The 57,394-nt window shown below is 63.9% G+C and carries 49 protein-coding genes, 1 tRNA gene and 2 pseudogenes (2 of these 52 running past the window's edge); 30 read left to right on the top strand and 22 right to left on the bottom strand.

The window, feature by feature from the left end; all coding sequences use genetic code 11:
* Both BLV45_RS13875 and BLV45_RS28080 read left to right on the top strand, forming a co-directional pair.
* Positions 1-684, top strand: the 3' portion of a protein-coding gene (locus tag BLV45_RS13875) for a substrate-binding domain-containing protein (protein WP_245753236.1). 24 nt of this gene lie to the left of the window's left edge; the window shows 684 of its 708 coding nt (coding positions 25-708); its start codon lies off the left edge, out of view; it ends in the stop codon at positions 682-684.
* 325 nt (positions 685-1,009) lie between these two features.
* Positions 1,010-2,569, top strand: a complete 1,560-nt coding sequence (locus tag BLV45_RS28080) for a methyl-accepting chemotaxis protein (protein WP_090533825.1) — start codon at positions 1,010-1,012, stop codon at positions 2,567-2,569.
* A gap of 155 nt (positions 2,570-2,724) precedes the next feature.
* Here the strand turns inward: BLV45_RS28080 and BLV45_RS13865 are convergent, their stop codons facing one another.
* From BLV45_RS13865 to BLV45_RS13855, 3 genes are all read right to left on the bottom strand, one after another.
* Entirely contained in the window at positions 2,725-3,210 is a 486-nt protein-coding gene (locus tag BLV45_RS13865; protein WP_090533822.1) for an SRPBCC family protein, read from the bottom strand.
* Between the two features lie 67 nt (positions 3,211-3,277).
* The gene (locus BLV45_RS13860; RefSeq protein WP_090533820.1) at positions 3,278-3,676 is read right to left on the bottom strand and encodes an OsmC family protein; all 399 of its coding nucleotides are present in this window, start codon (positions 3,674-3,676) and stop codon (positions 3,278-3,280) included.
* Between the two features lie 191 nt (positions 3,677-3,867).
* On the bottom strand, positions 3,868-4,740 hold the full coding sequence (locus BLV45_RS13855) for a pirin family protein (protein WP_090533818.1): 873 nt from the start codon (positions 4,738-4,740) through the stop codon (positions 3,868-3,870).
* Between the two features lie 122 nt (positions 4,741-4,862).
* On the opposite strand from BLV45_RS13855, the gene BLV45_RS13850 reads away from it, so the two are divergent.
* Entirely contained in the window at positions 4,863-5,873 is a 1,011-nt protein-coding gene (locus BLV45_RS13850) for a LysR family transcriptional regulator (protein WP_090533816.1), read from the top strand.
* 339 nt (positions 5,874-6,212) lie between these two features.
* Here the strand turns inward: BLV45_RS13850 and BLV45_RS13845 are convergent, their stop codons facing one another.
* From BLV45_RS13845 to BLV45_RS13810, 8 genes are all read right to left on the bottom strand, one after another.
* Positions 6,213-6,629 carry an ExbD/TolR family protein gene (locus BLV45_RS13845; RefSeq protein WP_090533814.1) on the bottom strand — a complete coding sequence of 139 codons (417 nt, stop codon included), beginning with the start codon at positions 6,627-6,629 and terminating at the stop codon, positions 6,213-6,215.
* A gap of 13 nt (positions 6,630-6,642) precedes the next feature.
* Positions 6,643-7,374, bottom strand: a complete 732-nt coding sequence (locus tag BLV45_RS13840; RefSeq protein ID WP_090533813.1) for a MotA/TolQ/ExbB proton channel family protein — start codon at positions 7,372-7,374, stop codon at positions 6,643-6,645.
* A gap of 25 nt (positions 7,375-7,399) precedes the next feature.
* Positions 7,400-8,143, bottom strand: coding sequence for an energy transducer TonB (locus BLV45_RS13835; RefSeq protein WP_090533811.1), 744 nt, complete (start codon positions 8,141-8,143; stop codon positions 7,400-7,402).
* A gap of 250 nt (positions 8,144-8,393) precedes the next feature.
* Positions 8,394-8,630: a (2Fe-2S)-binding protein gene (locus BLV45_RS13830; protein WP_090533809.1), complete on the bottom strand. Its 237-nt coding sequence runs from the start codon at positions 8,628-8,630 to the stop codon at positions 8,394-8,396.
* A gap of 193 nt (positions 8,631-8,823) precedes the next feature.
* The gene (gene murI, locus BLV45_RS13825) at positions 8,824-9,750 is read right to left on the bottom strand and encodes a glutamate racemase (protein WP_090533807.1); all 927 of its coding nucleotides are present in this window, start codon (positions 9,748-9,750) and stop codon (positions 8,824-8,826) included.
* A 192-nt stretch (positions 9,751-9,942) separates the two neighbouring features.
* Complete coding sequence (bfr, locus tag BLV45_RS13820; RefSeq protein ID WP_090533805.1) at positions 9,943-10,422, bottom strand: bacterioferritin; 480 nt, start codon at positions 10,420-10,422, stop codon at positions 9,943-9,945.
* Positions 10,423-10,607: 185 nt separating this feature from the next.
* A complete protein-coding gene (locus BLV45_RS13815; protein WP_090533803.1) occupies positions 10,608-12,131 on the bottom strand; it encodes a fumarate hydratase in 1,524 nt (507 codons plus the stop codon).
* Between the two features lie 256 nt (positions 12,132-12,387).
* Positions 12,388-13,287: a DMT family transporter gene (locus BLV45_RS13810; RefSeq protein WP_090533801.1), complete on the bottom strand. Its 900-nt coding sequence runs from the start codon at positions 13,285-13,287 to the stop codon at positions 12,388-12,390.
* A gap of 503 nt (positions 13,288-13,790) precedes the next feature.
* Here BLV45_RS13810 and acs point away from each other — a divergent pair.
* The 11 genes and pseudogenes from acs to BLV45_RS13755 all read left to right on the top strand — a co-directional run bounded on the left by acs (position 13,791) and on the right by BLV45_RS13755 (position 25,202).
* Entirely contained in the window at positions 13,791-15,773 is a 1,983-nt protein-coding gene (gene acs / locus BLV45_RS13805; RefSeq protein ID WP_090533799.1) for an acetate--CoA ligase, read from the top strand.
* A gap of 133 nt (positions 15,774-15,906) precedes the next feature.
* The gene (locus tag BLV45_RS13800; protein WP_090533797.1) at positions 15,907-16,254 is read left to right on the top strand and encodes a DUF4212 domain-containing protein; all 348 of its coding nucleotides are present in this window, start codon (positions 15,907-15,909) and stop codon (positions 16,252-16,254) included.
* A 4-nt stretch (positions 16,255-16,258) separates the two neighbouring features.
* Positions 16,259-18,277 (top strand): sodium:solute symporter family protein, encoded by a 2,019-nt coding sequence (locus BLV45_RS13795; protein ID WP_090533795.1) that lies wholly within the window; start codon positions 16,259-16,261, stop codon positions 18,275-18,277.
* Between the two features lie 95 nt (positions 18,278-18,372).
* A tRNA-Ser gene (locus tag BLV45_RS13790) sits at positions 18,373-18,462 on the top strand.
* Between the two features lie 786 nt (positions 18,463-19,248).
* Entirely contained in the window at positions 19,249-19,866 is a 618-nt protein-coding gene (locus BLV45_RS13785; protein WP_090533793.1) for a PAAR domain-containing protein, read from the top strand.
* A 2-nt stretch (positions 19,867-19,868) separates the two neighbouring features.
* Positions 19,869-20,594 (top strand): peptidoglycan recognition protein family protein, encoded by a 726-nt coding sequence (locus tag BLV45_RS13780; protein ID WP_090533791.1) that lies wholly within the window; start codon positions 19,869-19,871, stop codon positions 20,592-20,594.
* A 20-nt stretch (positions 20,595-20,614) separates the two neighbouring features.
* A complete protein-coding gene (locus tag BLV45_RS13775; RefSeq protein WP_245753234.1) occupies positions 20,615-20,908 on the top strand; it encodes a hypothetical protein in 294 nt (97 codons plus the stop codon).
* 317 nt (positions 20,909-21,225) lie between these two features.
* Positions 21,226-21,479 (top strand): annotated as a pseudogene (locus tag BLV45_RS27865) (RrF2 family transcriptional regulator); the annotation flags it as partial.
* A 374-nt stretch (positions 21,480-21,853) separates the two neighbouring features.
* Positions 21,854-23,104 carry a YbfB/YjiJ family MFS transporter gene (locus tag BLV45_RS13765; protein WP_090533788.1) on the top strand — a complete coding sequence of 417 codons (1,251 nt, stop codon included), beginning with the start codon at positions 21,854-21,856 and terminating at the stop codon, positions 23,102-23,104.
* Positions 23,105-23,307: 203 nt separating this feature from the next.
* Entirely contained in the window at positions 23,308-24,096 is a 789-nt protein-coding gene (locus BLV45_RS13760) for an SDR family NAD(P)-dependent oxidoreductase (protein WP_090533787.1), read from the top strand.
* Positions 24,097-24,260: 164 nt separating this feature from the next.
* The gene (locus tag BLV45_RS13755) at positions 24,261-25,202 is read left to right on the top strand and encodes a recombination-associated protein RdgC (RefSeq protein ID WP_090533786.1); all 942 of its coding nucleotides are present in this window, start codon (positions 24,261-24,263) and stop codon (positions 25,200-25,202) included.
* A 55-nt stretch (positions 25,203-25,257) separates the two neighbouring features.
* On the opposite strand, the gene BLV45_RS13750 is transcribed toward BLV45_RS13755, so the two are convergent.
* On the bottom strand, positions 25,258-25,665 hold the full coding sequence (locus BLV45_RS13750; RefSeq protein ID WP_090533784.1) for a cupin domain-containing protein: 408 nt from the start codon (positions 25,663-25,665) through the stop codon (positions 25,258-25,260).
* Positions 25,666-25,921: 256 nt separating this feature from the next.
* Between BLV45_RS13750 and ahpC the strand changes: the two genes are divergently transcribed.
* Positions 25,922-26,485, top strand: a complete 564-nt coding sequence (gene ahpC, locus BLV45_RS13745) for an alkyl hydroperoxide reductase subunit C (RefSeq protein WP_090533782.1) — start codon at positions 25,922-25,924, stop codon at positions 26,483-26,485.
* Positions 26,486-26,637: 152 nt separating this feature from the next.
* Entirely contained in the window at positions 26,638-28,233 is a 1,596-nt protein-coding gene (gene ahpF / locus BLV45_RS13740; RefSeq protein WP_090533778.1) for an alkyl hydroperoxide reductase subunit F, read from the top strand.
* Between the two features lie 292 nt (positions 28,234-28,525).
* Here ahpF and BLV45_RS13735 read toward each other — a convergent pair whose 3' ends face one another.
* From BLV45_RS13735 to BLV45_RS13725, 3 genes are all read right to left on the bottom strand, one after another.
* Positions 28,526-30,628 carry a 2Fe-2S iron-sulfur cluster-binding protein gene (locus tag BLV45_RS13735; RefSeq protein WP_090533776.1) on the bottom strand — a complete coding sequence of 701 codons (2,103 nt, stop codon included), beginning with the start codon at positions 30,626-30,628 and terminating at the stop codon, positions 28,526-28,528.
* Positions 30,629-30,693: 65 nt separating this feature from the next.
* Entirely contained in the window at positions 30,694-31,314 is a 621-nt protein-coding gene (locus tag BLV45_RS13730) for a glutathione S-transferase family protein (protein WP_090533774.1), read from the bottom strand.
* Positions 31,315-31,485: 171 nt separating this feature from the next.
* The gene (locus BLV45_RS13725) at positions 31,486-32,388 is read right to left on the bottom strand and encodes a LysR substrate-binding domain-containing protein (RefSeq protein WP_090533772.1); all 903 of its coding nucleotides are present in this window, start codon (positions 32,386-32,388) and stop codon (positions 31,486-31,488) included.
* 186 nt (positions 32,389-32,574) lie between these two features.
* On the opposite strand from BLV45_RS13725, the gene BLV45_RS13720 reads away from it, so the two are divergent.
* Positions 32,575-32,955, top strand: a complete 381-nt coding sequence (locus BLV45_RS13720; protein ID WP_090533770.1) for a DUF5594 family protein — start codon at positions 32,575-32,577, stop codon at positions 32,953-32,955.
* Positions 32,956-33,029: 74 nt separating this feature from the next.
* Entirely contained in the window at positions 33,030-33,338 is a 309-nt protein-coding gene (locus BLV45_RS13715) for a hypothetical protein (protein ID WP_090533768.1), read from the top strand.
* A 60-nt stretch (positions 33,339-33,398) separates the two neighbouring features.
* Here BLV45_RS13715 and BLV45_RS13710 read toward each other — a convergent pair whose 3' ends face one another.
* On the bottom strand, positions 33,399-34,070 hold the full coding sequence (locus BLV45_RS13710) for a TetR/AcrR family transcriptional regulator (RefSeq protein ID WP_090533766.1): 672 nt from the start codon (positions 34,068-34,070) through the stop codon (positions 33,399-33,401).
* A 139-nt stretch (positions 34,071-34,209) separates the two neighbouring features.
* Here BLV45_RS13710 and BLV45_RS13705 point away from each other — a divergent pair, with 139 nt between their 5' ends.
* Entirely contained in the window at positions 34,210-35,502 is a 1,293-nt protein-coding gene (locus BLV45_RS13705) for an NAD(P)/FAD-dependent oxidoreductase (RefSeq protein ID WP_090533764.1), read from the top strand.
* 32 nt (positions 35,503-35,534) lie between these two features.
* A complete protein-coding gene (locus tag BLV45_RS13700; RefSeq protein WP_245753233.1) occupies positions 35,535-35,939 on the top strand; it encodes a DUF3331 domain-containing protein in 405 nt (134 codons plus the stop codon).
* Between the two features lie 210 nt (positions 35,940-36,149).
* Here BLV45_RS13700 and BLV45_RS13695 read toward each other — a convergent pair whose 3' ends face one another.
* Entirely contained in the window at positions 36,150-37,115 is a 966-nt protein-coding gene (locus tag BLV45_RS13695) for a GlxA family transcriptional regulator (protein WP_090533762.1), read from the bottom strand.
* A gap of 189 nt (positions 37,116-37,304) precedes the next feature.
* On the opposite strand from BLV45_RS13695, the gene BLV45_RS13690 reads away from it, so the two are divergent.
* Complete coding sequence (locus tag BLV45_RS13690) at positions 37,305-37,598, top strand: hypothetical protein (protein WP_090533760.1); 294 nt, start codon at positions 37,305-37,307, stop codon at positions 37,596-37,598.
* Positions 37,599-37,794: 196 nt separating this feature from the next.
* Here BLV45_RS13690 and BLV45_RS13685 read toward each other — a convergent pair whose 3' ends face one another.
* The 3 genes and pseudogenes from BLV45_RS13685 to BLV45_RS13675 form a co-directional block, all read right to left on the bottom strand.
* Positions 37,795-38,550, bottom strand: coding sequence for an SDR family oxidoreductase (locus BLV45_RS13685; protein ID WP_090533758.1), 756 nt, complete (start codon positions 38,548-38,550; stop codon positions 37,795-37,797).
* A complete protein-coding gene (locus BLV45_RS13680; RefSeq protein WP_090533756.1) occupies positions 38,547-40,724 on the bottom strand; it encodes a malate synthase G in 2,178 nt (725 codons plus the stop codon). Before BLV45_RS13680 ends, BLV45_RS13685 begins: the two co-directional genes overlap by 4 nt.
* Before the next feature lie 37 nt (positions 40,725-40,761).
* A pseudogene (locus BLV45_RS13675) lies at positions 40,762-40,992 on the bottom strand (heme-binding protein); the annotation flags it as partial.
* A 226-nt stretch (positions 40,993-41,218) separates the two neighbouring features.
* On the opposite strand from BLV45_RS13675, the gene BLV45_RS13670 reads away from it, so the two are divergent.
* Both BLV45_RS13670 and mctP read left to right on the top strand, forming a co-directional pair.
* Positions 41,219-41,416: a DUF3311 domain-containing protein gene (locus BLV45_RS13670; protein ID WP_090533753.1), complete on the top strand. Its 198-nt coding sequence runs from the start codon at positions 41,219-41,221 to the stop codon at positions 41,414-41,416.
* A complete protein-coding gene (gene mctP / locus BLV45_RS13665) occupies positions 41,413-42,906 on the top strand; it encodes a monocarboxylate uptake permease MctP (RefSeq protein WP_090533751.1) in 1,494 nt (497 codons plus the stop codon). Before BLV45_RS13670 ends, mctP begins: the two co-directional genes overlap by 4 nt.
* A 123-nt stretch (positions 42,907-43,029) precedes the next feature.
* On the opposite strand, the gene BLV45_RS13660 is transcribed toward mctP, so the two are convergent.
* The gene (locus BLV45_RS13660) at positions 43,030-43,416 is read right to left on the bottom strand and encodes a YybH family protein (RefSeq protein WP_090533749.1); all 387 of its coding nucleotides are present in this window, start codon (positions 43,414-43,416) and stop codon (positions 43,030-43,032) included.
* A gap of 328 nt (positions 43,417-43,744) precedes the next feature.
* A complete protein-coding gene (locus BLV45_RS13655; RefSeq protein ID WP_007590496.1) occupies positions 43,745-43,906 on the bottom strand; it encodes a DUF1328 family protein in 162 nt (53 codons plus the stop codon).
* Positions 43,907-45,412: 1,506 nt separating this feature from the next.
* Here BLV45_RS13655 and BLV45_RS13650 point away from each other — a divergent pair.
* The 7 genes from BLV45_RS13650 to pelG all read left to right on the top strand — a co-directional run.
* Positions 45,413-48,151 carry a sugar ABC transporter gene (locus BLV45_RS13650; protein ID WP_407671012.1) on the top strand — a complete coding sequence of 913 codons (2,739 nt, stop codon included), beginning with the start codon at positions 45,413-45,415 and terminating at the stop codon, positions 48,149-48,151.
* Between the two features lies 1 nt (position 48,152).
* Entirely contained in the window at positions 48,153-52,157 is a 4,005-nt protein-coding gene (locus BLV45_RS13645) for a tetratricopeptide repeat protein (RefSeq protein WP_090533745.1), read from the top strand.
* Positions 52,158-52,255: 98 nt separating this feature from the next.
* Positions 52,256-52,807: a penicillin-binding protein activator LpoB gene (locus tag BLV45_RS13640; protein ID WP_090533743.1), complete on the top strand. Its 552-nt coding sequence runs from the start codon at positions 52,256-52,258 to the stop codon at positions 52,805-52,807.
* 81 nt (positions 52,808-52,888) lie between these two features.
* Positions 52,889-54,298: a PelD GGDEF domain-containing protein gene (locus BLV45_RS13635; protein ID WP_090533741.1), complete on the top strand. Its 1,410-nt coding sequence runs from the start codon at positions 52,889-52,891 to the stop codon at positions 54,296-54,298.
* Entirely contained in the window at positions 54,291-55,301 is a 1,011-nt protein-coding gene (locus BLV45_RS13630) for a tetratricopeptide repeat protein (protein WP_090533739.1), read from the top strand. The genes BLV45_RS13635 and BLV45_RS13630 overlap by 8 nt, the downstream gene beginning before the upstream one ends.
* Entirely contained in the window at positions 55,298-56,938 is a 1,641-nt protein-coding gene (gene pelF / locus BLV45_RS13625; protein WP_245753231.1) for a GT4 family glycosyltransferase PelF, read from the top strand. The genes BLV45_RS13630 and pelF overlap by 4 nt, the downstream gene beginning before the upstream one ends.
* Positions 56,938-57,394 carry the beginning of an exopolysaccharide Pel transporter PelG gene (pelG, locus tag BLV45_RS13620; protein WP_090533737.1) on the top strand. 917 nt of this gene lie beyond the right edge of the window, so 457 of the gene's 1,374 nt are visible here — the first part of the coding sequence; its start codon is at positions 56,938-56,940; its stop codon lies off the right edge, out of view. The genes pelF and pelG overlap by 1 nt, the downstream gene beginning before the upstream one ends.

Below are 57,394 nucleotides of genomic sequence, written 5' to 3'. Positions count from 1 at the left end.
GAGCCGGTCACCGGCATTTCCTCGATGGCCACGCGCGGGATGCTGGCCGAACTGATCCCGGAATACGAGCGGCAGTCGGGGCGATCGGTGATCATCGAATCGGTGGGCGGCGTCGCCGCTGCCCGGCGCGTCCAGGAGGGCGAGCCGTTCGACGTCGTCGTGCTGGCGGCCGACGCACTCGACAGGCTCGCCGAAGCCGGCCGGATCGATTCCGAAGGCCGGGTTGACGTGGCCCGTTCGGGCGTGTCGGTCGCGGTGGCGGCTGGTGTGTCGTGGCCCGACATCAGCAGTGAAGCGGCGGTTCGCGACGCGATACTGGCCGCACGCAGCATCGGCTATTCGACGGGCCCGAGCGGGGTGTACCTGAGCCGGCTGTTCGAGCGCTGGGGGATCGCCGGGACCATCGCGCCGCGCATCGTGCAGGCACCGCCCGGCGTTCCGGTGGGCACGCTCGTCGCGCGCGGGGACGTCGAGCTCGGTTTCCAGCAGTCGAGCGAGTTGATGCACGTGGCGGGCATCGATGTGCCCGGACCGCTGCCGCCTGAAATCCAGATCGTCACGGTTTTTTCGGCGGCCGTCTGCACGGCATCCAGGCAGAAAGATGTGGCAAAGGCGCTGCTGTCGTTTCTCGCCTCGCCGCAGGCCGATGCAGCGAAGCTTCGTCACGGCATGGAGCCGGCTTGAGCGAACGACCCTCGCCGTAATCACACAGCCATGAAGCCGCCTTGCGGCATTCAGATGTGCGCGGCGCCCCTCGCCAGGCCGGCGTCGCGGATACGTGCGTGCGGAAAGCGTCATCGTGAGAGCGTGTCCGCGAATGAACCGTCTCGTCGCACGGGCCGCTCATAAAGCCCGCCCGGCGCATCGCAGGCCATCGGGGCACCGGCCTCGCGCGACATATTGCCCGTCTCCGACAGCGCGTCCTGCCGGCAATCCGGCCGTAACAAATCGAGCGGGCTTGCCTGAACGCAGTTGTAGCTACCGCGATAACTCATAGAACAAGGGTTGTATGAAACTCGCCACCAAACTCTGGATTTCAACTGCGCTGCTGCTGATGCTGATTTTCAGCATCGTTGGCTTGTCGATGTGGCGCTTCGCGAGCATGGAGGAGCAGCGGGAGAGCTCGCTGAAGCTGCTGTCAGCGAAAGTCACCGCGGCTTATGCCTGGTCGAAGCTCGCGGACACCGCGGCATTGCGCACACAGGCAATGATTATCAGCGCCGATCCCGCTTTATCCGATGTCTTCAGCAAGGACAACGTCGCGACGATTTCCCGGATCGCCGCGGTGCAGAAGACGATCGCCACGCTCGCACACACCGCCGCGGACCGGAAGCAGCTAGACACGATCGCCGGATTGCGCAAGCAGGTGCTGGCAACCCGGGACAAAGTCGTGGCGCTGCGATCCACCGACGCCGGAAAATCGGCGGCGCTTGCCATGTTGAACGAACAATACATGCCGGTTCAGACTGCTTACGGCCACGCGATAGGGACATTCGTCGAACTGCAGGAGCAGCAACTGGCAGCGGCCCAGGCAGATTTCGCACGCCAGCGATACATCATCGTGGCGACCGCGGCGATATTGTTTGTCGCTCTCGCACTGAGCGTGCTGGCGGGTGCGGCTGCACTGATCCGGTCGATCCGCAGGCCTTTGCTCGAAGTCAATCAACTGGCGGCGAGAATCGCGCAAGGGGATCTGAGCGCGGAGCTGACGGTGACCCGCGTCGATGAATTCGGCGAACTGATGGGATCCATCCTCGCGATGAGCCGCTCGCTGGAGGGCATCGTTCAGCGCATCCGCGCCGCGGCCGGAAGTATCGGTACGGCGTCGAGCCAGATTGCGTCGGGCAATCTCGACCTGTCGCAGCGCACGGAGCAACAGGCGGCGTCGCTCGAAGAGACGGCGGCCAGTATGGAAGAGTTGACCGGCACGGTGAGGCAGAACACCGACAACGCGCGACACGCCGGCACGCTGGCGTCGAGCGCCGTCGGCACGGCCGAGCGGGGTAACGCAGTCGTGAGCCGGGTTGTCACCACGATGGCGGAGATCAGCCAGAGTTCGACAAAGATCGGGGACATCATCGCGATCATCGAAGGCATTGCATTCCAGACCAACATCCTCGCGCTCAACGCAGCGGTCGAGGCTGCGCGGGCCGGAGAACAAGGCCGCGGCTTCGCCGTGGTCGCGGGAGAAGTGCGCACACTTGCACAACGCTCGTCGTCCGCGGCAAAGGAAATCAGGGAGCTGATCGAAACGTCCGCTGAACGTGTGCGTGCCGGAAGTGTGCTGGTCGAGGAGGCCGGCCAGCGGATGAAGGAGATCGATACGAGCGTGCGGCGCGTGACCGATATCATGAGCGAGATATCCGCTGCTTCAGCCGACCAGCAAAGCGGTATCGAGCAGGTTGCACTGGCGGTCACGCAGATGGACGAAGTGACCCAGCAGAATGCCGCGCTCGTCGAAGAAGCGGCGGCCGCCGCGCAGTCGCTTGAGGAACAGGGGCGCGACCTGAAGGCGACCGTCGAGGTATTCAGATTGTCGGACTACAGGCTTGCCGCGGGCCACGCGTGACGCGTGTCTCGCAGTAGCAACGCCCGATCAGGGAAGCGTCGTATCACGTTTCACGGGCGGGTACAGGTTTTACTGGCCGGCGGTCTGGCAACGCGGGAGAAAGAAGCGGGCAACGCGACGGCCATACCGAGCCGTCGCATATGCGCGCGATGGAATCAGTGCAGCTGGCCTGGCGCCTGGGCGCCGCCCTGTACGTATTGACGGATGAGGCGAACCGTGTCGATGTCCGACTCGCGATAGGCCGATTTCACGATTTCGCTGGTGGTGCGCTCGTCTTCGGTATCGGCGGCCGGCAGCGTGGTTTCGTATTTGAAGCGCAGGAATAGCTGCAGGTTATCGGGCTGCTCGATCGACATCGTGAGCGATCCGCCGACATAGGATTGCGTCGGGAGAATGTCGTAACGCACGCTCTCGCTCGCCGTGAGCGTGACGCGGTCGCGCACGGTCGCCTCGCCGTAATGCAGTTCACGTTCGAGCACGCTGTCCGTACGCGAGAGGATCGTGCAACTGTCGAGACCCAGCACGAAGAGCTGCGGCTGTTCGGCGCGTAGCACGAGACCTTCCCACAACTGCTCGCGGGTCATGGTTTCAACGAACGGGTTCAACGGGTCGTTGATCTGGATCAGGTGTTCGAAATTCAAAACGACGGCTTCCTCTTAAGGCGCTGCGCGACCGGCATCGACAACCGACGCCGGTCGCGCACAGGTATCAGGCTGCGGTGAGTCCGGTGCGCACCGCGATCGGACGCGTCAGGATCTTGTGTACCGGACACGCATTGGCAATTTGCAAGAGCCGTTCCCGCTGCTCGCCGGAGAGGTCGCCTTCGAGCGTGACCTTGCGATCGATCGTCGTGCCTTCGTCGCCGGTTTCGATCGACAGCGTCACGCGCACGTCGGCGAGCGGCCAGCCCTTGCGCTGTGCGTACATCTTCAGCGTGATCGACGTACACGCGCCGAGGCTCGACAGCAGCAGCGAAACGGGCCCGGGACCGCGATCGCCGCCGCCGAGTGATTCAGGCTCGTCGGCGATCCATGTGTGGGCGCCGTCGTCCAGCAAGACCTGGAAATTCGTCGAACCAATGTGGGCGGTGACTGCGGGCTCTACCATGCGATCTCCTGCGGGAAAACGGTTGGACGCCGCGCACAACACGCGTCGCGCGACATGAGCCGTTATTGTGAACGAATTTGCGAAGCTTCGCGCCGCACGCCTTCCCGACGGCGCCAAAGCACCGTCGGGAAGGTGCGGCGACGGACGGGCGCAGGACAGCACGGGCGAGGATGCCGCGTGCGCCGCCGCGATCAATGCGTGATCTGTCCCATCCGGCCGGCCTGGTAGTCGGTGACCGCCTGACGGATTTCGTCTTCGGTGTTCATCACGAACGGACCGTAACGCACCACCGGTTCGTTGAGCGGCACGCCGCCCAGCAGCAGGACGTCTAGCGGTTCGTCACCGGCCGCGAGCGTCACGGTGTCGCCGTCGTCGCCGAAGACGACCATCGTGCGCGCGTCGGCCACGCGCCGCGCTTCGCCGTACAGGCCCTTGCCCGACAGCCCGTACGCGAACACGCGGAAATCGCGCGGCACCGGATGCACGATGCTCGCGCCCGGTTGCAGCGTGAAATGCTGATACAGGATCGGCGTGCGCGTTTCGATCGGCGCCTTCACACCGAGCGCCTCGCCGGCGATCACCTTCACGCGCACGTTGCCATCCGCCGAAGTCGCGACCGGAATGCTCGCCGACGGCATGTCCTGATAACGCGGCGCGATCATCTTGTCGCGGCGCGGCAGGTTCACCCACACCTGCAGGCCATGCACACGGCCGCCCGTGGCGACGAACGACGGATCGGGCATCTCGCTATGCACGACGCCCGCGCCGGCCGTCATCCATTGCACGTCGCCCTTGCGCAGCGTGCCCGAGTGGCCTGCGGAATCCTTGTGGCCGAATTCGCCTTCGAGCACGTACGTGACGGTTTCGAAGCCGCGATGCGGATGATCCGGCGCGCCTTTCGCCTCGCCGGGTGCGTAGTCGACGGGACCCATCTCGTCGAGCAGCAGGAACGGATCGAAATCCATCAGCATGCGGGTCGGAAACGGGCGATGGACGATGAAGCCGCCGCCCTCGGTCGTGCGAAGCGCGGGATACGTGCGTTCGATCGTGCGTGTCGTGCTCATCAAAGTCACCTCGAAAAATGGGGAATAGCATCATTTTTGAAACATAGCGCTATTATAGGGACGCATTTTCGCGGTGCCAGCCGCCGTCTCGCAATGGATTGTTCTATGAGTGGAACGATGAAATGAAGATCGACTCGCATAACCTGAACGACCTGATGTACTTCTCGCAGGTCGTCGAGCACGGGGGATTCTCGGCGGCGGAGCGGGTGCTCGGCATTTCGAAGTCGCGCCTGTCGCGCCGTCTGACCGAACTCGAGGCGTCGCTCGGCGTGCGCCTGCTGCAGCGCTCGACGCGCAAGCTGGCGCTCACGGAGGCCGGCCAGCTGTTCTACCAGCATTGCCAGGCGATGCTCGCGGAAGCGCAGGCGGCCGTCAACGTGGTCCAGCAGTTGCGTTCGTCGCCGCGCGGCACGGTTCGCGTGAGCGTGCCGGTCACGATCTCGCAGACGATCCTCTCCGAAATCATGCCCGAGTTCATGCATCGCTATCCGGAAGTGCGCGTCGTGATGCGGGTGACGAACCGCGTCGTCGACCTGTACGAGGATTCGATCGACGTCGCGTTGCGCGTGCGCTCGGAGCCGCCGCAAAGCGCCAACATCGTCGTGCGGCCGCTGTGGCGCACGCAGCAGATGCTGGTCGGCGCGCCGAGCCTCCTGAACCAGAATGCGCCGCCGCTGGAACCGGCCGACCTCACGCGCTTCGAGACGCTCGATACGCCGAGCAACGACGGTCGCCACGTGTTCACGCTGATCGCGCCCGATGGCACGCGTCATCTGCACGAACACGAGCCGCGTCTCGTCAGCGCCGACCTGATGATGCTGCTCGAAGCCGTGATGGCCGGCGTGGGTATCGCCGCGTTGCCGGAGATGATGTACGGCGCGGCGTTACGCTCGGGCAAACTTTCGCCGGTGATGCCCGGGTGGACGCTGCCGACGCCGCAGCTCTACGCCGTGTTCGTCTCGCGGCAGGGGATGGTGCCGGCCGTGCGCGCGTTCGTCGACTATCTGGTCGAGATGCTCGATGAGCAGAACGGCGCGTACGTCATGAGGGAGTGTCCGGATAGCCGGCCCGAGCGGCGCGTGCTGAAAGCAGCGGACGTGCCCGGAACGGCTGATATCGCTTTTGGCATTTAAGCGTGGGCAGTGATCGGTACTTTCAATGGCCGTTTGCTTGAATGCGCGCGCCGACGGGCCTATAGTGAAATCCCTTCGCTAAGGAGTCTCTTATGCGAAAACTCATGGCCGCTATCATAGCGAGCCTGATAGGGCTGAGCGCGCTGTCCGTGTCGACCACGGCTGTCGCATGCGGTGACTCCGGCTATTCTCATGGCAAGTGATCCCGCCGCCCGAAGGCGCCGAGTGCGCACAAAAAAAGGCCTTCATCTGACGATGAAGGCCTTTTACTTTGTCCGTCGCGTTTAGCTCTTCAATACAGGGGTTTTCTGCTCCCGGACCCTGCGAATAAGCAGCGCGTTACTTCTTCGGCTCCGTGACGAAGCCGATCTTCGTCAGGCCGCCGGCCTGTGCCGCGGACATCACGTCGGCGACCTTTTCATACGCGACCTTGCGGTCCGCATTCAGGTGCAGTTCGGGCTGCGGCGTGACCTGCGCGGCGGCTGCGATCCTCGCGCGCAACGCGTCGTCGCTGACGGGCGTGTCGTCCCACAGAACGGTGCCGTCAGCCAGCACGTTGACGGTGACCTGCGCGGGCTTCGTCTCTTCTTTCTGGCTGCTCGCGTGCGGCAGGTCGATCTTCACCGCGTGGCGGATCACCGGAATCGTGACCATGAAAACGATCAGGAGAACCAGCATGACGTCGACGAGCGGCGTCATGTTGATCTCATTCATCAGACCATCTTCATCGTCGCCGGCAAAGGGGCTCATGGCCATGGGAATGCCTCGCTCAGTGGGTGCGCGTGGCAAGACGCAGGCCGTCGCCGCGCTTGCTCGACGACAGGCGCGCGCCCGTCACGAAGAACGCGTGCAGGCCATGCGCGAAACGGCTCAGCTTGCTCACGACGGCCTTGTTCGCGCGCGTCAGCGCGTTGTAGCCGAGCACCGCCGGAATCGCGACGAACAGGCCGAACGCGGTCATGATCAGCGCTTCGCCGACCGGGCCCGCGACCTGGTCGATCGACGACTGACCCGACGCGCCGATCGCCAGCAGCGCGTGATAGATGCCCCACACCGTGCCGAAGAGCCCCACGAACGGCGCGGTGCTGCCGATCGACGCCAGCACCGCAAGGCCGCTCTGCATGCGCGCGATGCTTTCGTCCATCGTGTCTTTCAGGCAGCGCGTGACCCAGTCGGACACGTCCATGCGGTCGTGCAGGTGCGGCTGCGTCTGATGATGGTGATCGGCGGCTTCCTGGCCCGCCAGCGCGAGCGCGAGGAACGGATTGTCCTGCGGCGTCGATGCGTGCGCGCCGAGCTTCTTCACGCCGTCAGCAAGGTCGTCCGAATGCCAGAACGCCTGTTCGGCGTTCTTCGTCAGACGGTTCAGACGCATGACGTTCCAGCTCTTGATGACGATAACCGTCCACGACAACACCGACATGATCACGAGCGTGAGCGCGATGCCGCGCGTCACAAAATCCCCTTGCGCCCATACGTGGGCGATACCGTAGTTTTGCATTGCAATTCCTTTGTGAAAATCTGGATCAGTCGGTCAGGCTGAATGAGAAAGGCTGGGTATAGGTCGCGCGGATCGCTTCGCCGTTTTCGATGTAGGGCTTGCACGAACTGCCGCGCATCGCGGCGAGCGCGGCATCGTCGAGGCGGCCGAAACCACTGCTCTTCTTCAACTCGATGTTTTCGATCTTGCCGGTCAGCCCGACGACGAACTTGACCATCGCCGTGCCGGTTTCATTGCGGCGTTTCGACAGCACCGGGTAATCGGGCTGCGCGATGCTGCAATCCAGATGGGCGACGTTCTTCGGTGCGGAAAGTGCCATCGTCGGCTTGCCGGTCGCGGGCGCGGCCGCTTCGGCCGGCGCGGGTGCCGGTGTGGCAGGCGCGGCGGGTGCCGGCGGCGCGGGCTGCGGCGTGGCGATCTCGTGCTGCGAGGGCGCGGTGGCTTCCGGCAACGGCGTCGGCGCCGGTTTGGACACCGGGCGCGGCTGGACTTTCGGTTTCAGGTGCGGCACGGGCGGCGTGGGTTGGGGCGGCGTCGGCACCGACTGGATCGCGACCGGCGCGGCGACGGGCGCCGGGCTCAGCAGTTCGGCGGTGATCGTGCGCGATTCGAGTGCGCGCGGCACCGGCTCGTCGCGGGCGATCAGGACGGCCACGAGCAGTGCGGCATGCACCCCGACGACAATGGCGGTCGCCGTGACGACGCGGGGACTGAAGCGGGCGGACCGGGTCGGCGAAAGGCCGGCTGGGAGGTTATACGAAGCCTGCATGTTAGCGGAGCCAGACGGCATCGGACGTGCCGCCGACGCAATGCTGCGGGCGAAACAACGTCATTTTCGGAAGATCAGCAATGAGATGCACAGTGTAGTCAGAAAACCGATCAGCAATTCCATCTCGAACTCCTGTTACAGGGTGAGCGGTAGCTGGCTGTTGTCGTGACTGGCTTGCTGACGGCGGGTGGATCGAAACAACAGACGATGGCGGGACACGAGGCGGGCAGGGCCGCGCGCGCCCGCACGATCAGGCAGCTTTGCGTTCGTAGAACGTCAGCGGCACCGGTTGCGCATGATGCTCCACGCCGCAGCGGCTTGCGCACACACCGCTTTGCGCCATGACGTCGCGCACGGATTCTTCACATTTGCCGCAACAGCTCGCAACGCCCAGTTCGAACTGGAGCTCATCGAACGAATCGACGCCTTCCGCGATGCTGGCGCGGATTTTCCGGTCGGAAACAGACTTGCATACGCAGACGATCATGGTGTGGTGCGATAGCTAACGTTAATGCGAATTATTATCATTATGTTTGGCCCGTTTGGCAAGCGCCATATCCGGATTTTTGTAACAAAACCAGCCTGTTAGGAGGGTTTCCGGCTGCCGTCGGAAAGGGAGAAGGGGGCGGAAAAGCGCGCGCTGGAGCCGCCAGACGGGCGCCTGGCGGCCTCGCGGAGGTTCAGACGGCCTGTGCGTCAGGCGCGGCGGTGCGGCGCGACGGGATATGCGCGTGTTCGACCGGCGCGGCGAGATGGAGGAGCGTTTCGGCGAGCTGCTGCAGATGGGCGCCGTCGCTGGTCGAGAAAAAGCGGGGCGCGACCACGGGTTTGGTGTTGCTGGCGGCGCGCAGGCCGTGCTGGTCGAGCACGCGCTCGAGCTGGCGCGCGATGGCGACGCTGGTATCGATCAGCGTCAGCCGGTCGCCGACGATGTCGCGGATCGCGGCGTCGAGGAACGGATAGTGCGTGCAACCGAGCACCAGCGTGTCGGCGCCTTCATCGAGCATCGGTTGCAGATAGCTTTTCAGCAGCGCGCGCAACTCGGCCGAACCGACATCGCAGCGTTCGACCGCCTGCACGAGGCCGTGACCGGGCTGGCACAGAAAGCGGCAGTCGGCGGCGTGGCGTTGCAGCAGGTCCTGGAAACGGGCGCTGCGCAGCGTCACCTGCGTGGCGAGCACGCCCGCGATTCGCGTCTTCGATTGCAGCGCGGCCGGTTTCACGCCGGGTTCGACGCCGATCAGCGGAATCGGCAGCCGCTCGCGCACGAGCGCGATCGACTGCGCGGTAGCCGTGTTGCACGCGACGATCAGCACTTTCGCGCCCTGCTTGACGAGCCATTGTCCGATGGCGAGCGTGCGGTCGGCGATGAAATCGTCGTCGCGTTCACCGTACGGCGCGTACAGCGAATCGGCCACATAGACGAGCGCTTCGCCCGGCAACTGCGCGCGCACCGCACGCAGCACGGAAAGGCCGCCGAGCCCTGAATCGAAGATGCCAACGGGCGCGTGTACCGAAGACAGCGGCAATGGCGTCGGGGGAGCAGCAGAAGCGGAAGCAGGATGTGAACCGGATGCCGTGCCGCCGGATGCCGCGGCGGCGGTCATGCGCGAAGAAACGTCCTGCGGTGCGGTCATATGCGAACGGGGAGGCGGGCGGGAAAACGAACTCTACAGTGAGCGAACCGGCGGACGATCCCGTAACAGACAGGTTCTGCAAACAGGCGAGGCCGGAGCCGTTGCCGTTCGCACCGGCGCCGATGCGTGCCGCGCGAACGGAATGGCGTCACTTTATCAGGATCAGGACTCGAACGATCCCATGCCGGATTGCTGGTAGTTCTGGATGCCGACCTTGTCAATGAGATCGATTTGCGTTTCCAGCCAGTCGATGTGCTCTTCGGTGTCGTCGAGAATCGTCGTGAAGATTTCACGCGAGATGAAATCGCGAACGGATTCGCAATACACAATAGCTTCCTTGCAGGTGGCTTGCGAGATATGTTCGAGCTTCAGATCGCATTCGAGGATCTCTTTCGTTTCCTCGCCGATCAGCAGCTTGTGCAGGTCCTGGAGATTGGGCAGGCCGTCGAGCACGAAGATGCGTTCGATCAGCAGGTCGGCGTGTTTCATTTCGCCGATCGATTCGTCGTATTCATGCTTGCCGAGCTTGTCGAGGCCCCAGTGCTTGTACATCCGCGCGTGCAGGAAGTACTGGTTGATCGCCGTCAGCTCGTTTTTCAGTTGCGAGTTCAGATATTCGATGACCTTCTTGTCGCCTTGCATGATTTTTTCCTTATGGGGCTCGGGATTCTGATTCTTTCAACAATAAACGCCATGACCGAAAAAGCCAAGGACGTACCTGTGCGTGTTGATCTTTCAAGGCGCCATTCGCGTTGCAGTGCTGCAGCGCTGCGTCAAATGAAAAAGCCAGGGCACAGGACCCTGGCCTGATCAACGCATCGTGACGCTCAAACCGTGGCGACAGGGATCTTGCCGATCTTCGCCTGCCATTCCTTCGGGCCGGTCTGGTGTACCGACGTACCCGACGAATCGACCGCAACGGTCACTGGCATGTCCTGCACGTCGAACTCGTAGATGGCTTCCATGCCGAGGTCTTCGAATGCCAGCACCTTCGCGCTGCGAATGGCCTTCGACACCAGATACGCCGCGCCGCCCACTGCCATCAGATAGGCTGCCTTGTGCTTCCTGATCGCCTCAATCGCAACCGGGCCGCGTTCCGCTTTACCGATCATCGAAATGAGACCTGTTTGTGAAAGCATGGTCTCGGTGAATTTGTCCATGCGCGTCGCGGTGGTCGGTCCTGCCGGGCCCACGGCTTCGTCGCGTACCGGATCGACCGGGCCGACGTAATAGATCACGCGGTTGGTGAAATCGACCGGCAGCTTTTCGCCCTTCGCGAGCATGTCGGCGATGCGCTTGTGAGCCGCGTCGCGGCCCGTCAACATCTTGCCCGACAGCAGAAGCGTCTGGCCCGGCTTCCACGATGCGACTTCTTCCTGCGTCAGCGTGTTCAGGTCGACGCGCTGGCTCTTTTCCGTGTCCGGTTCCCACTGCACTTTCGGCCATGCGTCGAGCGAGGGCGCTTCGAGCTTCGCCACGCCCGAGCCGTCGAGCGTGAAGTGCGCGTGACGCGTCGCCGCGCAGTTCGGGATGATCGCGACCGGCTTCGACGCGGCGTGCGTCGGTGCCGCCATGATCTTCACGTCGAGCACGGTGGCGAGACCGCCGAGACCCTGCGCGCCGATGCCGAGCGCGTTGACCTTCTCGTGCAGTTCGATACGCAGTTCCTCGATCCAGTCTTTCGGGCCGCGCGCGATGATGTCCTGGATGTCGATCGGATCCATCAGCGATTCCTTCGCCATGACCATCGCCTTTTCGGCGGTGCCGCCGATGCCGATGCCGAGCATGCCCGGCGGGCACCAGCCTGCGCCCATCGTCGGCACGGTCTTGAGAATCCAGTCGACGATCGAGTCCGACGGGTTCAGCATCGCGAACTTCGACTTGTTTTCCGAGCCGCCGCCTTTCGCCGCGACCTGCACGTCGACCTTGTCGCCCGGCACGATCTCGTAGTGGATCACGGCCGGCGTGTTGTCCTTCGTATTCTTGCGCGCGCCTTCGGGCGGACTCACGATCGACGCGCGCAGCACGTTGTCCGGGTTCAGATAACCGCGGCGCACGCCTTCGTTGATCATGTCGGTGACGCCCATCGTCGCACCGTCCCACCGCACATCCATGCCGACCTTCACGAATATCGTGACGATGCCGGTGTCCTGGCAGATCGGACGCTTGCCCTCGGCGCACATGCGGCTGTTGGTCAGGATCTGCGCGATCGCGTCCTTCGCGGCGGGGCTCTCTTCGAGCTCATACGCGCGGCCAAGGGCCTGGATGTAGTCGAGCGGATGGTAGTAGCTGATGTACTGAAGCGAATCAGCGATGCTCTGGATGAGGTCTTCCTGTTTGATGACGGTCATGGCTAGCTCAGTGGGGACAAGGGGCGCTTTTATCGTCGCGGTTCGCACGGACGGGTGCGAATCGCGATCACTCCTGCTGCGCCTTTAATGGGGAAAGCGGTTGCTGGGGATGCGGCTCGTGAAAGTGCTGCGGATGCGTGTGCGTCAGGCGTGCATTGCCGTGTGCGACAACGCATGCGCATGCGATCACCCGCGCTCCCGTGTCAGGCGCGCTATTGTACAGCGTCCTCCCGGTTTACCCGGACAAGACGGGCAGTCACGACGCGACGGGCGGCACGCGCCTGGCCTTCAGGCTCGCGAGCGCGATGCCCGCCATGACGCACGCGAGCGCGAAGCCGTGCGCGAGCGTGGGTCGCTCGCCGAGAAACACGATGCCCCAGCCCGCGGCCGCCACCGGCAGCACGGCGCTGAACACGCCAGCGAGCGAGCCGTGTACGTGGCGGATGCCTTTCATCCACAGCCAGAACGAGAAGATGCTGGCCGAAAGCCCGTACCAGAGCACGAGCCACCAGACGCCGGCCGGCACGCCCGCGTAATCGAAATGCACGAGCGCGGTGACGCCGAACGGCAGCATCAGCAAGAGGCCGAACAGATGTGTGTACGCGCAGATGTCGATGGGCGCGAGCGTCTGCGTGAGGCGGCGCGAGAGGATCACGTACAGCGATTCGCAGCAGACCGCGCCAAGCACCATCAGGTTGCCCGCGAACGAGCCTTCGGTGGCCGTGTCCGCGGCTCCACCCGCATGCGCCAGATTGATCGCCACGACGCCGGCGATCGCGAGCGCGATCGAAGCGAGCGCGCGGCCATCGGGGCGCTCTTTCAGAAAGAGCCACGAAAAGAGCGCGACGACAGCGGGAATCGTGCTCGTGATGACGCCCGCCGCGACCGCGCTCGTGCGATGCACGCCGTTCAACATCAGCAGCGTGAAGCCAAACGTGCCGAAGAGCGCCTGCAGAAACAGGTTGAGCCATTCGCCCGGTTTCACGCGACGCAACTTCGATACACGCAGAAGCGGCCACAACACGGCCATCGCGATGACGAAGCGCAACAGCGCGAAAAGTGGAACGGGCACGAACGCGACAATCGATTTGCCGATGCCGACGTTGCTGCCGACAAGCAGCATCGAAACGATGAGAAGCAGGCAATAGCGATTCAAGCTGAAATCCGGAAAGCGAGGATATGACGTGTGGTGCGGGCAATCATGGCCGGTGCGTGCAAGGTAATCGCAAGCAGACAGGGCCACCCTGGCTCCAGGGCGCGGCGTAGTTTAACGGACCGGCCGGTCGGACGCATGCGTGCCTGCTGTGTCGCCTGTCGACGTGGGCGCACCAGGTTCAACCCTGGTGCGTCGATATGTCCAATTGTCTGATCCGTTCAGCAAACCCATGCCAACATGGGGTCGCTTCAGTTAACATTGCAACCATTGCGGGGGTCGTCGCGTCAACGTAAGTGCCCGGTAAGTTGCGGCCTTTATCGTGACAGGACTCAGATTATTAGTGGCCGGTGATGAATCACGGCACAACAGCATGATGCGGTGCGACGCAGGTGAAGAACGTGGCGCACAGGCAGGAGACAATGCGGCACGCGACAGGGTATGCACGTGTACTTCAGGCGCGTTCGCACGGATTTTCGGATTTCATCTTCACGAAGGGGTAGTCGATGTCTGCGATTGAATCGGTTCTTCAGGAACACCGCATCTTCCCGCCATCCGCCGACATGTCGGCGCAGGCTTCCATATCCGGCATGGACGCGTACCGTGTGCTCGCCGCCGAAGCGGAGCGCGATTACGAAGGCTTCTGGGCGCGTCTCGCGCGTGAAACGCTCAGCTGGAAAAAGCCCTTCACGAAGGTGCTCGACGAATCGAAGGCGCCGTTCTACACCTGGTTCGAAGATGGTGATCTGAACGCGTCGTACAACAGCCTCGACCGTCACGTCGAAGCCGGCAACGGCGGGCGCGTCGCGGTGATCTTCGAGGCCGACGACGGCACGGTCACCAACGTCACGTATCAGGACCTGCTGCAACGCGTGTCGCGCTTTGCTAATGCGCTGAAAAAGCGCGGCGTGAAGAAGGGCGACCGCGTCGTGATCTATATGCCGATGTCGGTCGAAGGCATCGTCGCGATGCAGGCCTGCGCGCGCATCGGCGCCACGCATTCCGTCGTGTTCGGCGGGTTCTCGTCGAAGTCGCTGAACGAACGGCTCGTCGACGTGGGCGCGGTGGCGCTCGTCACGTCCGACGAACAGATGCGCGGCGGCAAGGCGTTGCCGCTCAAGAACATCGCCGACGAAGCGCTCGCGATGGGCGGCTGCGAAGCGGTGAAGAGTGTGATCGTCTACCGGCGTACCGGCGGCAAGGTTGCGTGGACCGAAGGGCGCGACCTGTGGATGCATGAACTCACGCAGGCCGAACCGGACCAGTGCGTGCCGGAATGGGTGAGCGCGGAACATCCGCTCTTCATTCTCTATACGTCCGGTTCGACGGGTAAACCCAAGGGCGTGCAGCACAGCACCGGCGGCTATCTGCTGTGGGCCGCGCAGACCATGAAGTGGACGTTCGACTGGAAGCCCACCGACGTGTTCTGGTGTACCGCCGACATCGGCTGGGTCACGGGTCACAGCTACATCGCGTACGGGCCGCTTGCGCTCGGCGGCACGCAGGTCGTGTTCGAAGGTGTGCCGACGTATCCGGATGCCGGCCGTTTCTGGAGCATGATCGCCAGGCACAAGGTCAGCGTTTTTTATACGGCGCCCACGGCCATCCGTTCGCTGATCAAGGTTTCCGAAGCCGATCCGAAAGTGCATCCGAAAAGTTATGACCTGTCGTCGCTGCGCATCATCGGCACGGTCGGCGAGCCGATCAATCCAGAAGCATGGATGTGGTATCACGAGAACGTCGGCGGCAAGCGCTGCCCGATCGTCGATACGTGGTGGCAGACCGAGACCGGCGGTCACATGATCACGCCGCTGCCGGGCGCGACGCCGCTCGTGCCGGGTTCATGCACGTTGCCGCTGCCGGGCATCATGGCGGCCGTCGTCGACGAAACCGGGCAGGACGTGCCGAACGGGCAGGGCGGCATTCTCGTCGTGAAGCGCCCGTGGCCCGCGATGCTGCGCAACGTGTGGGGCGATCCGGAGCGCTACCAGAAGAGCTATTTCCCCGAGGAACTCGGCGGCAAGCTGTATCTCGCGGGAGACGGCGCGGTGCGCGACAAGGAGACTGCGTACTTCACGATCATGGGCCGTATCGACGACGTGCTCAACGTGTCCGGGCACCGTCTCGGCACGATGGAGATCGAGTCGGCGCTGGTCGCGAATCCGCTCGTCGCGGAAGCAGCCGTGGTGGGCCGCCCCGACGACACGACGGGCGAGGCCGTGTGCGCGTTTGTCGTGCTGAAGCGCGCGCGTCCGCAAGGCGAGGAAGCCGTGAAGATCGCGAACGAACTGCGTGCATGGGTCGGCAAGGAGATCGGCCCGATCGCGAAGCCGAAGGACATCCGCTTCGGCGAGAACCTGCCGAAGACGCGCTCCGGCAAGATCATGCGCCGCCTGCTGCGTTCGCTCGCGAAGGGCGAAGCGATCACGCAGGATGTGTCGACGCTGGAGAATCCGGCGATCCTCGACCAGCTCGGCGAGTCGCTTTAAGCGTTGCGTTGCGCTGTGTGTTCGCGGCCGGCGGTGCGGTTTGCCGGCGGTTCGCGCCACGACCTGTGTTGAATGAAGCCACTGCGATGACAATCCTTATTGCCTGAGCAGTGGCTTTTTGATACACAGGCGCATGGCCGCGCCAAACCACACCGCTCATCAAAACATCAATCCACTGCCCGAACCGCCGCCGGTCTCGGCAGCGCTGGCGCGCGCGCATCGGCGCTACTGGCGTTTCAACCTCTGGCTGATCGCGGCGCTCATGGCGATCGGTTTCGTCGTTTCGTTCGTCGTGCCGATGGCGGCGGGCCGGCTGGCCGGCGTGCGTTTCGCCGGTTTCAGCCTGCCGTTTTATATGGGCGCGCAGGGCGCGATTCTGGTCTACCTCGTGTTGATCGCCGTGTATATCGTGCTGATGCAGCGTGCCGATCGCGTGTTGCAGGCGGCACGCGAAGCCGACATCGCGAGCGGGGAATCCTGAGCCGATGAAGCTGACCCATCGACTCATCCTTTCATACGCGCTCTATACGCTGGGCTTTCTCTTTTTCATCTACGTGTTGTGGCGCGTCGAGCGCGCGACCGGAGCGGGCACGTGGATCGGCTACGTGTTCCTGTTCGTGCCGATTGCCGTCTATGCCACCATCGGGCTGCTTTCGCGCACGTCCGATCTCGTCGAATACTACGTCGCGGGGCGGCGCGTGCCGTCCGCGTTCAACGGCATGGCGACGGCTGCGGACTGGCTGTCGGCGGCTTCGTTCATTGGCCTTGCCGGCTCGCTTTACGCCACCGGTTACGACGGCCTTGCCTATATGATGGGGTGGACGGGCGGCTACTGCCTCGTCGCGTTCCTGCTCGCGCCGTATGTGCGCAAGCTCGCGCGCTACACGATTCCCGACTTTCTCGGCACGCGCTTTTCGAGCAACGCCGTACGCGGGCTTGCCGCGTTCTCCGCGATCCTGTGTTCGTTCGTCTATCTCGTCGCGCAGATTCAGGGCGTCGGGTTGATCGCGACGCGCTTTATCGGCGTCGATTTCTCCATCGGGATTTTCTGCGGGCTGGCGGGCATTCTCGTGTGTTCGTTTCTCGGCGGCATGCGTGCGGTGACGTGGACGCAGGTCGCGCAGTACATCATCCTGATCGTCGCGATCCTGATTCCGGTGTCGATGATCGCGCACAAGGACGGACTCGGCTGGGTGCCGCAATTCAACTACGGCCGGCTGATGGAGCGGGTCGAGACGCTCGAGCGGCAGGTGCGCGACGCGCCGCCCGAGCAGACGGTCCGCGACAACTTCCGGCGGCGCGCGGCCGACATGCAGGCGCGGCTCGATGCGCTGCCGCAGTCTTTCGTCGACGAGAAGAGCCGGCTGACGCAGGAAATCGCCGATCTGCGCCGGCACAACGGACCGCTGCGCGACATCAACGAGCGCGAGCGCGCGCTGGCGGCGTTTCCGCGTGACGCCGTGGCCGCGCACGGCATATGGACGCAGCAGCGCGACGAGATGCTGCTGCGCGCGTCGGCGCCCGTGCCGATGTACGAGGCGTTTCCTGCCGTGAGCGGAGAAGACAGCAACCTTCATCGACGCAATTTTCTTTCGCTGCTGCTGTGCCTTTCGCTGGGGACGGCGAGTCTGCCGCATATTCTGACGCGCTATAACACGACGACATCGGTGGCGTCGGCGCGCAGGTCGGTGGGGTGGACGCTCTTTTTCGTCGCGCTGTTCTATCTGACGGTGCCGGTGCTCGCGGTGCTGATCAAATACGAAATCCTGTCGAACCTCGTCGGGCATCGATTTGCCGATCTGCCGCAATGGGTGATGCAGTGGCGGCGGATCGAGCCGTATCTGATCGGTATTTCGGACATGAACGGCGACGGCATCGTGCGCTGGAGCGAGATCCAGATGCAGCCCGACATGGTCGTGCTCGCGGCGCCGGAAATCGCGGGGCTGCCGTACGTGATGTCGGGGCTGATCGCCGCGGGCGCGCTGGCGGCGGCGCTTTCCACCGCCGATGGCCTGCTGCTGACGATCGCGAACGCGTTGTCGCACGATGTCTACTATCACATGGTCGATCCATCGGCATCGAGCCAGCGGCGGGTGACCATCTCGAAGATCCTGTTGCTTGGGGTCGCGCTGTTTGCTTCGTACGTGGCTTCGCTGAATACGGGGAATATCCTGTTTCTGGTGGGCGCCGCGTTTTCGATCGCGGCTTCGAGTCTGTTTCCGGTGCTGGTGCTGGGCGTGTTCTGGAAGCGCACGACGCGTCGTGGCGCGGTGGCGGGGATGGTGGCGGGGCTCGGGGTGTGCATCTACTACATCGTGTCGACGTACCCGTTTTTCACGCAGCTGACGGGTTTCACGGGCGCGCACTGGTTCGGCATCGAGCCGATCAGCTCGGGCGTGTTCGGTGTGCCGGCGGGGTTTCTCGTGGCGATTGCGGTGAGTCTCGTGGACCGCAGGCCGGACGCCTGGACGCGGGCGCTGGTCGACTATATCCGGCATCCGTGAGGGTGTTGCCTTGCGGTGCTTTTTGCGGGTGTTTTACGCGCCGCGCAGGAGGATGTGGCGCGGGCCCCAGAGTTTGCTATAATCTGCCTCCCGCCGGAGAGATGGATGAGCGGTTTAAGTCGCACGCCTGGAAAGCGTGTATAGGTTAATACCTATCCGGGGTTCGAATCCCCGTCTCTCCGCCAGAATATCAAGCAGACAGGCCCTTTGGGGCCTGTTTTCGTTTCTGTCCGCGAAAGTACCCGCAAATCTGGAAAGTGCAGCTTTCCAGGGCAACGGTATCTGATGAAATCAAATGCTTGAGGCGTTCCACCGGGCATCGTTGTTGCATTGTGTCTCGCCGCGTTGCGATGCCTGGTGAGCAACTGCTTTCTGCCCGTTTCCCTGTGCCCGCCATCGCTACGATAGCGACATTAACGCGCCAACAGCTCACCGCTGCTCGAAGAAAAATTCTCTGCTGCGAATTACCGTATTGATGCCGTCAATCGACCGCATCTGCGTTGCCGAACACTGCGGGTGCGCGGCGGTGATAGCGCGAATTCCCTCGCTCGATTTTCGATAGCAAATAAAAGTCGACTGTGGCCGATAGCCCTGGCGACGGAACGGCGGCGGAGCCTGATCGTCGCGCTCGCGTCGCCAATCGCGTCCCAATACGCAAGGAGGTGAGCGCTTCCGGCTGGTCCCGTAATTTCGCACCGCCAACATCGATTAACCACTTCGCAAAGCCGCTTTACTTCTTTCCGGGTCGCAATCTTCCGTCCAAAAAACCATTCGCGAACCGACATCTCAAGGGCGTACCTGCGATAGCTTGACGCCCATCAGTGTCTGACGACTTTTGAGAAAACATCTGAATAACGACGGTTATCCTGACCAGATCGCCGTTCCAGTACGGCGTTCATTTACACATGAAACGTTAGCATGCCAAAACACTATGAATATGCCATTAGTGCCGTTTCCGGAGGTATAAGCAGATGACAGTTTTTTATGCGGCAGTGGAGGATGACCCGCTGACGAGCGGCAACGGGAGTCGGGTACACGCCAGTGGCAAGGTGGGCACGATCAAGGGCGAAGATGGCAGATCTCGCAGGATGGCTTTCATCGGCGATCCAGCGTGGTGCGTTGCCTGCCAGAGCATGGGGGTGATTGTCGGTGGAGCGCCGGTTCCGGAGAACCGCCGGATACTTGACCTGGTGAATGGCGGCAGGCGGCAGGCAGTCGGCGGGGATGAGGTCGCATGCAAATGTGCTATCGCCCCCCGGGTGATCGCGATGTACGGGCGAAAATTCATAATAACGGGCGTCAGCGCCAGCAAAAACCCTGGCGAGTCGAGCCGCGTTGCCACTGCAGCACCCTCATCCCGGGCCATGGACGAGCGGAAACATAGCTGCTGGTGTCTTGTGCAGGACCGTATTACTGGAGAGCGGATGGCCAATCGGGAGTTTGTTGCCGAAATTGCAGGCGTAAGACAGTCCGGAAAGACAGACGGACAGGGCTACGCGAAGATCGAGACCAACGGCGAGCAACAGTTCAACGTTCATGTCATCTTTTCGTCGCCGAAGCGCGTCCTGAAACCCCGTCAAGGAAAATAGCCATGGGGACGGATTACAACATTGAGCATTGGACATCGGCTTCTACGATGGCAGACAGCAGCAAAGACGATGCTGTCTTGATCAGGGTTGACGATCGGGCCGCGACGCGACAAGCGATCATCAACCACGTGAGACGAAACGGCATGAACTTTGTGGAACGATCACATTGGGCTGCGCACAAGAATCGCCCGGAGCGGATGCACGACGACTGGGATTACACCAGGATTGCCATACATCATGCCGGTCGTAGCTTCACATGTGGTCCTGCAGCGCTTCAGATGCAGGAAATCCAGGATATGCAAATGGGACGGAGCACGGCGGCGAGCGACGATATTGGATATCACTATGCGCTTGACTGTTTCGGTAATGTATTCGAAGGTCGGGATATCCGGTTCAAAGGCGAGAATGTTCACAACTACAACACGGGAGTTATTGGCATTGTGCTGCTAGAGAATTTGACGACTCCCGACGAAGGCCGCGATGGCGTCGCGGTAATCCGTAAGCTTTTCGATGCCATGGGTTTCAACGACCGGCCGCGAGTGCCCGAAAAACAAAAGCAGTCGCTTGAAGCATTCATCGCCATTTTGCGGGAATTCTTTTACATCAATACCCTTGGAGGTCACCGCGAATTCCCCGATCAACTGGGTGAGGGTAAGATTTGCCCGGGCAATGTTGGCTTGGCGCTCGTCAAAGAACTGCGGAAATTGACTGGCCTGAGGGCACCATGAATGCGCCACGGAAATGGATGATGGCAATTGCCGGTGCAGGCATTGTTATCGTGATGGTCTGCTATACAGGGTATGTCAATTCGTATCTCGATCACGAGACGCAAACCACGTTCTTCCTGAAGCGGTATCCGACGTTGCAGATGAAGTTCTACGACCCGTTTGCCAACGAAGGCGATGACGAGTCGATCGATCAGTTGCCGCCGATCGATCGAGCGCGCTTTGCTGATTATTGCAAATACCGGTTCGGAATTGTCGATCATGGCACCGAGGCGCTACAAGCGTGTAAAGCGAAAATTCCGGGCTATTTACAATAGGTGCGAATCAGAAACTGCGCCGATGATGAGTCGATTCGCGAAACGAGACAACATGGCCCACACTCGACCATAAAGCTCGTCGCGCAGATTCAAACGCGCGGTCCAGAAGTGGGGAGGCGAGATATCCCGATGCGTCTGACTCATCTCAGCGCGTTGTATTCCGAAGCGTGCCGATGTGAGCATCAGATCCCGCGGCCATCGCGATGAGTCGACCCAGTAGCCGTCCTGATTCGTTCAATCGCCTGACTATTGATAAACACGCCAAAACCGCGCTCTCCAAACTCCGATACGGCATGTCGAAGTAGAGTACGTCTCACATCGGCGCGGGCGTTGAATACGGCCTGCATTGCCTGATTTATTTAACGGAGCGGGTGTCCGGCGTTCCTGACACGAGTGTTCGCGATCTGGCCGAACTGCAAGGCGTGCCGGCAGACTACGTCGCGAACTTTTCACGAAACGGCACAAGGCGAATCGCGTTGTCGCGACTGACGGCACGAAGGGCGGTTTCGCGCTTGCACGACCGGCGGGAAAGATTTCGGTGCTCGACGTCGTCATCGCAATCGATGGTGACAACCGTCGACGCGATCACAACAGCGCCGAGCAGGCGAAACGGGCGCGTGACATACGCGCCCATGGCCTGAACGCGGCCAGCTTACACGACATCTCGAAACGCCGGCATCAAGCTCGTATGCAAGCGCGAGACGGCGCCCCCGCCTGTTCGCCTTCGGATCCGCGTTCCGCGTCGAGGGAATATGCGGCTACCCCCACACCACAATCACCTGCACGTTTTCGTGAACACAGTGTTCGCGCACACAATCATTGACGTGAGTGTCAACGATCGCTACGATGCAAACATTGTCATTCGTGTCAAAAATAACGACGAAGCGACATTCCGCCTTTTAAGCGCGCCTTCACGTCCTGCAGTTTTTGCGGAGAGCCCGGTTCATGTCCACTCCAACTTTTCTCGACACACCATCCGTGGCGAGTAACGCGGCCATCTGGCGGCATATTTTTGCCGGCCTGAGCGCCAGTCTTATCGGCATCGGTCTTGCGCGGTTTGCGTACACGCCACTGATCCCTTCGCTGATCCAGGCGCACTGGTTTTCAGCGTCCGATGTCGTCTACCTTGGCGCGGCGAACCTGGCCGGCTATCTGATCGGTGCGCTGATCGGCCGTCCGCTGGGGAGCCGCGTGTCGAACGTCCATACGTTGCGCGGCATGAAGGTGCTGATCACGCTGGCTTTTCTCGCCTGCGCGTTTCCGGTTTCGGTCGGCTGGTTCTTTGCATGGCGCCTGCTGTCCGGTGTCGCCGGTGGGGTGATCATGGTGCTGGTCGCGGCGACTGTTTTGCCGCACGTGCCGGGCGATCGCAAGGGCCTCGCGAGCGGCGCGGTGTTTCTCGGGCTTGGGCTCGGCATCGCGGCATCGGGCACGATCGTGCCATTGCTGCTGGAACTCGGCCTGCGCGCAGCGTGGATCGGTCTCGCGGTGGTGTCCGCCGTGCTGACCGCCGCGAGCTGGACCGGCTGGCCGACGAAGGACGCGCCCGCCGCAAAGGCCGCCGAAGTCGATGCGTCCAGCGCCGCGCCGGTCACATCGGGTGTGGAAACCAACGTGCTGTACGTCGAATACGCGTTGATGGCGATCGGTCTCGTGCCGACGATGGTGTTTCTCGTCGATTTCATTGCACGCGGACTCGGTGCGGGCGCGCACCTCGGGTCGCTGTTCTGGATCCTGTACGGGGTCGGCGCGATTTTCGGGCCGCCGGTGTACGGCGTTTTCGCGGACCGTCTCGGCTCACGCTCTGCACTGCGTGTGCTCGTGTTCGTGCAGGCGATCGCGGTCGCAGGGCTCGCGGTCTCGAGCAGTCACGTTGTAATCGGTCTGCTGACGGTTGTGATCGGCACGTTTCCGCCCGGCATCGTTCCGCTCATGCTGGCCCGCGTGCATGAAACCGCGCCGGGCAACGCTGCGAGGCAGAACGTGATCTGGAGTCGCGTCACGACCGCGTTCGCCGCGTTTCAGGCGCTGGCGGGCTACAGCTACTCGGCGATCTTCAATGGTAGCGGTGGAAACCATCGCCTGCTGTTCGCCATCGGCGCGACTGCGCTGGTGATCACGCTGGGTGTCGATTTCATCGCGCCGCTCTTTTCGCGCCAGTCGCGAGGTCAGGGCGCACAGGCGGGCGCGCGGTAACGGGTAACGGCGACGCAGCGACGCATGTATCGCGCCCCTGGGTATCTGTAACGTGGCGGAAACCGACGGCATCGACACGAGCGAAAAAGCTGCGGCAGCGCTACGATGGTGACCCTGCCTGGCGCATCGCGCGCCAGATCCGGACGTGCTTGACACACCGTACCGCGCGAGTGCGCCGGAATTTCTCTGGAGGAATCGTCTCGATGGATCTGCATCTCAAGGACAAACTCGCGCTCGTTACCGGCTCGACCAAAGGTATCGGGTTTGCAATCGCCACCGGTCTCGCACGCGAAGGCGCGCGCGTGATCGTCAATGGACGCGCCCAGCAATCGGTGGACGAAGCGCTGGCAAAGCTGCGCGCACAGCTTCCCGACGCGCGCGCTGAAGGCTTCGCCGGCAATCTCGCCGATCCGAAGCAGATTGCCGCGCTCGTTGAAAAGCATCCGGCCGTCGACGTGCTGGTGAACAACCTGGGCATCTTCGATCCGAAGCCGTTCGAGGAGATTCCGGACGAAGACTGGCAGCATTTCTTCGACACGAACGTGATGTCGGGCGTCCGGCTCTCGCGGGCATATCTGCCGAAGATGAAGCAGAAGAACTGGGGGCGCATTGTCTTTATCAGCAGCGAGAGCGGCATCCAGATTCCGGTCGAGATGGTTCACTACGGCGTGACGAAGACCGCTCAGCTGAGCCTGTCGCGTGGCATTGCAGAGAGTTGCGCGGGAACCGGCGTGACCGTGAACGCGGTGTTGCCGGGACCGACGAGTTCGGATGGTGTCACCGAATTCGCAACGAAGCTCGCGGCCGGAAAATCACTCAAGGAGTTCGAGAAGGAATTCTTCGAAACCGGGCGTCCGACTTCGCTGCTCAAGCGTTTCACCACACCGGAAGAAGTCGCGAACATGGTGGTGTATGTGTGCTCGGAAGCGTCTGCGGCGACGAATGGCGCGGCGTTGCGCGTGGATGGCGGCGTCGTGAGATCGGCGTTCTAGGCGGGTTGTTTTGGCAGTTGTTCACGGTACGCGCGGTCACGAAATGGGCGTTCAAAAGAGCGCCCATTTTTTATCAGGCTTTAAATGCACAACACGTCCGGTGACATCCGCGCGTGAATCGCACGCGCTCGTATAGAATCTTGCCCTTTGCCGGGCGCATCCACATGTGGTTCAAGAACCTTCAGCTTCACCGTCTTTCGTCCCCGTGGTCCATCACTGCTGAGCAGCTCGAAGACGCCCTCGCGGCGCACGCGTTCCAGCCCGGCAGCAGCGTCGAGATGCAGCGCCAGGGTTGGGCGCCGCCGCGCGGCACCGACAATGGCGAGAGTGGCCCGCTCGTCTACTCGAATCATCGCCAGATGCTGCTCACGTTTCGCTCGGAAAAGAAGCTGCTGCCCGCATCGGTGGTGAACCAGGTCACGAAGGCGCGCGCGCTCGAGATCGAGGAACAGCAGGGCTACAAGCCCGGCCGCAAGCAGATGAAGGAGATCAAGGAGCAGGTCACCGACGAACTGCTGCCCCGCGCGTTCAGCATCCGGCGCGACACGCGCGTGTGGATCGACACGGCCAACGGCTGGCTCGTCATCGACGCCGCCGCGCAGGCACTCGCCGACGACGTGCGCAGCCTGCTCGTCAAATCCATCGACGGCTTGCCGCTCGCAAGCGTGCGTGTCGCGCTCTCGCCGGTGGCGGCGATGACCGACTGGCTACTCTCGGGCGATGCGCCCGGCGGCTTCACCGTCGATCAGGACGCCGAGCTGCGCTCCGCGGGCGAGGGCAACGCGACGGTGCGCTACGTCGGCCACGCGCTCGAAGCCGACGACATGCGTCGCCACATCGAGGCAGGCAAGCAGTGCATGCGTCTCGCGATGACCTGGAACGACCGTATTTCGTTCGTGATGACGCCCTCGCTCGTGATCAAGCGCGTCACGCCGCTCGACGTCGTGAAGGAAGCGCCGGACCCGACCGCGCAGAACGACGACGAACGCTTCGATTCAGACTTCGCGCTGATGACGGGCGAACTCGCGCAGATGTTCACGGACCTCACCGACGCGCTGGGCGGCGAACACAGCGAAGCCGCGATGCCGCAGGCAGCCGCGGCCTGAGAAGCGCGAACCCGTTTCAGCAAGATCGGCAGCTTCCGCGGGCAAACGCCCGTATTCAGCCTTCGACGGACGGATCGTACGGCACGATCTGCTCGGTTTCGTCCGCGAGGGTGCGCGCGACGATCGCTCTCGCGGGCGTCGTCTCGCTCAGGTTGAACGGCTGATGCGGCACGCCCGGTGGGATAAACAGGAAATCGCCGGCCTCGGTGATCACCGATTCGCGCAGCCCCGCGCCGTAACGCGTCTCCACGCTTCCTTCCAGCACATAGATGCCCGTCTCGTAGCCGCGATGCGAATGCGGTTCCGCATGGCCGCCGGGCGGCACGGCGATGAGATACATCGACAGTTCGCGCGTGCCGGCCGACCGCGCCGACAACCCCACGAAGTACGGAAGCCGCTGTTGCGTGGCAATTTCCCGGTCGGGCCTGACCTTGACGACCGACTGTGGCGTGGCATCGCTCATGTGTGACTCCTGCTGGAATTGGCGCGTGCGGCGCGTTTCAGGGCTGTCTCATGCCCCAACGGCCGGCCAGAGCGTGCCAGAACGCGGAAAAGCCCGGCAAATGCACGTCTCAGCCAGAAATTCTACGCCCGGGACGTGTGCGGCCTGATCAATAGCAAATGCAAATCACGATGATGAAAACAATCAACTTTAACTATGTATCTGCTCCAGGCACAATGACCTCACTTTCTCCACCACGCAAACAAAGGACTCAACGATGCCTATCATCAACAGCCAGGTTAAACCGTTCAAAGCAACCGCCTATCACAAGGGTGAATTCGTTCCGGTGACGGAAGAATCGTTCAAGGGCAAGTGGTCTGTCGTGGTGTTCTACCCGGCCGACTTCACGTTTGTGTGCCCGACCGAACTGGGCGACCTGGCCGATCGTTACGCCGAATTCCAGAAGCTCGGCGTCGAAATCTACAGCGTGTCGACCGATACGCATTTCACGCACAAGGCATGGCACGACACGTCGGACACGATCGAAAAGATCAACTATCCGATGATTGCCGATCCGACGCTCGCGATCTCGCGCAACTTCGACGTGCTGATCGAAGAAGAAGGTCTGGCCCTGCGCGGCACGTTCGTGATCAACCCGGAAGGCGAGATCAAGCTGTGCGAAATCCATGACAACGGCATTGGCCGCGACGCAGGCGAACTGCTGCGCAAGGTGCAGGCCGCGCAATACATCGCCGCGCATCCGGGTGAAGTCTGCCCCGCGAAGTGGACGCCGGGCGCCGAAACGCTGACCCCGTCGCTCGACCTGATCGGCAAGATCTAAAGCCCACGTCACGTCGCAGCACGCGCCATACGCGATATGGCGCGTGCCTGCGCGGGTGCTTGCGTGCCAATGCACGCAGCGGCCCGGCTCTCTTCGCCTCGCAGCCCGCAGCACACGGCGCCCGCCATCCCCGTTACGGAATCCACAAGACCATGCTCGACGCCAATCTCAAGACCCAGTTGAAAACCTACCTCGAAAAGGTCAGCCGGCCGATCGAGATCATCGCTTCGCTCGACGACAGCGCCAAATCACAGGAACTGATCGCGCTGCTGAACGACATCGCTTCGCTGTCGGACCGTGTTGTGGTGATCGAGCGTCGCGGCGACACCGAGCGCAAGCCGTCGTTTTCGATCGGCGAGCCGGGCAAGGACACCGGCATCCGCTTTGCGGGCATTCCGATGGGCCATGAGTTCACGTCGCTGGTGCTGGCGCTTTTGCAGGTCGGCGGCCATCCGGTGAAGCTCGATGAACCCGTGATCGAGCAGATCCGGAACCTCGAAGGCGATTATCGGTTTGAAACGTATTTTTCGCTGTCATGCCAGAACTGCCCGGAAGTCGTGCAGGCGCTGAACGTGATGGCGCTGATCAACCCGCGCATCCGTCACGTCGCGATCGACGGCGCGCTGTTCCAGAACGAAGTCGAGGCACGCCAGATCATGGCGGTGCCGACGATGTTCATGAACGGCGAAGTGTTCGGCCAGGGCCGTAGCGGCGTGAAGGAAATCCTCGCGAAGCTCGACAGCGGCGCGGGCGCACGCGCCGCGAAGGAACTGGAAAAGAAGCCGGTATTCGACACGCTGATCGTCGGCGGCGGCCCGGCGGGCGCGGCGGCTGCGATCTACTCGGCGCGCAAGGGCATCGTGACGGGCGTCGTGGCGGAACGCTTCGGCGGCCAGGTGCTCGATACGCTCGCGATCGAAAATTTCGTGTCGGTGAAGGAAACGGAAGGACCGCAGTTCGCCACCGCGCTCGAGCAGCACGTGAAGAGTTACGAAGTCGACATCATGGACGTCCAGCGTGCCGAAGCGCTGGTTCCGGGCCGCATTCACGAAGTGCGTCTTGCGAACGGCGCGGTGTTGAAAGCGAAGACGATCGTGCTGGCAACCGGCGCACGCTGGCGCGAAATCAACGTGCCGGGCGAGCGCGAGTATCGCAATCATGGCGTGGCCTACTGCCCGCATTGCGACGGCCCGCTCTTCAAGGGCAAGCGCGTCGCGGTGATCGGCGGCGGCAATTCGGGCGTCGAAGCGGCGATCGACCTGGCCGGCATCGTGCGCGAAGTCACGCTGATCGAATTCGGCGCACAGCTGCGTGCCGACGAAGTGCTGCAACGCAAGCTGCGCAGCCTCGCGAACGTGACGATCGTGACGCACGCACAAACAACTGAAATCACGGGCGACGGCAAGAAGGTCAATGGCCTGGTCTACCAGGACCTGCGTTCGGGCGAACCGAAGCGCGTGGAACTCGAAGGCGTGTTCGTGCAGATCGGCCTCGTGCCGAATACCGAATGGCTGAAGGGTACGGTTGAACTGTCGAAGCACGGCGAGATCGTGGTGGACGCGAAAGGCGCGACGTCGGTGCCGGGCGTGTTTGCCGCCGGCGACGTGACGACCGTGCCGTTCAAGCAGATCGTGATCGCGGTCGGCGAGGGCGCGAAGGCGTCGCTTGGCGCGTTCGATTATCTGATCCGTCATTCCGTCGAAGAAGAAGCGACGGTGGACAGCGAAGAGGCCGTGCTCGTAGGATGATCGCGTAGGGCACACGACACGCGGCGGGCTTCGGTCCGTTGCGTGGCGGAAAGAGGGCGTCTGACGGGTGGCGGTGAATGCCACCATCTGTCAGACGCCTTTTTGCATGGCATACGTTCGCACAGGAAACGCAGGCATTGTCGCCACCTTTTCGCGGGCGCTAATACAGGTTCAAAAAGGCAACTAACGGTCCGATCCTTCCGGCGACTGCCTTCTGGCGAATTCGGACAGGGCAGTGGTTAACCGGATCAAATCGCACCGCTCGCCCAAACCCGTTTGCCAGAACCCTGGGTCACAGATCCAGTTGAAGGCGAACCGGCGTTTCAGCGCCGGCCTCAACCGCTGCAGGCACGGCACAGCAGATCAAGACATCACCCGCGGCCACTTCCACCGCAGGCGCGACCGGATACGCCACCGCGCCTTCCAGAATCCGCGTCCGGCAGGTGCCGCAACTGCCGCCACGGCAGCTGAATTCCGGCGCGAGGCCGCGCGCTTCCGCGAGTTCGAGCAGCGTCCCGGATTCGGGCGTCCAGCGTGCTTCCTTGCCCGACCTCATGAACACGACCGGCACGGCAACCTGCGCGGGCCGCGCCGCCGGCTTGACCGCATCCGTTGCATCCGCATCCACTTTACGCACCAGCGACGCCGGCCCAAACGCCTCCGCATGAACGCGTGCATCGGCGACGTTCAGCCAGCGCAGGCCGTCATAGACGCTCTGCATGAACGGCGCCGGACCGCAAAGATAGAAGTCGTAGTCGTTGAACGGAAGCCTGCGGCTCAGCATCGCCACATCGATACGGCCGGCTTCGTCGTAATCCTGCGATTCGAGTGCGCCGTCGGTCTGGCTCAACACGCGGATCACGCGCACCGCGCCGCCGGCCGCCTGTTCGAGCGCGGCGATTTCACGCTCGAACGCGCGTTCCGCCTTCGAGCGCGCCGCATACAACAGGTACGTCGTGCGGATGCGGCGCGTGCGAAGCCCTTCATAGACGACATGCCGCAACATCGCGAGCATCGGCGTAATGCCGACGCCCGCGGCAAGCAGTACAGCCGGACGGCGCTCCGCGGCATCGATGATGAAGCTGCCCGCCGGGCTGCGCGCCTCGATCACGTCGCCGGTGGAGAGCGCGTCGTGCAGATACGACGACACGCGTCCTTCGCGCTTCACGCTGATCCGGTAGAGACCATCGGAAGGCGCGACCGACAACGTGTAGGTGCGCAACACCGGTCGGGTTTCGCCAGGCAGCGTCACGCGTACCGGCAGATGCTGACCCGCGGCATGTGGCACGAGCCCCGCACCGTCGGCCGGTTCCAGATGAAACGAACGGATCGTCGCGCTTTCGTCGACGACGCGCGCGATCTTCATCGGCCGCCACGCGTTAGCGAGCGACGCGGCCTTCAGACGGCTCGCGGCTTCGTGCCAGTCGCCCGTGAGCAGCGCGTTCGGCGAGGCGCCGTCGCGGCGTTTCGTCCAGCGCAGCGGCAACGCGCCACCGCGAAACACCGCGCGACGCGTCGTGAAGCGCCAGAGCCTTTCGGCACCCTGAAATGCCGCGATTTCCGGCGAATCGAGAATGACTTCCGCGTCGCCCGTGAGCTGCAGCAGGTCGCCGGTTTCGAAATCGGTGAACACGAGCCCGGCCTTCGGATTGACCAGAAAATTGCCGAGCGTATTGAAGAACAGGTTGCCGGCGAAATCGGGAACCGTCAGCACGCCGTCGTCGCCGATGCGCACGAAGCCCGGCTTGCCGCCGCGATGCGAGACGTCGACCTGGCGTTGCGTCACGCCGTCTTCGTCGCGATCCACGTACGAGGCCACGAAAAACGTATCGGCGCCGCGAATCAGCGCGCGGGCGCGTTCGTCGAGATGGTCCGCGTATTGCGGCGCGATGCTCGCGGGCATCGCCGCGTCGCGAACGAACTCAAAGTCGCGCAGCGTGATGTATTGCGGACAATTGCCGAAGCTCGTGCCGACGAGCAGATCGAATCCGCTCGCGTTCTCGCGTCGCACCGTGCCGTTCAGCCGGTTGCGCCGGCGCGTCACGAGATCGATGCCGAGCAGCGCGATTGCGTGGCCGTCTTCCATGCCGCTGTCGGCGGGGTCCAGCGCGTCACGCGCGTTGCGGATGTGCAGCGTGCGCGCATCCGGCGAATGCATGAAGCCCGGCTGGCCGGCGCGCACGGTTGCCCACACGTCGCCGGCCGGATCGACCGCGCCGAGCATCACGTACGGCAGGAGCGGATAGAACGCACGATGTTGTTCCGGCAGAAAGTCGCGCAGCACGCGGCGGCCGGTTTCGTCCATCCGTTTGTCGACGCCGGTTTTGCGCTGGATGGCGAGCTCGCCTGCGTGCCACGGCGAACGTGCAGGCGTTTCAGGTGCTTCGATCATCATGGCAGCTCCCGGCAAGGCAGGCGTTCGCGTGGACAGGGCGCATCCACGCTCGAAGGCTCAAACGATCAGGCGGCTTTCGCGGCGAGCCCGACTGGCGACTGCGCGAACGGCACGAAACCCGGCAACGCCTCGACGCGGCCGAGCCACGCCGTCACGTTCGGATACGCGCCGAGGTCGACGTTGCCTTCCGGCGCGCGGGCGACGTAGCTATAAAGCGCCACGTCGGCAATCGAACGATGCGCGAGCGCGATCCACTCACGCCCTGTCAGTTGCGTTTCGATGCGCGCGAGCAGGGTGTGTGCGCGGGCGATCACTTCATCGGCGTGGAGCTGCGCGCCGAACAGCGTGACGAGACGCGCGGCGGCGGGGCCGAACGCGAGGTCGCCGGCGGCAACCGACAGCCAGCGCTGCACGGCCGCGGCCTGCCGCGGCTCGACGGGCAGCCAGTCGGTCTTGCCGAAGCGGCTCGCCAGATAGACCAGGATCGCGTTCGAATCGGGAATCACCGTGTCGCCATCCACCAGCACCGGTATCTGGCCAAACGCGTTGAGCTTCAGGAATTCGGGCGACTTCTGTTCGCGCTTCGTCAGGTCGACTTCGACCAGTTCGTGTTCGATGCCGAGCAGCGAAAGAAAGAGGCGTGCACGATGCGCATGGCCAGACAGCGGGTGGTAGTAAAGCTTCATTCGGTTCTCTCCGGACGGATTCAGGTGGGACGGATCAGACAGCGATTGCAGTCTAGGCGTCGTCGTCACGGGTTTGAATCCGTCGCGCGGAGAATTGACCATTCGCGAAACGAGAAGAGTGCGGGGAAAGGCCACCGTATGGGCGTTTCAGCCCGGGCAGCGGCGCAACCGCTACGGGTTGAGCGAGTCGTTCGAACGCAGCGTTTCGATCGCGAGATCGACGAACGTGCGGACCTTGCGCGTGACGTGGCGTCCTTCGCGATGCATCACGTTGATCGGCAGCGGCGGCGGTTCGAACGCCTCCAGCACGATCCGCAGCGTGCCGTCGCGCAGTTGCTGCGCGACCTGGTACGACAGCAGTTGCGTGAGCCCGAGGCCCGCGACGACCGCGCTGATCGCCGAATCGTTGGTCGTCGTGGTCATCCGCGGTTTGACGCGCACCGCGTGCCGGCGCTCGTCGCTGCCAAAACGCCATTCGGAGAGCGTCGACACGCCGCTTGCCGACACGATCGCGCGGCCGGCCAGGTCCTCGGGATGGCGGGGAACCCCGTGCTGCGCCAGATAATCCGGCGACGCGCACACCACGCGGCGAACCTGTCCGACGCGTACCGCCTGCATCGACGAATCCGGCAGGTCGCCGAGGCGGATCGCGACGTCGATCCCTTCATCGACGATGTTCACGACGCGATCGAGAAACCAGCAGCTGACGTCGACTTCCGGATACCGGCCGAGATAGTCGGTGACGATCGGCGTCACGTAGTACTTGCCGAACAGCATCGACGACGTGATCGACAGCAGGCCGCGCGTCGTGCCGTGCATGCTGGTGGCCGACTGCTCGGCTTCCTCGATGTCGGCGAGAATGCGGCGGCACCGGTCGGCATAATCGGCGCCGGTGTCGGTCATGCGCACCGTGCGCGTCGTGCGGGTGAGGAGCCGCACGCCCATCGCGTCCTCGAGTTCGCCCACCATGCGCGTCACCACGGAAGGCGACACCTTCAGCTTGCGGGCCGCCGACGCGAACCCGCCGGTATCCACCACGGTCAGAAAGGCAGTCATGGCTTGCAGGCGGTCCATGGGGTTCCTGTGGCGGCGCGTTGAATGAGGGGTGAGGGGGGCGGTGTGGCCCGGCAAGGGAAAAGGATATCCCAGGCCGGGGTGACGTGCGCCCCGGCGTGGTTAGACCCATGCAGCCCGCGCAGCCCGTTGCGCGCCGGGCGCCGATGAACGACACTGCCAGCCTGACCTCATCGGTGAACGACCATGAACCAGGAGACCGCCGCGCGCTTCGAGCACGATTTCGTACCGCGCATCACCGCCACGCTCGCGCGGATTTTCAGCGAACGCGTCCACGTCGACGTGATTCCGTATGGCGGCGCGCTGCATCCCACGCGGGTGCGCATCACCGCCGACATCCTGCCGGCCGGCCACGGCTATCCGTATCCGCTCGACGTTTCGCTGACGTGGGACAGCGACGCGATTCACGGCTTGCAGGCGCCGGGCGGCGAGGCACGCTTCGCCCGCTATCTCGACGCGTTGCCGCGCAAGCTCGACAACTGGCAGGGCGGGCGCGCGATCGATTTCGGCTCGCGCTCGCAGGCGGAACCGTCGATATTGATTGGCGGGCTCGATTTCGAGGCGTGACGCAGGGCTGCGCCGCCGCTTGTGCCGGGCGGCCGTCATGCTACGATCTGACGGTCAGGACGATGGAGATGGCCATGGCTACGTACGCTGTTGACGCTGTACGCATCAACCCTGCTAACGACCGCGTCACGCACGTGCGCTGGGCGCTCATCAATCCGAAGACCCACGAGTGGCTGTCACAGCACGAAATCGTCGAGGTGGACGAGGTCGTCAACGTGATCCGTGCGGGCAACCTGGTCTGGTCGCTCTACACGCTCGGCGGCATGCGGCTCCTCGGTCCGAAGATCAAGACCGTCTCGCACACGGACGGCCACGACGGCATCGATACGGATATACCCGGCGGCCACGTCGAAAAATCGATCGACGATCTGCCGCGCGTCTGAGTTTTTCGCCTTTTTCCCCGTTCTTTCGCGTTCACACATGGGTGTGGCGGCCGCGGCGGTTCAGCCGAGCATGGCCAAAGCAGTCGTCAGAACGGCACGTTTGAATTCCCTGGCGCGCCGCGGCAAGGAGGAGAACGAACTCAGCACGTGGCTATAGGCGACGGTTTTGCTGATGCCATTGGCGAGCATCATGAACATGATGTCGGGATCCTGCCGCGGAATCTCACCTGTTTCGATCGCATCGACGAGCAACGGCACGAACACGTCATGAAACGGCCGCACCACCCGCTCGATCAGCAGGTTAAGGCGTTCTCCCGTTTCGGTTGCGGCGGTCGAAAAAAACATGCCGACGTCTGGCGTCAGAAACACCTGGTCGATCAGGATCGACACGGCACCCTCGACGCGCGCGCGCGCTCCTGGACCTGAAATCTCCCGCAAGGCGGCGACCTTCGCGACCATGGGAGCTGCTTCATCGGCGATCTGGTCCACCACGGCGATCCACAGCGCTTCCTTCGAGCCATAGTGATGCGCGACCAGCGCGGGGTCGACACCCGACGCCCTGGCGATTTCGCGCACGCTCGTCGCCTCATAGCCACTCCGCGCGAACGCCCCCCGGGCGCTGCGCAGCAATGCGTCGGCGCCACCCGCGTCACTGCACGCTGGACGGCCGCGCGACCGACGCGGCGTGGGAGTCGTCGTGGCGCGCGGGGCCTGGTCGTTAGGGTGTTTCATCGGCGACAGTAGATCGTGTTCAGGGAAAGCTCAGAATTTTAACGGGTGCCGCGCCGCGAATGACAGCGGCTTCGGTTTGACATGAACTCATCGAAACCTTAGTATCGCATTTAATTCATCACTCGTAGAATATATAGCCATGCGTCAGACCACCCGGATCGTCATCGTCGGCGGAGGTATCGCCGGACTTCTGCTCGCGACCAGGCTGGGCGACACGCTTGGCCGCAGCGGTCGCGCCCAGGTCACGTTGATCGACAAAAGCGCAACCCATATCTGGAAGCCCATGCTGCACACGATCGCGGCAGGCACGCGCGATGTCCAGCAACAGCAGGTCATCTATCTCGCCCACGCCCGCGACCACGGCTTCAGCTATCAGCCCGGCGAAATGGAAGGCCTGGACCGCAATGCGCGCGTCGTCAAGCTGGCTGCGCTGCGTTCGAAGGAAGGTGAAGTTGTGATCGGCCCGCGCACGGTCGAATACGACGTACTGATACTTGCGTTAGGCAGTCGCGCCAACGACTTCGGCACCCCAGGCATACTCGATCATTGCCATTTCATCGACAGCCAGGCACAGGCGGAAGTCTTCAACGAAGCATTGCGAATCCGCATATTCCAGAGCGTTGTGACGAATAGCCCGTTGCGCGTGTCGATCGTCGGCGCCGGAGCGACCGGCGTCGAACTGGCAGCGGAATTGAGCCGCCTGCTCGAAGTGGCGTCGAGTTACGGCGATCCCAGCATCCGCTCACGTCTGAACCTCACTCTTTATGAAAGCGCACCGCGCGTACTGGCGGCGTTTCCACCGGCGGTGTCGGAGTCGAGCGAGGCGCAGTTACGGCATATCGGTTTCACGGTGCGAACGGGTACGCGAGTGACCGCCGCCGAACCGGATGGACTCCGACTGAGCGACGGCAGCCGGCAGCCGGCGGATTTGATGGTATGGGCGGCGGGTGTCAAGGCCCCTGATTTCCTGAGCAAGCTGAATGGGATCGAGAGCAATCGTTCCAGTCAGATCATCGTCGGGCCAACCCTGCAGGCGCAGGGCGACGACACACTATTTGCCCTCGGCGACTGCTCGACGCTGACGCTCGCCGGCAATGAACGTCCTCTCGCTCCCACGGCGCAGGTCGCCACGCAACAGGCACAACATCTCGCAAGGCACTTGCCGGCCTGGCTCGGCAGCGGCTCATTGCCTGACTTTGCATTTCGCGACTTCGGCGCGCTGGTGTCGCTGAGCGATTACAACGCTTTTGGGACGCTCGGGCAGTTCGGGTTTTTCCGTGGCGGGTTTATCAAGGGCCGATTCGCGCAGCTCAGTCACGCCATGCTTTACCGGCAGCATCAGCAGGCTTTGCACGGTTTCGGCAAGGCCATGACGCTGTGGACCGCCGAGCGGATCAACGGCCTCGTGCAGCCGAAAATACGGCTGAGCTAAACGCCACCTCACTTTTGACGGGAGTACTGATCGTGGATCAATACGTGATGGCCGACATTGCATGGCAGCGCACGGTCGGCCAGCTCGATGCGGGATGCGCGCATCAATTGACGGCTCGAATCAGGGAGATAGTCGATTCGCACGGATCGAGCCGTCTGCCGTTCAGGAATGGCGACGTTGCGATCGCGCTGCTCGATCGACCCAGTCCACGAACGGCCACGGTATCGTGGAGCGACCCTCGAGGTTGCAAGTACGGCGAACAGGTCTGGCGCCTTGCCACAGCCAGACGATCGGGCACATGCGCCTTGAGCGGGCAGGGCATCGCCGCGGGCGATGCGATCTACCGCCCCACGAAAGCCAGGCCGCCTCCAGCCAACGCCGCTGCCATGATGCTTGCGACGGTAGTCGAACTCGCCTTCGCCGAGCCATGTTGCTAGTTTTCACGGACGCTTCCAGCCCTGATCTTTTCGTGACCACCCGTGCGTATTGACCGCCGGCTGACGGGATAGCGGCTCGCGACCCCCGCTAGCATCACGAGCTGCATCGCAACCCGAAACGGATTGCGTACATCACGTTGCGCGGAAACCGGATGGCCGTGGTTTCAGTCGGGCCTCTTTACTGCTTCCGTCTCCGCGAAGTCAGATCTGCTAGCGGAGGTCGGCGCGAAGCTCGCGCACTCCCCGTCCTAAACGATCACGCAAGAGCGTCCCCAGCGTCGCTCCGTCGACGTATCCGACCTCGGCGGCAATGGCATCGAGGTCGAGGTTGCTGCCGTGGACGAGCGATCTCGCGCGCTCGACACGCAGGTCCTGGAAGTAGGAAAGGGGCGATTTTCCGAGCACGGCCTGGCAACGCCGCTGCAATGTCCGGGGGCTCGTAGCCAGCGCGCCGGCTGCATCCTCCAGCGAGAAACCTTCCTTGAGGTGGTCCCGGGCCCACCGCTCGAAGCGCTGTATGACCGGATCTGCCTGCGCCAGATGGTTGGGGATGATGTAGGGCGCCTGCGAGGAACGGAAATCAGCGAGCAGGTAGCGCGAGACGACTGCCGCAAGCTCCGGGCTGGCCTTGCGCACTAACCAGAGGGCGAGATCGAGATGGCCCATGGCGGCTCCGGCGGTAACGATCCTGCCCGACGACACGAGCATCCGGGTCTCGTCGAGCCGGACATCGGGGTAGCGTTGCCGAAACAGCGGAGCGAGCCACCAGGTGGTCGTGGCCTCGCCCTGATCAAGAAGCCCGGTTTCCGCCAGCAGGAATGTCCCGATACAGGATGCCGCGACCTTCGCGCCTTCCGCGTGCCATTTTCGAAGCTGCTCCATCGCCTGAATCACATCCCGCCGGCCGAGTGACGGGATCAACGTTTCCGGACTTCCGGTATTGAGCGCGGGAACGATCACCCAGTCCGGCTTCGAATCCGGCGCTATCGCCTGTACGGGTATGGCCAGTCCCTGCCCGGACCTGACCTTCTTTCGCACGCCGACGATCGACACCTCGAACGAGAGGGCCCCGCCCATCTGTGCAGCCGCAAATCTGTTGGCGAGCCCGAGCGCGTCAAGCAGTACGGTCAACCCCGTATCGAATACTCCATCGAGTGCCAGTACGAAAATTTTCATGGCGTAAACGACCTTAAAGTTGTCGTTTGCGACTGTACCGTTTTCGTGGCTGAAACACTATAGTTTTCTCGTCTGCCCTGTGGCGTAAATGACTTGAAAACCGTCGTTTACGACCGTGAAATTCCGCAGGTGTGGATCACATGCTTAAACCCTTCAGCCCGCAACACACGTTGCACAAGGAGTTCACCCATGAAAGTTCTAGCCATCGCATCGTTCGCCAAACCGCTCTCCGATGAAGAGAAGAAGCAGGTCATGCCAGTCGAGGTGCCTGCCACGCTCAGGCACTATCTGGAAGGCAAGATCGAGCAGTGGTGGTTCCGCCAGGACAAGCCCGGCGTGATCTTCCTCATGAACGTCGAGTCGCTTGAAGACGCCCGGGCGACGGTGGGCGAGCTGCCGCTTACGTCCGGCGGATGGGCGAAGTATGAGTTGATGCAAGTCGGTCCGCTTGCTCCGCTGGGTCTGCTGCTTCAGGGCAAGTAAGCGCGGAAAAGCGAAGGCCGATCCATCAGGTCGAAGCCTCTCTCCGCTGCGATCAGGGGTGAGGTCATCGCCGCGATCCCGACGGGCCCCGGCTGACTTACCCCCTCTTTGGCTCCGGCGAGCTAACGCCGCCGGAGACCGCTGAGATCGTCAATTTCGCCCGCTTAACCACCCATTTAACCGCTCGCCGTGCCGGTCAAAGCGAGCGGATATCGGCGACCGGTTCCTGCCCGAACGCGTCGCTCAACACGTAGTCGACCAGCTTCGCCGCCGATGCTTCCGGCGAAGCCAGCTGCCCGTTGCGCTTGAGGTCTTCGAACTTGCCGCGCGACGGAAACTGCTCCGTGGTCGCATCGCGGATTTCCGCCTGCATCCCGGTATCGACGACGCCCGGCGCCAGACTGCAGATGCGCAGCGCGCGGGTTTCGTCGAGCGCGACGGCGCGCGCATGATGATCGAGCGCCGCCTTCGTCGCGCAATAGATGCTCCAGCCCGCATACGCGTTGCGCGCCGCGCCGCTGGAAACATGCACGATGCGCCGGTCGGTTGCGTCCGCACTGGCGGTGGTGAACGCGCTCGCCATCATCAGCGGCGTGGCCACGTTCAGGCTGACAGCGCCCGCGATCGCGCTCACGTCCTGCGTTTCGAGCGGACCGATCGGCTGCACCATGCCCGCGTTGTTGATGAGCACGACGCGCGCCGCGCCCGCCAGAAAGCCGCGCAACGCATCGCCGCCGAGCCACTGCGCGAGCTGCGCGGGATCGGCGAGATCGAGTTCGGTTTCGGTGAGCGCGTGCGGATAGCGCTGCGCGAGCGAAGCGTTCAGCGAACGCGCGACGCCCAGCACCGCGATGCCGCGTTCGAGCAGCGCCGCGGCGAGCGCGTCGCCGAGGCCTCGCGTGTGGCCCGTGACGACCGCGCGCGTCACCACTTTCGTTTGCGGGGCCGTCATGCGTGGGCCTCTTTCAGTTCGAGACGGAACTTGTGCAGCAGCGGCTCGGTATAACCCGACGGTTGCCCGCGCCCTTCGAAGACGAGCGCGCACGCGGCCTTGAACGCAAGCGACGCGTCGAAGTCGGGTGCCATCGGGCGATAGAGCGGATCGCCGGCGTTCTGCTTGTCGACGACCTTCGCCATCCGCTGCATGGTTTGCATCACGAGCTCAGGCGTCACCACGCCATGACGCAGCCAGTTCGCGATGTGCTGGCTGGAAATGCGCAGCGTCGCGCGGTCTTCCATCAGGCCGACGTCGTGAATGTCCGGCACCTTCGAGCAACCGACGCCCTGATCGATCCAGCGCACCACGTAACCCAGGATGCCCTGCGCGTTGTTCTCGACTTCGCTGCGGATTTCGTCGTCCGACCATTGCGCCTTCCCGACGACCGGAATGGTGAGCAGCCCCTTGAGCAACGCGTCGCGCTCGCTTGCGTAGGCGATGCGTTCCATCCCTTCCTGCACGGCCTGCACGTCGACCTTGTGATAGTGCAGCGCGTGCAGCGTGGCCGCGGTGGGCGAGGGCACCCACGCGGTGTTCGCACCCGCCTTCGGATGTGCGATCTTCTGTTCGAGCATCGCGTGCATCAGGTCGGGCATCGCCCACATGCCCTTGCCGATCTGCGCGCGGCCGCGCAGTCCGGCGTCGAGGCCGGCGAGTACGTTATTGCGTTCGTACGACGCAATCCAGCTCGATGACTTCATGTCGCCCTTGCGGATCATCGCGCCGGCTTCCATCGCCGAATGCATCTCGTCGCCGGTGCGGTCGAGAAAACCCGTGTTGATGAACGCGACACGTTCGGCGGCCGCGGCGATACAGGCCTGCAGATTCACGCTCGTGCGGCGCTCCTCGTCCATGATGCCCATCTTGATCGTGTTGTGCGGCAGGCCGAGCAGCGTCTCGACGCGCGCGAACAGTTCGGAGGCGAACGCGACTTCGGCGGGGCCGTGCATCTTCGGCTTCACGATATAGATCGAGCCGGTGCGGGAATTCAGCCTGTTCTTCAGATCGTGGATCGCGCAGAGCGTCGTGACGACCGCGTCGAGCATGCCCTCGGGAATCTCGTGGCCGTCGCGATCGGTGATGGCCGGGTTCGTCATCAGATGCCCGACGTTGCGCACGAAAAGCAGCGACCGTCCATGCAGCCTGAACGTCGAGCCGTCGGTGCGGCGATATTCGCGATCGGCGTTCAGGCGGCGCGTGAACGTCTTGCCGTTCTTCGTGACTTCCTCGGTGAGCGTGCCTTTCATGAGGCCAATCCAGTTGCGGTACAACTGGACCTTGTCGTCGGCGTCGACGGCGGCCACCGAATCCTCGCAATCGATGATGGTGCTCACCGCGGCTTCCATCAGCACGTCTTTCACGTGCGCGGCGTCGGTCTTGCCGATCGGATCATTGGCGTCGATCTGGATTTCGAAGTGCAGGCCGTTGTGCTTCAGCAGGATCGCCGACGGCGCATTCGTCACGCCCTGGAAGCCGGCGAACTGCGCCGGCGTTTGCAGCGCGGTGGCGCCGTTCTTCAACACGACGACGAGTTCGTTGCCTTCGATGCTGTAACGCGTGGCGTCCGCATGCGAGCCGCTTGCGAGCGGCGCGGCTTCGTCGAGAAACGCGCGTGCGAATGCGATCACGCGCGCGCCGCGCACCGGATTGAACGCCTTCTGCTTTTCGGCGCCACCGGTGTCGGGAATCGCGTCGGTGCCGTAGAGCGCGTCGTACAGGCTGCCCCAGCGCGCGTTCGCGGCGTTGAGTGCATAGCGCTGGTTCGACAGCGGCACGACGAGTTGGGGGCCTGCCTGCGTGGAGATTTCGCTGTCGACGTTGGCGGTTGTCGCTTTGAACGCCGCCGGCGCGGGCACGATATAACCGATGCCTTCGAGGAACGCGCGATACGCGGCGAGATCGCGCACCGGGCCCGGATTCGCGCGATGCCACGTGTCGAGTTCCGTTTGCAGCCGGTCGCGTTCGGCGAGCAGCGCGCGGTTTCTGGGCGCGAGGTCGTGTACGAGTGCATCGAAACCCGCCCAGAACCGGGCGGCATCGACACCGGTGCCGGGCAGGGCTTCGTTGTCGATAAACTGTTTGAGTCCGGCTGCAATGCGCAGCCCGCCTTGGTCGGTCATCTGGGTCATGAACTGCTCCGTCTGTCTGTATGGGCCTGTTGCCCGTTCAAGCGTCGATCCTGTGAGCGCCGGCACGCGCCCCCTGGGCATCCTGGTCCGCCTTCATGCCTGACACGCCAGAGGCGCCGACGACCTCGCCGTCGACCCCCACCGGCACGCCCCCTTCGAGGGTACCGGAAAGCGGTGCGCTGAGGAAAGCCGCGCGTGCGCCGTCGATCATGTCCATCTCTTCATATCGCTTCGATTCACTTCGATTCGCGGCGGCCGCGGGTTCCTTGCTGCCCAGGCGCCAGTCGCAGCGTGACGCGCCAGGCGGGCACGCAGCGCGCCAGCAGATCTTTTAATAATCACCCATAATTCCCGCCGCGACGGAACAGGAAGACGTTCCGTCGCGCAGGAACCTTCTTATCCATTTCCTGGCGACACGGTGCCACGAGCAGCGTGCAGCGGCGTCCCGTTTCGCCGTGCCCGGAAGTTCCTTTCAGTCTGATAACACAACTATCATGAGCTCATCCGACCAATCAAGTCGATCCTGGACCAGGGTACTCCTGGTGATCCCCTACATCGCGCTACTCTGGCTGCCGTTCTATAACGACGTGCGGCCGTCGCTGCTCGGTTTTCCGTTCTTCTACTGGTATCAGCTGCTGTGGGTGCCGGTGACGTCGCTCCTGCTGTACGTCGTCTACAGGAGCGTCAAATGAGCGAACTCAAACCGGTTGATGGCGTGGCGATGGGCGTGTTCATCGCGTTCTTCGTGCTGGTCACGGTGCTCGGCTTCGTTGCCGCGCGCTGGAAACGGGGCGACCTGACGCAGTTGCACGAGTGGGGGCTGGGTGGCCGTCAGTTCGGTACCGTGATTTCGTGGTTCCTGGTTGGCGGTGACTTCTATACGGCGTACACCGTGATCGCGGTGCCGGCGCTGGTGTATTCGGTGGGCGCATATGGCTTTTTCGCGCTGCCGTATACGATCATCGTCTATCCGTTCGTGTTCGCCGTGATGCCGAAGCTCTGGCAGATCGCGCACGCGAAGAACCACATCACCGCGGCCGATTACGTTCACGGCGAATACGGCGGCAAGCTGCTGCCGGCGGCCGTCGCGCTGACAGGCATCGTGGCGACGATGCCGTATATCGCGCTGCAACTCGTCGGCATGCAGGTCGTGATCAAGGGTCTCGGCGTGGAAGGCGAGCTGCCGCTCATCACCGCGTTCGTGATTCTCGCGGTGTACACGTATTCGAGCGGCCTGCGCGCGCCGGCGATGATCGCGTTCGTCAAGGACATCATGATCTATATCGTCGTGATCGCGGCGGTGTGGCTGATTCCGGCGAAGCTCGGCGGCTACGGCGCGGTGTTCGATTCGGCCGACAAGTTCTTCCAGGCGAAGGGCGGCGCGACCGGCATCATCCTGAAGCCGACGCAGTTCACCGCCTACGCTTCGCTCGCACTCGGTTCGGCGCTGGCCGCGTTCATGTATCCGCACACGATGACGGCGGTGCTGTCCTCATCGTCGGCGAAGACGGTGCGCAAGAACGCGATTTTCCTGCCGGCGTACACGCTGCTGCTGGGCCTCATCGCGTTGCTCGGCTATATGGCGATCGCGGCAGGCGTTCACGTGAAGTCGGCATCGGACGTCGTGCCGGCGCTCTTCGGCACGATCTTCCCGTCGTGGTTCGTGGGCTTCGCGGCCGCGGCGATCGCGATCAGCGCGCTGGTGCCGGCGGCAATCATGTCGATCGGCGCGGCGAACCTGTTCACGCGCAACCTGTGGCGTCCGCTGGTGAACCCGGACATCACGCCCGCGAAGGAAGCGTCGACCGCGAAGCTGGCGTCGCTCGTCGTGAAGTTCGGCGCGCTGCTCTTCATCGTGTTCCTGCCGACGCAGTATGCGATCGATCTTCAGTTGCTGGGCGGCGTGTGGATTCTGCAGATATTCCCGGCGATCGTGTTTACGCTTTATACGCGTCGTCTGACGACGATCGGACTGCTCGCGGGCTGGCTGGCCGGTATCGTGATCGGGACGGGGCTTGCGATCGTGCAGGGGCTCAAACCGGTGTACCCGCTGCATCTCGGCAGCACGACGTGGCCGCTGTACATCGGCCTGATCGCGCTCGTCGCGAATGTCGTCATCACGTTTATCGTGTCGGCGATCTCGCCGAAGCGCGCGCCGGTGGGCGTGGTCGCGCGCGGCTGATTTAATGGCGGCGTCGATGCGCTGATGCTTCAGGGGCGGGCCGCGATGGCCGCCCTGCGTTTCACGGAAAAGCCGGCACTGTGCCGGCTTTTCCGCTTTTTACGTCCAGTGTTCAGCCAGTGTTCAGCTTTTTGCCGCGACCAGATTCGCGTCTCGCGCGAGCAGCCATCGTCCGCTCGCGTCCTTGCGCAGGATCGTCAGCGTGTGGCCGGCGTGATGGACCGGCGCGGCTTCGTCCGGCATGCCGATGGTGATGTTCAGATGGTTGCGCACGAAGGCCCAGTCGCCGGCGACCTGAAGCTCCTCGATCTCCGCCGTGCCGTCCATCCGGACGTCGCGCATCGCCGCGGACATGGCCGCAAACGTCTCTTTCCCGAAGGGCGGACGGCCCGGCGTCATGAAGATCACGTCATCGGTCATGAGGCTCAGCACGGTTGCCGTGTCGCCGCTTCGGCTCGCGGCCATCCACGTGTCGATCAGCGTGCGGATGGCCTGTTCGTCGTCGCTCATGTCAGGGCTCCTCGAGTGGAAGGGGTGTCACGCCTCGCGGGGAACCCGCGCGACGATCAGCCAAAGGCGGTACGCGCTACCTGCGACAGAATCATAGCAGCAGGGTTTGCCGGCAAAAGGCGGCAATTCTTGCAAGCCGACAGGCAATTTCTGCAACCCGCGATCATGGGTCGGCGGCATGCAAGCCGGCTTTTGCCGATCCAGAACCGGAGCGGCGGGGCGCCCGGTCCTCACAACGAACGAAGCAAAAAAGCGGATCGCGCGCCACTATGCAGGCAGTGACGCGCGATCCGCTTCCCAGGGGACGTCGTGGGCTCGAGCGCGTCTCCTATCGCCGGATGACGCCCATCAACAGGGTCACGAGGAAGATCACGATGAAGATGAAGAACAGAACCTTCGCGATTTCAGCCGCGCCAGCGGCGATCCCACCGAAACCGAAAATGGCGGCGATGATGGCGATGACGAAAAATATTGCAGCGTAACGAAGCATGAAGGCCTCCACCTGTGAACGGAATTGCCGGATGAGTTGATGTTGTTCGGCTGCGTCGCTTCACGCGTCGGTGAGGGAGCGCCGCACGGAATTCAGCAACTCCCGTGCCCAGAGGCGATGCGTTCAAGCCGTGTCTCCGGTCTGGCGGGCCACCGCTTTTGGCGGGAACCATGCGATGTTATTCAATGTGGATGTTCGGTCCTGCAATTGCGCGCTTCATTTTGTCCACGAAAGGATGGCGCAAGCCGGCCGATATCCGGATTCAATGCCGTCCATTCCGGAATGAACGAGTCAGGAGCATGCGTGCCTGGAACCAGGTATTAATTACATCGCGCTTGCCGATAAAAAATAATGAACAGAAGTGAGTTTCCCCTTATGGAGCATGGGTTTCATGCCGCTCTGAAACGCAAATGCACATCGCGAATCCGTGAGGCAGATCGTCGAACGAAATTCAGTGCCGGAAGGAATAAGGTTCATTCGACGGTTTTCGGGGTCGGGCTATAAAATTGGAATAAGGAACGCCCGTTCGTTTACTAATCGAGCCGGGTTAACTCGCGTAGGGTATACGCCGGACGCGACTAAATGACGATTTCCAGATACTGAACAGGGAGTGTCGGGTGGTGGATATCGGAGCAGCCGTAAAGCCTTAATACGTGGGCATTCCGGAGATATGCCTGCGGTCCAGTGATGAGGATTTTCTTCTCCCGGAAGCGCGTCGTGACGGGAAGGCATTCTCATGGACCCCTGTCGCCAGCGAGTCCCGGCACTGTTCGATGAGTTTCAGATGCATTTCGTTGGGCGCTAACGTTTGCGCGAATGGTTTTTTCAGGATTGCAGCAAATAAACCGGTACACTTTATTTTCTCAATCGCATTCTTAATAAGATTTTTCTCGAAACTCTTATGTGTTTACGCGGATGTGAAGTTAGAATGCGGACCGATTCGCCTATTCAGATTGTGTTTGCGGCGGGTGAATCCAGCCGGCGATATGGCCTTGATGTCTGGGTCTCGGGGCGCCGGTGACTGCGTAGTTTGACTGACGCGGGATCAGTATCTTCGAACCAGCGGGGGCGAAGATGCCCGTGCCCAATTAGAAACTCATCTGAAAAGCGAATAAAGAATCATGTCTGCTGCACATCCTTTTATTTCCGGCACGTCGCCGGAAGCCCTTCCTGTCAGAACCTCCCTCGATGCGTTGAAGCACCGCTCCGCACGCGCGCGCCACGTGGCGTGACCGCGGCGTCGGCTGCATAAGCGCGGCCTGGGTTTCGCCCTGCACGAAGGCGAACCCTGCCGCCGGGTTGACACACGGCCGGTCAATGCGACCGGCAACACCGTGATCGACGCGCTTCTGGCGCGTCCCGCGACCATCGAACGGGAACCGGATGTCTAGAGTCACGACGCCATCGGGCAGCGTTACAGCATTGAATTCATCGAAGGCCACGCGCGGGACCGGCTGGAACGGCTGTGTACGCAAGCTGGCCACGCTCGCGGTGAGCGCGATTGGCATGATGCCGTGGGTGGCCGTGCCTGCCGCCACATCCAGTGCGGCCGGCAACACCGTGGCGGTCGCGCGGAGCGGGGCAGCGGATGCGTCGGGTGCAACGGTTGCAACGCACACCGCCGCGCCGGTCAATCTCGCTTTCTTCTACGGCGCGAATGTGCCCGTCGATCTGTTGCAGGCGTTCGACGCCGTGGTGCTCGACCCGGCGCAAGGCTTCGATCCGTCCGCTCATCCGCTCTCGCATACCGTGTGGCTTGCCCGCACGGATGGTGCCGCAGCTGGTTCAGCCACCGACTTCGTCGCACGGCAGATCGAGCCGTTGTGGGCGCGCGGCTATCGCGGCTTCCTGCTGGAGACGCCGGCTGCGATCGCCGCGATCGACGCCATTCGCGCCGCGCACCCCGACGCGCGTCTCGTCGTCGGCGGCCCGAACGCGTTGCAGGCTGCCCAGCCGCACGCCGGGGCGCTGTACGCGGTCGTGGGCGACGCGCTCGTGCGCGGCCTCGATGAAACCCGCATGCAACCGGCCGAGGTGCCCGACGCGCTGCGCGAAAGCCGCATGGCGGCCGCCCGCGCGTTCACGCAGCGGACCGGCGTGCCGGTGGTCTCGCTCGAATACTGCGACGGAAACGATCGCGATTGCGCGCGTGCGACCGCGGCGAAGGTGGTTGCCGCCGGCATGGTGCCGTACGTGACGGACGCGGCGCGCGACGTCGTCGGCATCGGCGCGATCGAGGTGCTGCCGCGCAAGATTCTCGTGCTGCAGGACCGCGACACCAAAGAGCCGCTCGATGGCACCGCCGGCGTGCGCGATCTCGCGATGCCGCTCAACTATCTCGGCTATGACGTCGAGTACGCGGACTTCGATTCCGCGCTGCCTTCCGGCATCACGCCGGACCGCTATGCGGGCGTTGTCGCGTGGTTTCAGCGTGACGCGGTGCCCGATGCGGAGCAGCTGCGCCGCTGGGTCGCGGGCCGCATCGCCGCTCACGTGCCGATCGTGTTTCTCGGCCAGTTCGGTTTCGATGCCGCGGAAGACGGCGGCGCCGCGCTCGATCTCGAAGCCGTGCCGGGTACGCCGGCCGCGCCGGTGAGCATCGTCTCGCGGGACCCGATGGTCGGCTTCGAAACGAATCCGAAGCCCGACGCGCGCGATCTGCTCGGCGTGCGCGTCGGCTCGAAGAGCCGTTCGCTGCTGCGCGTGTCGGCCAACGGCGAACTGCTCGACCAGGTCGCGATCACCCCGTGGGGTGGCTATGCGTTGAATCCGTACACGGTGGAATCGCTCATCGGCGTCGACCAGGAGCGCTGGGCGATAGAGCCGATCAAATTTCTCACGGCCGCGCTGCGCCTGCAGACGATGCCTTCGCCGAGCGTGACGACCGAAAACGGCCGGCGCCTCTTCATGACCCACGTGGACGGTGACGGCTTCGCGTCGCGCGCGGAATTCCCCGGCGCGGATTTTTCGGGGGAGGCGCTCTACCAGAAGATCTTCACGCGTTACAAGGTGCCGATGACACTCTCCGTGATCGAAGGCGAAGTGGGCATGAAGGGCCTGCATCCGGATATCTCGCCGCGTCTCGAGGAAATCGCACGCAAGATGTTCGCGCTGCCGTACGTCGAGATCGGCACGCACACGTATTCGCATCCGTTCGAATGGGACAACGTCGACGACAAGGGTGAGCGGCGCGTCGATCGTGGCGGCGGCGATGCGGCGTTCTCGCTGGACATTCCTGGCTACACCTTCAACATCGACCGCGAAATCACGGGGTCGATCGATTACATCAACGAGCGCCTTGCACCGCCGGGCAAGAAGACAGTGGTGCTGCAATGGTCGGGCGACTGCCAGCCGCCGGGCATCGTGGTGCGCAAGGTGTACGACGCGGGCGTCTTCAACATCAACGGCGGCGACACGGTCATCACGAAGACGGACAACAGCTGGACCAACATCGCGCCGATCGGCGTGGACAAGGGGCCGGGCGCGTATCAGGTCTACGCGCCGAACCAGGATGAAAACGTCTACACGAACGAATGGCTGGGGCCGTTCTACGGTTTCACGCGCGTGCTCGAAACCTTCGACATGACCGACAAGCCGCGCCGCTTCAAGCCGATCGATATCTACTACCACATGTACAGCGGCACCAAGGTCGCGTCGCTGCACGCGCTGGACCAGATTTTCTCGACGGTGCTGAAGCAACCGGTGCTGCCGGTGCATGTCACCGACTACATCCGCAAGGTGCTCGACTGGCGCTCGTTCGCCGTGGCGCGTGGCGTGGGAAGCAATGGCGCCAGTTGGGTCGTGCGGGGCGACGGCGAGGTGCGCGAGCTGCACTGGCCGGGCACGCAGGCGCCGGTGCTCGACGCGTCTCCCGGCGTGACGGGCTTCGCGCCGGGTGCGGACGGCACGTATATCCATATCGACAACGGCAGCGCACGGGTTTCGTTCGCCGCCACATCGGCAGCGGGCAACGCCGCCAACGCCGCCAACGCAACCCTGCCGTACATCGCCGAGGCAAACGGCTTCGTGCGCCGCTTCGAGCGCACGCCGGACGGCATGCGCTTCGACTTCGGCGGCTACTACCAGCCGTTCGTGAAGCTGGCGAATGCGCAGACGTGCCGCGTGAGCGTCGACGGTCGCGCGGTGGCTGCGCGCCGCGACGGCAACGCGCTGCGTTTCGACACGCCGGGCGTCGCCGGCCCGGCGGTGAAATACCAGTCAGTCGAGGTCGCCTGTGGCCGCTAACATGACCCAGCGTCCCCGTATCGCGTCGCCGTGGCTCGTGACGCTGCTCGCCGCCGTCGTGCTGCTGATCTTCTACGCGGCGTGGCCGCGCGGCGGCCTGCGCGAACGCATGATATCCAGCGCCGCGCCGAGCGAAGTGAGCGTCGCGTATCTCGAAGCGTGGCTGCGTGTGCAGCCCGCGAGCCCGGAATTTCTCGCGCTGCTGGGCGAGCAGTATGCCCGCCTCGGCCGTCTCGACGACGTGCTGCACATCGCACAGCGGATGGACGCGCTGAACAGCGAGCCGATGCATCGCAAGGCGATCCTGCTGCGGCTGTCGGTCGCCGAACAGCAGACGTTCGCGATTCCGGCGAGCGATCCGCTTCGCGCCGCGGCTTCGGCGAAACTGCGCGCGCAGTTCGAGGCCGCCGCGAGCCTTGCATGGCCGACGCCCGATCTGCAGTTGCTCGCGCAGCGCGCGGCAGCCGCCGACGCACCGCAACTGGCGATGCAGCTATACGAGCGTCTCGCCGCGCAGGACCCTGCACGTCACACGCAATGGAACGCGCAGGTGTCGCGCTATGCGCTCTTTATCGGCGACTATCCGCACGCCGCCGATGCATGGTTCCGCGAGCAGGATACGGCGACGACGCTCGACGCCCGGCGCCGCAACTTCCTGGCTGGCATTCGCGCGCTGCAGTCGGGCAACCTGCTGGACGAGGCGCTGGCCGCTGCCGATCTGCACGCCGGCGTGCTCGCCGAAGACAAGGAAACGCTGATCGTCCTGCTGGACCTCGCGCGGGCCGCGAACCGGCCGGATCTCGCGCGTCGCTACGCGACCGCGCTGGCGCGTTTCGCGGCTGCACAGCCGGAACCGCGTGCGATGTTCCGGTACGCGTCGTTCAGGCTGGCACGTCGTGCAACGGCTGCTGCGCAGCAAACGCCGTATGCGTATATGGACGGGCCGCAGGCGAGCGGCACGATGCGCGAGCGCTTCGGTGCCGGCACGCGAGGGTGGGGCGCCGTGCATGTGCAACGCGTGGCGGCCACGACGCCGGCCTCGATTGTGCCAGCGGCCTCCGGTGCCAAAACGGACGAGAAAGCGGACGTGAAGGCGGACGCGAAGAAGGCCACGAAAACGGCCAGCCCCGCGACAACAACCAGCGCAGCTAACCGCGACGTAGCCGGTCTCGTATTCCAGTCGTTCGTCGAAGCCGGCGACCTCCCCAGCGCGCAGAAGATCGCGTCGGAGCAGGTCGAAAAAGACCCGCATTCCGCCGTCTGGCTGAAGCGCCTCGCGCAGGTCGCCGAATGGAACAACGCATCGCCGCTTGCGCTGAAATCGTGGCTCGCCTACGCGGAGATGTCGAACGATCCGGCTGCATGGGCGAACGTGCTGCGTATTGCGCCGATGCTGGACGACGACCGCGCCTATCTCGCCGCGCTCAGGCACGCATCGCAGGCGAATCCGGACAATCTGAAACTCGTCGACGACGTCGTCGCGACCTACGAGCGTCTCGGCCTGCCCGACGAAGCACTCGCGTTCCTCGCTTCGCTGCCGCGCGGGGCGCAGGGCAACGCGATCGACGAGCGCATGGGCACGCTCGACGAGCGGGCCGGCAAGGACGACGCGGCGCTCGCGGTCTATCACAGGCTGCAGGCGCACAACCCGGAGAACGCGACGTACGCGCTGCGCACAGCGAGCCTGCTGTATCGCCACGGCGACTACAAGGGCGCGTTCGACGCGTTGCAGAAAGCGCGCGATGGCGCGAAAAACGACGACGAGGCGTTCTGGCGCAACTACGCGCAACTCGCGCGTCTCCTGCAGCAGGACAAGGCGGCCAACGATGGCTACGCGCATCTGCTTGCGACGGGCGTCGCCACGCCCGAAGACCTCGGCGACATGACGTACTTCTACGACCCGTGGCCGATCGACGCCGCGCGCACGTCGGAATTGCAGTACCGCCGCGACGGCACGCCGCGCGCGTTGCAGAACGCGATCTACTACTACACGGAAGCGCAGGCACCCGAACGCGTCGCCGCGCTGCTCGCGAGCCTGACGCCGGCGCAGCAGGCCGCGGCCGAAGCGGACCCGGGCTTCCTCGGCGCACGCGCCGAATACTATCGCCTGACTGACCGGCCGTTCGACGCGCTGCACGACCTGCAACGCGCGATGACATTACCGGGGGCGCCCAACGACCTGCGCACCGCGCTCCTCTGGATGCTGGTCGACTACGGCACCGACAGCGAACTGCGCGCGGCACTGGCCAGGTGGCGCGACGCGTCGCAACGCACGTCATCGCTGTGGGAGCCGTATGCGGCCGCCGAGCTGCGTCTGGACCGCCCGGTTGCCGCGCTCGGCTATCTGCGGCTGGAGGCGGCCACGATGTCGCGCGATCCGCTCTGGCTGCTCGCCTACGCCGACGCACAGGAAGCGGCCGGCCGCCCGGATCTCGCGTGGTCGATCCGCCGCACGGTGTGGGTGCGGATGCAAAGCGACGAGCAGGCAGTCGCCACGCGTGGTCGTGGCGCGAGCGCGGCGCTAAAGCGTCGTGCCGGCCGTGACGCGGACACCCGCGAACAGCTGGCGGGCCAGGGCGTGACGCTCGCGACGATCTTCGAGAACGGCGACGTGTCGAAGGCATTGCTCGACAGCCTGTTCGCGAACGACCCGAGCCGTCAGAAAACGCCGCTCGAACGCCGCTCGCTGCTCGGCGACGTGCGCGGCCTGCCGCCCGTCGCATCGAAGGATGCCGCCGCACGCGACGATGGCCGTCTGAAATCGGCCGTGGCGAAGGACGTCGCGGTGGCGTGGGCGCTCTCGACCGAATCGTTGCCGCTCGCGAAGCGCTGGCTCGCGCGGCAGTACGCGAGCCGGCTGTTGCAGCCGGGCGACGCGCAACTCGCGATCGCGCTCGCCGACCGCGACACGACGACGATGAACCGCGTGCTCGACCGTGAAGGCGGCCGGTTGCCGATCGACAACCGGATCGATGCGTTGAGCGCGGTCGACCGTCCGGATGCCGCGCAACGGCTTGCCTTCAGGGGGCTCGAAGGCGCGCCGGACAACACCGACCTGCATACGCGTGTCATCGAAACGGCGCTCGACTGGCCGCAGTCGATCGGCGCGAGCGTGACGAGCTACGTCGAGCATCCGCTCGACTACATCGAGCAGACGCTCTCGGGCAGCCGCAAGATCGCCGAGCGCTACATGGTCGGCGTGACGGGCACCCAGCGCTTCCAGCGTTCGACGGACGAGACGCAGCTGATCAACGTGCCTTCGGTGGACCGCTCGTTCGAATTCTTCGCCCGGCGCCAGACGCTCGATTCCGCGTTGATGGTGACGGCGGGCCGGCGCGAGGCGCTCGACAGCTTCTATACGCTCGCGCTCGACGGCGAAACCGGCCGCAACTCGCCGCTCACGCTGACCGCGCACGCGGGCCGCAACGAAACAGCGCCGGAAACGCAAACGCTGCAGGTCGGCGGCATGAAGGACAACCTGATCGCCGGCCTGACATATCGCGTGACCGAGCGCCTCGAGCTGTCAGGCACCGTCGAGGCGGACCGCTTCTATAGCCAGGCGCGCACGTATCTGGGCAGCGGCATCCTGTCGACCGGCGAAATCGCGTACCGCTTTCACACGGTCTATCCCGACTTCACGCTGCGGCTCGTCGGCACGCGTGGCAGCTATGCCGCAAGCGGCCAGCCGGACGCGCTGATCTCGCGCATCGTGCCGGCAGGGGCGGGGCTCGCTGGCGCGTTCATTCCGGATACGTACGCGCAGTACGGCCTGTATTTCGGCTTCGGCAACGATCTGCGCGAGCAGTACACGCATCGCTGGCGTCCGTTCATGGACGTCGGCATCCTGCACGACTCGATTCAGGGCTGGGGTCCGCAGTTGAGCGTCGGCGTGGCGGGCACCGTGTTCGGCGGCGATCATCTTTCGATGTATCTGGAGCATGACCGCGTGACGAAGGTCGGGACGCCCGTGACGGAAGTGGGCGCGCGCTACAGCTGGTTCTATTGAAGAAGAAGTTCGTACCATCGGGGCGGACCAGGCGGCGGACAGCCGCGGGCGCGCTCCCGGCAAGCAGACAATTTCGACGTTATTTGAGGAGCTGTTCCATGATAGGTATCAAGGGGTTTGCCCGTCTGGGTACGTGGTGCGCGACAGCGGTCGCATCGGTTCTGCTCGTGACCGCGTGCGGCACGGTGAGGCAGACGGCGGCGCCCGCGCTGTCGGCAGCGGATGCGGTGGCCGTGGCGCCGATCGCGAACTACAGCGAAACGCCCGACGCCGGCCGCAGCGCCGGTTCGATCGCCGCCAACGCGCTGCGCGCCAGCGGCCTGACCAACGTGCGCGTGGCACCCGCCGACGCGAGCGCGAACGCGATGTTCGACACCGCGCAGGGCGACAGCATCAGCAAGAAACTCGACTGGGCGCGCGCGCAGCACGTGAAATACGTGCTGACGGGCGCAGTCGAGGAATGGCGCTACAAGGCCGGCGTGGATGGCGAGCCGGCGGTGGGCGTCACGTTCGAGCTGCTCGACGTCTCGAGTGGCCTCGTCGTGTGGAGCGCGACCGGCACGCGTACGGGCTGGAGCCGTTCCGGCCTGTCGGATGTCGCGACCGTTCTGATCGGCAAGGTGCTCTCGCCGCTGGGCGCGGGTCATTAAGTTCAGCACTTCCCGTCATCGTCAGCCGTCGCCCGCAGCCAGCCGTTCATCAGCAACGCGACACGTCATAAGGAACAGGCCGTGAATACCGCCGCCGTGCAATCCGCCCCTGGCGCATCGAAACCGCGCAATGCCAATCCGTTTGGCAACCTCGGGCGCGTGCGCCGTTTTCTGGCCCCTGCTGTGGCGCGGCCGTTCGCGATCGTCGAGTCAATCGTCTTCATGGCTGTCGTGTGCGGTGTCGCGTGGTGGGTCGATCCGCATGATCCGCTGCTGCTCGGCGCGGGCTTTCCGTGGCTGTGGCTCGCCGCGCTCGTCGTCGCGCTGCGCTACGGCACGCTGCTCGGGCTGCTCGCGGGCGCGCTGCTGGTCCTCGACTGGGCGCTGTTCTATCCGCACGGCGGCGCGTTTCCCGTGATGTTCTTCGCGGGTGGTCTCATCGAGACGATCATCACCGGCCACTTCGGCGACACGTGGGGCAGCCGCACCCGGCGCGCGTCCGCGCTCAACGATTACCTGAACGACCGGCTCGTCGCGCTGACGAACAGCCACTATCTGCTGCGCCTGTCGCACGAGCGGCTCGAAAAGGACCTGCTGTCGAAGCCCACCACGCTGCGCGATTCGATCACCGAGTTGCGCCGTCTTTCGGTGGCGCATGGGGCAGAGGCTTCGGCACCTGTCCATGCGCACGATGAGGCGCTGCCGGGTGCGCACGGTCTGCTCGAATTCGTCGCGCAGGCCTGCCAGGTCGAAGTCGCGGCGCTGTATCCGGTGCATGGCGGACGTCCGTCGACCGAAGCGGTCGCGCGCATCGGCGACACCTTCGACTTCGATCCGAAGGACGAACTCGTCACGCACGCGATCGGCACGCTCGCCATCGCGCATCTGAAGCACGAAGAGACGCCGGTGACGAATACGCATTACGTCGTGTGCGCGCCGCTCGTGTCCGCCGATGGCGAACTGATCGCGCTGCTGGTCGTGAAGCGCATGCCGTTCCTGTCGCTGAACTTCGACAACCTGCAGCTGCTGCTCGTGCTGCTCGGCTACTACGCTGACGGCGTCGAACACTCGGCGTTCGTGCAGCGGATTCTCGACACGGTGCCGGGCTGCCCGTACGATTTCGCGCTCGACCTCGGGCGCTTGACGCGCCTGCAGCGCGATGCGGGCGTCGAGTCCTCGCTCGTCGCGCTCGTGTTCCCGCACGATGAAGCCGGCGACTCGCTGTTCGAGCACGTGATGCGCCGCCGCCGCGCGCTCGACGTGATGTGGCCGCTGCGTACCGCGAAGCAGTCGGTGCTGGTGAACCTGATGCCCGCCACCGACACCACCGGTGTCGACGGCTATCTCGCGCGGACCGAGGGCAGCCTGGCGGCGCAGTTCAATACCGATCTCGAAGCGGCGCGGGTGGGCGTGCATACGCTGCACCTCGACGGCGCCGAACCGGGCACGGCGCTGCGGCGCCTTCTTCAGCGAAGCGGCCTCGATGTCTAACGCCCGCACTCTTCTCGTGACGGCGCTTGCCGCCGTGGTCGCCGTGATCGCGCAGGGTGCCGCGCTCCGGCAGCTGCTGCACCCGGCCGCTGGCGTCGATCCGCTGCTGCTGTTTCTCGTGATCCAGGCCGTCGCCGGATTCGCCGAGGCCGTGACGCTGAGCGGCTTTCTGCCCGTGCGCTACCGCGAGCCGCGCGGCGCGTCGCTGCTTCTGCTGTGGCTGCTGTGTACGTTCGTGCCGCTGTGCGGCGGCCTCGTCGTGTTGACGAGCTGCCTCTGGGCCGCCTGTTTCCCCGGTTCGCGGGAAAGCGGGTTGCTCGCCGATGTGCCGCGTCCGCAGTTCGTCTCGTGGCTCGTGTCGCGCGTCTCGCATGGCGGCGGCGCGCGGCTGCAGGCGCGCCTCGCGAACACGCAGGTTCCCGCCAACGACCGGCTGACGGCGCTCGTCGCGATCCAGGGCATGCCCACGCGCACGACCGGCACGCTGCTGCGCGAACTGCTCGCCGATCCGCTGGAAGACGTGCGCCTGATTGCGTACGGCACGCTCGACCACGCCGAGAACGAGATCATGCAGAAGATCTACCAGACCGGCCAGGCGCTCGAAGCCGCCAACGATGACGGCGAACGTCATGCGCTCAACCGGCGTCTCGCGGAACTGCATTTCGAACTCGTGTACCAGAACCTCGTGCAGGGCGCCGTGTACCGTCACACGCTCGAACAGGCGGACCGCCATGCACGCGCCGCGCTCGACACCGACGACGGCGACGCCGCGTTGTGGCTGATCCGCGGCCGTCTCGCGCTCGCCAACGGCAAGCCCGAAGACGCCGAAGCGAGCATGGCGCGCGCGCAGGCGCTCGGCTTCCCGCGCGAGCGGCTCGTGCCGTGGCTCGCCGAGGTTGCGTATCTGCGGGGCGATTACCGCCAGGTGTCCGCGCTGCTCGCATCGCTTGGCAACGCCGCGGTGTTTCCTACACTCAAACCGGCTGTGAGCTACTGGTCATGACGAAACCGTCCCTGATGCGCCGCGCCGCCGATGCCGATGTCTGCCTGTTGCTCGAGGGCACGTTTCCGTATGTGCGCGGCGGTGTGTCGAGCTGGGTCAACGACATGGTGAGGGCGTACCCGTCCACGCGTTTTTCGATTGTCTTTCTCGGCAGCCGCGAGGAAGACTACGCGGCTGCGGCCTACGCGCTGCCCGACAACGTCGTGCATTTCGAGGCGCATTACCTGTACGAACATGCCGACGCGGACATGCGCCAGCCGCATGCGATGGAAGGGGACCGCGCCGCGTTCGCGCACTCGGCCGAACTGCACGCGGCGCTGCGCGACCCGCAGCGCGCGCCGCACGCGGACGGCCTGATGGCCGGCATGATCCCGATGCTCGGCGAAAACGGTGCGTTGAGCGAAGCGCAGTTCCTGACGAGCCGCGCGGCATGGGAAACCATCGTCGATCAATACCAGCAGTACTGCACGGACCCGTCGTTCACCGACTACTTCTGGACCGTGCGCATCATGCACAAGCCGCTGTGGCAACTGGTGCGCATCGCCGAAACGCTGCCGCCGGCCCGCGTGTATCACACGGTGTCGACCGGGTATGCGGGTTTTCTCGGCGCGATCCTGCGTCACCGCACGCGCCGTCCGCTGCTCGTGTCCGAGCATGGCATCTATACGAAGGAACGCAAGATCGACCTGCTGCAAAGCCGCTGGATTCGCGACAGCCGCGGCGTGTTCGAGCGCGACATCTCGAAGGTCAGCTATTTTCGCGAGCTGTGGGTGCGCTTCTTCGAGGCGATCGGCAAGATGGCCTACGATGCGGCCGGCGATATCGTCGCGCTGTACGAAGCGAACCGCCAGCGCCAGATCGCCGACGGCGCAGACGCGAGCCGCACGCGGAGCATTCCGAACGGTGTCGACGTGGACGGCCTCGCGCCGCTCGTCGCGAAGCGGGTAGCGGGTCCGCATCGCGTGGTGGGGCTGATCGGGCGCGTGGTGCCGATCAAGGACATCAAGACGTTTATCCGCGCGCTCTTTATCGCGTCGCGCACGATGCCCGACATCGAAGGCTGGATCATCGGCCCGGAAGAGGAAGACCCGGCGTATGCGCTCGAGTGCCGGGCGCTGGTCGAAAGCCTTGGTCTCTCGAAGAACGTGAAGTTCCTCGGCTTCCAGCGCATCGATGACGTGCTGCCGAAAATCGACGTGATCGCGCTGACGTCGATCAGCGAGGCGCTGCCGCTCGTCGTGCTGGAGGGCTTCGCGGCCGGCGTGCCGGCGATCACCACCGACGTAGGATCGTGCCGCCAGCTGATTGAAGGCGAAACCGCGGAGGATCGCGCGCTCGGTTCGGCCGGCCTCGTCGTGCAGCTCGCGAATCCGGCGGCGTTCGCTTCGGCGGTGCTGTTGCTGCTCGGTGACGACGCGCGCTGGCTCGCCGCGCAGCAGGCGGGTCTTGCGCGTGTGCGCCGCTATTACACGCGCGCGCAGATGATCGACAGTTACCGCACCCTTTACGAAAAACTCGCGGCCGCGCCCGATTCCGCCAGTGCGGTTCAGGCCGTAGCGCGCTGCCCGATGCCGCACGCCGCGCGTGCCGCACAGACCGGCGCACCAGGCGACACACAAACGCAGGAGACACGCTGATGGCGGGTATCGGCTTCGAACTACGCAAAATCCTGCGGCGCGAAACGCTGACCGGCGTGGCGCGCGCGTACGCTTACGCGGGCCTGATCAGTTCGGGCCCGCTGATCCTGTCGATCTTCGGCATTCTGATCATCGGCGTGCTGAGCCTTGCGTTCGTGATTCCGAAGTACGCGATCGTGCAGTTCCAGGTGTCGGTGACCTACATCATCGCGCTCAGCCTGATACTGACGGGGCCGTTGCAGCTGTCGTTCACGCGTTTTATCTCCGACCGCCTGTTCGAAAAGCGCGACGACCTCGTGCTGTCGAACTACAACGGCGTGGTGCTCGTCTCGACGATCGTGTCGGGTGTATGCGGCATCATCGCGATGGCGTGCCTGTTTCGCGCCGAACCGCTGCTGTACCGGCTGCTGATGGTGGCGGGCTTTGTCGTGGTGAGCAACATCTGGATCGCGGTGA

This window comes from Paraburkholderia sartisoli (assembly GCF_900107685.1).
GTDB classification, from domain to species: domain Bacteria; phylum Pseudomonadota; class Gammaproteobacteria; order Burkholderiales; family Burkholderiaceae; genus Paraburkholderia; species Paraburkholderia sartisoli.
This window is presented reverse-complemented; position numbering and strand designations above follow the sequence as displayed.

What these genes read in the sequence shown, in the direction of transcription:
- BLV45_RS13660 (WP_090533749.1), bottom strand. Translation starts at nt 43,416, where the DNA reads ATGAGCGACGACGAACAGGCCATCCGCACGCTGATCGACACGTGGATG.
- BLV45_RS13850 (WP_090533816.1), top strand. Translation starts at nt 4,863, where the DNA reads ATGAAGATCGACTCGCATAACCTGAACGACCTGATGTACTTCTCGCAG.
- pelF (WP_245753231.1), top strand. Translation starts at nt 55,298, where the DNA reads ATGACGAAACCGTCCCTGATGCGCCGCGCCGCCGATGCCGATGTCTGC.
- BLV45_RS13725 (WP_090533772.1), bottom strand. Translation starts at nt 32,388, where the DNA reads ATGGACCGCCTGCAAGCCATGACTGCCTTTCTGACCGTGGTGGATACC.
- BLV45_RS13800 (WP_090533797.1), top strand. Translation starts at nt 15,907, where the DNA reads ATGGCCGCGCCAAACCACACCGCTCATCAAAACATCAATCCACTGCCC.
- BLV45_RS13685 (WP_090533758.1), bottom strand. Translation starts at nt 38,550, where the DNA reads ATGACGGCCCCGCAAACGAAAGTGGTGACGCGCGCGGTCGTCACGGGC.
- BLV45_RS13715 (WP_090533768.1), top strand. Translation starts at nt 33,030, where the DNA reads ATGGCTACGTACGCTGTTGACGCTGTACGCATCAACCCTGCTAACGAC.
- BLV45_RS13845 (WP_090533814.1), bottom strand. Translation starts at nt 6,629, where the DNA reads ATGGCCATGAGCCCCTTTGCCGGCGACGATGAAGATGGTCTGATGAAT.
- BLV45_RS13690 (WP_090533760.1), top strand. Translation starts at nt 37,305, where the DNA reads ATGAAAGTTCTAGCCATCGCATCGTTCGCCAAACCGCTCTCCGATGAA.
- bfr (WP_090533805.1), bottom strand. Translation starts at nt 10,422, where the DNA reads ATGCAAGGCGACAAGAAGGTCATCGAATATCTGAACTCGCAACTGAAA.
- BLV45_RS13705 (WP_090533764.1), top strand. Translation starts at nt 34,210, where the DNA reads ATGCGTCAGACCACCCGGATCGTCATCGTCGGCGGAGGTATCGCCGGA.
- BLV45_RS13640 (WP_090533743.1), top strand. Translation starts at nt 52,256, where the DNA reads ATGATAGGTATCAAGGGGTTTGCCCGTCTGGGTACGTGGTGCGCGACA.
- BLV45_RS13650 (WP_407671012.1), top strand. Translation starts at nt 45,413, where the DNA reads ATGATGCCGTGGGTGGCCGTGCCTGCCGCCACATCCAGTGCGGCCGGC.
- ahpF (WP_090533778.1), top strand. Translation starts at nt 26,638, where the DNA reads ATGCTCGACGCCAATCTCAAGACCCAGTTGAAAACCTACCTCGAAAAG.
- BLV45_RS13710 (WP_090533766.1), bottom strand. Translation starts at nt 34,070, where the DNA reads ATGAAACACCCTAACGACCAGGCCCCGCGCGCCACGACGACTCCCACG.
- BLV45_RS13670 (WP_090533753.1), top strand. Translation starts at nt 41,219, where the DNA reads ATGAGCTCATCCGACCAATCAAGTCGATCCTGGACCAGGGTACTCCTG.
- BLV45_RS13735 (WP_090533776.1), bottom strand. Translation starts at nt 30,628, where the DNA reads ATGATGATCGAAGCACCTGAAACGCCTGCACGTTCGCCGTGGCACGCA.
- BLV45_RS13730 (WP_090533774.1), bottom strand. Translation starts at nt 31,314, where the DNA reads ATGAAGCTTTACTACCACCCGCTGTCTGGCCATGCGCATCGTGCACGC.
- BLV45_RS13855 (WP_090533818.1), bottom strand. Translation starts at nt 4,740, where the DNA reads ATGAGCACGACACGCACGATCGAACGCACGTATCCCGCGCTTCGCACG.
- BLV45_RS13630 (WP_090533739.1), top strand. Translation starts at nt 54,291, where the DNA reads ATGTCTAACGCCCGCACTCTTCTCGTGACGGCGCTTGCCGCCGTGGTC.
- BLV45_RS13795 (WP_090533795.1), top strand. Translation starts at nt 16,259, where the DNA reads ATGAAGCTGACCCATCGACTCATCCTTTCATACGCGCTCTATACGCTG.
- BLV45_RS13860 (WP_090533820.1), bottom strand. Translation starts at nt 3,676, where the DNA reads ATGGTAGAGCCCGCAGTCACCGCCCACATTGGTTCGACGAATTTCCAG.
- BLV45_RS13695 (WP_090533762.1), bottom strand. Translation starts at nt 37,115, where the DNA reads ATGAAAATTTTCGTACTGGCACTCGATGGAGTATTCGATACGGGGTTG.
- BLV45_RS13830 (WP_090533809.1), bottom strand. Translation starts at nt 8,630, where the DNA reads ATGATCGTCTGCGTATGCAAGTCTGTTTCCGACCGGAAAATCCGCGCC.
- BLV45_RS13755 (WP_090533786.1), top strand. Translation starts at nt 24,261, where the DNA reads ATGTGGTTCAAGAACCTTCAGCTTCACCGTCTTTCGTCCCCGTGGTCC.
- BLV45_RS28080 (WP_090533825.1), top strand. Translation starts at nt 1,010, where the DNA reads ATGAAACTCGCCACCAAACTCTGGATTTCAACTGCGCTGCTGCTGATG.
- BLV45_RS13720 (WP_090533770.1), top strand. Translation starts at nt 32,575, where the DNA reads ATGAACCAGGAGACCGCCGCGCGCTTCGAGCACGATTTCGTACCGCGC.
- acs (WP_090533799.1), top strand. Translation starts at nt 13,791, where the DNA reads ATGTCTGCGATTGAATCGGTTCTTCAGGAACACCGCATCTTCCCGCCA.
- BLV45_RS13645 (WP_090533745.1), top strand. Translation starts at nt 48,153, where the DNA reads ATGACCCAGCGTCCCCGTATCGCGTCGCCGTGGCTCGTGACGCTGCTC.
- BLV45_RS13840 (WP_090533813.1), bottom strand. Translation starts at nt 7,374, where the DNA reads ATGCAAAACTACGGTATCGCCCACGTATGGGCGCAAGGGGATTTTGTG.
- BLV45_RS13655 (WP_007590496.1), bottom strand. Translation starts at nt 43,906, where the DNA reads ATGCTTCGTTACGCTGCAATATTTTTCGTCATCGCCATCATCGCCGCC.
- mctP (WP_090533751.1), top strand. Translation starts at nt 41,413, where the DNA reads ATGAGCGAACTCAAACCGGTTGATGGCGTGGCGATGGGCGTGTTCATC.
- ahpC (WP_090533782.1), top strand. Translation starts at nt 25,922, where the DNA reads ATGCCTATCATCAACAGCCAGGTTAAACCGTTCAAAGCAACCGCCTAT.
- BLV45_RS13765 (WP_090533788.1), top strand. Translation starts at nt 21,854, where the DNA reads ATGTCCACTCCAACTTTTCTCGACACACCATCCGTGGCGAGTAACGCG.
- BLV45_RS13680 (WP_090533756.1), bottom strand. Translation starts at nt 40,724, where the DNA reads ATGACCCAGATGACCGACCAAGGCGGGCTGCGCATTGCAGCCGGACTC.
- BLV45_RS13775 (WP_245753234.1), top strand. Translation starts at nt 20,615, where the DNA reads ATGGCAATTGCCGGTGCAGGCATTGTTATCGTGATGGTCTGCTATACA.
- murI (WP_090533807.1), bottom strand. Translation starts at nt 9,750, where the DNA reads ATGACCGCCGCCGCGGCATCCGGCGGCACGGCATCCGGTTCACATCCT.
- BLV45_RS13760 (WP_090533787.1), top strand. Translation starts at nt 23,308, where the DNA reads ATGGATCTGCATCTCAAGGACAAACTCGCGCTCGTTACCGGCTCGACC.
- BLV45_RS13785 (WP_090533793.1), top strand. Translation starts at nt 19,249, where the DNA reads ATGACAGTTTTTTATGCGGCAGTGGAGGATGACCCGCTGACGAGCGGC.
- BLV45_RS13835 (WP_090533811.1), bottom strand. Translation starts at nt 8,143, where the DNA reads ATGCAGGCTTCGTATAACCTCCCAGCCGGCCTTTCGCCGACCCGGTCC.
- BLV45_RS13780 (WP_090533791.1), top strand. Translation starts at nt 19,869, where the DNA reads ATGGGGACGGATTACAACATTGAGCATTGGACATCGGCTTCTACGATG.
- BLV45_RS13815 (WP_090533803.1), bottom strand. Translation starts at nt 12,131, where the DNA reads ATGACCGTCATCAAACAGGAAGACCTCATCCAGAGCATCGCTGATTCG.
- BLV45_RS13750 (WP_090533784.1), bottom strand. Translation starts at nt 25,665, where the DNA reads ATGAGCGATGCCACGCCACAGTCGGTCGTCAAGGTCAGGCCCGACCGG.